General features: G+C 71.2%; 34 protein-coding genes and 1 pseudogene. 21 read left to right on the forward strand and 14 right to left on the reverse strand.

The annotated features are described in order from the left end of the window. Nucleotides 1-42 precede the first annotated feature (42 nt). On the forward strand, nucleotides 43-714 hold the full coding sequence (gene gmk / locus FV226_RS16045) for a guanylate kinase (protein WP_147763714.1): 672 nt from the start codon (nucleotides 43-45) through the stop codon (nucleotides 712-714). 13 nt (nucleotides 715-727) lie between these two features. Here the strand turns inward: gmk and FV226_RS16050 are convergent, their stop codons facing one another. The 11 genes from FV226_RS16050 to FV226_RS16100 all read right to left on the reverse strand — a co-directional run bounded on the left by FV226_RS16050 (nucleotide 728) and on the right by FV226_RS16100 (nucleotide 14120). Beyond that, nucleotides 728-1312, reverse strand: a complete 585-nt coding sequence (locus FV226_RS16050) for a biliverdin-producing heme oxygenase (RefSeq protein WP_147763690.1) — start codon at nucleotides 1310-1312, stop codon at nucleotides 728-730. Further along, nucleotides 1309-3918: a histidine kinase dimerization/phosphoacceptor domain -containing protein gene (locus FV226_RS16055; protein ID WP_147763691.1), complete on the reverse strand. Its 2610-nt coding sequence runs from the start codon at nucleotides 3916-3918 to the stop codon at nucleotides 1309-1311. The genes FV226_RS16050 and FV226_RS16055 overlap by 4 nt, the downstream gene beginning before the upstream one ends. Nucleotides 3919-4033: 115 nt before the next feature. After that, nucleotides 4034-5422 carry a dihydrolipoyl dehydrogenase gene (locus FV226_RS16060; protein WP_147763692.1) on the reverse strand — a complete coding sequence of 463 codons (1389 nt, stop codon included), beginning with the start codon at nucleotides 5420-5422 and terminating at the stop codon, nucleotides 4034-4036. Between the two features lie 136 nt (nucleotides 5423-5558). Next, entirely contained in the window at nucleotides 5559-7136 is a 1578-nt protein-coding gene (locus tag FV226_RS16065; protein ID WP_147763693.1) for a c-type cytochrome, read from the reverse strand. A 42-nt stretch (nucleotides 7137-7178) separates the two neighbouring features. Beyond that, nucleotides 7179-7535, reverse strand: coding sequence for a hypothetical protein (locus FV226_RS16070; RefSeq protein ID WP_147763715.1), 357 nt, complete (start codon nucleotides 7533-7535; stop codon nucleotides 7179-7181). Next, nucleotides 7535-8002 carry a TspO/MBR family protein gene (locus FV226_RS16075; protein WP_147763694.1) on the reverse strand — a complete coding sequence of 156 codons (468 nt, stop codon included), beginning with the start codon at nucleotides 8000-8002 and terminating at the stop codon, nucleotides 7535-7537. The genes FV226_RS16070 and FV226_RS16075 overlap by 1 nt, the downstream gene beginning before the upstream one ends. A gap of 11 nt (nucleotides 8003-8013) precedes the next feature. Continuing rightward, the gene (locus FV226_RS16080; protein ID WP_147763695.1) at nucleotides 8014-9198 is read right to left on the reverse strand and encodes a geranylgeranyl diphosphate reductase; all 1185 of its coding nucleotides are present in this window, start codon (nucleotides 9196-9198) and stop codon (nucleotides 8014-8016) included. A 73-nt stretch (nucleotides 9199-9271) separates the two neighbouring features. Beyond that, nucleotides 9272-10594, reverse strand: coding sequence for a BCD family MFS transporter (locus FV226_RS16085; RefSeq protein WP_246691626.1), 1323 nt, complete (start codon nucleotides 10592-10594; stop codon nucleotides 9272-9274). A gap of 44 nt (nucleotides 10595-10638) precedes the next feature. Next, entirely contained in the window at nucleotides 10639-11520 is an 882-nt protein-coding gene (chlG, locus tag FV226_RS16090) for a chlorophyll synthase ChlG (protein WP_147752936.1), read from the reverse strand. Between the two features lie 228 nt (nucleotides 11521-11748). After that, nucleotides 11749-13188: a transcriptional regulator PpsR gene (gene ppsR, locus FV226_RS16095; RefSeq protein ID WP_147763716.1), complete on the reverse strand. Its 1440-nt coding sequence runs from the start codon at nucleotides 13186-13188 to the stop codon at nucleotides 11749-11751. Nucleotides 13189-13232: 44 nt separating this feature from the next. Beyond that, complete coding sequence (locus FV226_RS16100; protein WP_238272190.1) at nucleotides 13233-14120, reverse strand: cobalamin B12-binding domain-containing protein; 888 nt, start codon at nucleotides 14118-14120, stop codon at nucleotides 13233-13235. Between the two features lie 279 nt (nucleotides 14121-14399). Between FV226_RS16100 and bchF the strand changes: the two genes are divergently transcribed. The 20 genes from bchF to FV226_RS28045 all read left to right on the forward strand — a co-directional run bounded on the left by bchF (nucleotide 14400) and on the right by FV226_RS28045 (nucleotide 36989). Next, a complete protein-coding gene (bchF, locus tag FV226_RS16105) occupies nucleotides 14400-14915 on the forward strand; it encodes a 2-vinyl bacteriochlorophyllide hydratase (RefSeq protein WP_147763697.1) in 516 nt (171 codons plus the stop codon). Continuing rightward, the gene (locus FV226_RS16110) at nucleotides 14912-16213 is read left to right on the forward strand and encodes a ferredoxin:protochlorophyllide reductase (ATP-dependent) subunit N (RefSeq protein ID WP_147763698.1); all 1302 of its coding nucleotides are present in this window, start codon (nucleotides 14912-14914) and stop codon (nucleotides 16211-16213) included. Before bchF ends, FV226_RS16110 begins: the two co-directional genes overlap by 4 nt. A gap of 4 nt (nucleotides 16214-16217) precedes the next feature. Then, on the forward strand, nucleotides 16218-17789 hold the full coding sequence (gene bchB / locus FV226_RS16115) for a ferredoxin:protochlorophyllide reductase (ATP-dependent) subunit B (protein WP_147763699.1): 1572 nt from the start codon (nucleotides 16218-16220) through the stop codon (nucleotides 17787-17789). Beyond that, nucleotides 17764-21471 carry a magnesium chelatase subunit H gene (locus FV226_RS16120; RefSeq protein ID WP_147763700.1) on the forward strand — a complete coding sequence of 1236 codons (3708 nt, stop codon included), beginning with the start codon at nucleotides 17764-17766 and terminating at the stop codon, nucleotides 21469-21471. The genes bchB and FV226_RS16120 overlap by 26 nt, the downstream gene beginning before the upstream one ends. Beyond that, the gene (bchL, locus tag FV226_RS16125) at nucleotides 21468-22361 is read left to right on the forward strand and encodes a ferredoxin:protochlorophyllide reductase (ATP-dependent) iron-sulfur ATP-binding protein (RefSeq protein WP_147752942.1); all 894 of its coding nucleotides are present in this window, start codon (nucleotides 21468-21470) and stop codon (nucleotides 22359-22361) included. Before FV226_RS16120 ends, bchL begins: the two co-directional genes overlap by 4 nt. Nucleotides 22362-22372: 11 nt before the next feature. After that, on the forward strand, nucleotides 22373-23080 hold the full coding sequence (bchM, locus tag FV226_RS16130; RefSeq protein ID WP_147763701.1) for a magnesium protoporphyrin IX methyltransferase: 708 nt from the start codon (nucleotides 22373-22375) through the stop codon (nucleotides 23078-23080). After that, nucleotides 23077-24507 carry a BCD family MFS transporter gene (locus FV226_RS16135; protein ID WP_147763702.1) on the forward strand — a complete coding sequence of 477 codons (1431 nt, stop codon included), beginning with the start codon at nucleotides 23077-23079 and terminating at the stop codon, nucleotides 24505-24507. The genes bchM and FV226_RS16135 overlap by 4 nt, the downstream gene beginning before the upstream one ends. 31 nt (nucleotides 24508-24538) lie before the next feature. Continuing rightward, on the forward strand, nucleotides 24539-25315 hold the full coding sequence (puhA, locus tag FV226_RS16140) for a photosynthetic reaction center subunit H (RefSeq protein WP_147752952.1): 777 nt from the start codon (nucleotides 24539-24541) through the stop codon (nucleotides 25313-25315). Beyond that, on the forward strand, nucleotides 25312-26013 hold the full coding sequence (gene puhB / locus FV226_RS16145) for a photosynthetic complex putative assembly protein PuhB (protein WP_147763703.1): 702 nt from the start codon (nucleotides 25312-25314) through the stop codon (nucleotides 26011-26013). Before puhA ends, puhB begins: the two co-directional genes overlap by 4 nt. A gap of 269 nt (nucleotides 26014-26282) precedes the next feature. Next, nucleotides 26283-26756, forward strand: a complete 474-nt coding sequence (puhC, locus tag FV226_RS16150) for a photosynthetic complex assembly protein PuhC (RefSeq protein WP_147763704.1) — start codon at nucleotides 26283-26285, stop codon at nucleotides 26754-26756. Continuing rightward, a complete protein-coding gene (locus FV226_RS16155) occupies nucleotides 26753-27055 on the forward strand; it encodes a hypothetical protein (protein ID WP_187273562.1) in 303 nt (100 codons plus the stop codon). Before puhC ends, FV226_RS16155 begins: the two co-directional genes overlap by 4 nt. 20 nt (nucleotides 27056-27075) lie before the next feature. After that, nucleotides 27076-28128, forward strand: a complete 1053-nt coding sequence (acsF, locus tag FV226_RS16160) for a magnesium-protoporphyrin IX monomethyl ester (oxidative) cyclase (protein WP_187273570.1) — start codon at nucleotides 27076-27078, stop codon at nucleotides 28126-28128. A 10-nt stretch (nucleotides 28129-28138) separates the two neighbouring features. Further along, nucleotides 28139-28963: a putative photosynthetic complex assembly protein PuhE gene (puhE, locus tag FV226_RS16165; RefSeq protein ID WP_147763706.1), complete on the forward strand. Its 825-nt coding sequence runs from the start codon at nucleotides 28139-28141 to the stop codon at nucleotides 28961-28963. Between the two features lie 45 nt (nucleotides 28964-29008). Next, the gene (hemA, locus tag FV226_RS16170; protein ID WP_147763707.1) at nucleotides 29009-30226 is read left to right on the forward strand and encodes a 5-aminolevulinate synthase; all 1218 of its coding nucleotides are present in this window, start codon (nucleotides 29009-29011) and stop codon (nucleotides 30224-30226) included. Between the two features lie 236 nt (nucleotides 30227-30462). Continuing rightward, a complete protein-coding gene (bchI, locus tag FV226_RS16175) occupies nucleotides 30463-31473 on the forward strand; it encodes a magnesium chelatase ATPase subunit I (protein ID WP_147752950.1) in 1011 nt (336 codons plus the stop codon). After that, a complete protein-coding gene (locus tag FV226_RS16180) occupies nucleotides 31470-33248 on the forward strand; it encodes a magnesium chelatase subunit D (protein WP_147763708.1) in 1779 nt (592 codons plus the stop codon). Before bchI ends, FV226_RS16180 begins: the two co-directional genes overlap by 4 nt. A 37-nt stretch (nucleotides 33249-33285) precedes the next feature. Beyond that, nucleotides 33286-34191, forward strand: a complete 906-nt coding sequence (bchO, locus tag FV226_RS16185) for an alpha/beta fold hydrolase BchO (RefSeq protein ID WP_246691627.1) — start codon at nucleotides 33286-33288, stop codon at nucleotides 34189-34191. Nucleotides 34192-34250: 59 nt separating this feature from the next. Continuing rightward, the gene (locus FV226_RS16190) at nucleotides 34251-35777 is read left to right on the forward strand and encodes a phytoene desaturase (protein WP_147763710.1); all 1527 of its coding nucleotides are present in this window, start codon (nucleotides 34251-34253) and stop codon (nucleotides 35775-35777) included. Further along, on the forward strand, nucleotides 35758-36846 hold the full coding sequence (locus FV226_RS16195) for a phytoene/squalene synthase family protein (RefSeq protein ID WP_147763711.1): 1089 nt from the start codon (nucleotides 35758-35760) through the stop codon (nucleotides 36844-36846). The genes FV226_RS16190 and FV226_RS16195 overlap by 20 nt, the downstream gene beginning before the upstream one ends. Further along, the gene (locus FV226_RS28045; protein ID WP_187278774.1) at nucleotides 36843-36989 is read left to right on the forward strand and encodes a hypothetical protein; all 147 of its coding nucleotides are present in this window, start codon (nucleotides 36843-36845) and stop codon (nucleotides 36987-36989) included. Before FV226_RS16195 ends, FV226_RS28045 begins: the two co-directional genes overlap by 4 nt. Nucleotides 36990-37050: 61 nt before the next feature. Here the strand turns inward: FV226_RS28045 and truB are convergent, their stop codons facing one another. From truB to infB, 3 genes and pseudogenes are all read right to left on the reverse strand, one after another. Then, complete coding sequence (gene truB, locus FV226_RS16200) at nucleotides 37051-38082, reverse strand: tRNA pseudouridine(55) synthase TruB (protein WP_147763712.1); 1032 nt, start codon at nucleotides 38080-38082, stop codon at nucleotides 37051-37053. Nucleotides 38083-38164: 82 nt separating this feature from the next. Continuing rightward, nucleotides 38165-38599, reverse strand: a complete 435-nt coding sequence (gene rbfA, locus FV226_RS16205) for a 30S ribosome-binding factor RbfA (RefSeq protein WP_147763713.1) — start codon at nucleotides 38597-38599, stop codon at nucleotides 38165-38167. 117 nt (nucleotides 38600-38716) lie between these two features. After that, a pseudogene (gene infB / locus FV226_RS16210) lies at nucleotides 38717-40864 on the reverse strand (translation initiation factor IF-2); the annotation flags it as partial. Between the last annotated feature and the right edge of the window lie 101 nt (nucleotides 40865-40965).

A 40965-nucleotide genomic window follows, 5' to 3' on the forward strand; every position in this document is an offset into this window, starting at 1 on the left:
GGGCGGGGCGATGGGCGCACGGAACACGGCCGGGGCATGCGGATGACGGACGCCCCCTCGCAGTCGGTCTCGGATTCCATCGCCCGCCGCGGGCTGATCCTGATCCTGTCCTCGCCCTCCGGCGCCGGCAAGACCACGCTCACGCGCGCCATCGCCGACGACGGCGGCTGGGGCCTCGACCTGTCGATCTCGGTGACGACCCGGGCCCGGCGCCCCTCCGAGATCGCCGGGCGCCACTACCACTTTATCGAGCGCGAGGCCTTCGAGGACCTGCGCGCCCGCGACGACCTGCTCGAATGGGCCGAGGTCCACGGCAACTTCTACGGGACGCCGCGGCGCCCAGTGGAGAAGGTGCTCAGCGCCGGCCGGGACATGATCTTCGACATCGACTACCAGGGCACCCGCCAGGTGCGCGGCAAGCTCGCCGACGACGTGGTGACGGTGTTCATCCTGCCGCCGAGCCTGGAGGAGCTGCGCCACCGCCTGGAACGCCGCGCCGAGGACAGCCCGGAGACGATCGAGAAGCGCCTCGCCAACGCCCGCGTCGAGATCCAGCGCTGGAGCGAGTACGACTACGTCATCGTCAACGACGACTTGCAGAACGCCTTCGACGCCCTGCGCGGCATCCTGGCCGCCGAGCGCCTGAAGCGGACGCGCCGGACCGGCCTCGAAACCTTCGTGGACGGGCTGCTCGGAAAGGACCGCGAGGGCTGAGGCGGGCCGCCCCTCATCCCACCCGATGCGCGGCGGACGTGTCCGGCGCGCAGAGCCAGGCCTTGAGCGCGTCGAACGTCGCGGTGCCGGTGGCAAGCGCCGCCTCCGCCTCCGCGTCGCTCGACAGGAGGTCGAGCCGCGCTCGGAACGCGTTCCACATCAGGCCCGTCTGCCGTCCATGTGCGCGGTAATAGACGAGGCCCGCATCCGCGAACCCGTGGAGCGCGCCGATGTGCCGGCCGATGACCTGGCCGCCGAGCGTCGAGCCTTCGAGCACGTAGAGCGCGCCCATCGCCGCCGCGGCGTCCGCGAAAGTGACGCCCGAGGGCTGGGGCAGGGCGGCGATGTCGGGTTCAAGCATGCCGAGATGGGCGAGGTCCGCCTCCAACGCGGCCAGCCGCCGCCGCGGACCCCAGAACGCCGCGTCGGCGAGGGCGTCGCCGATCGCCGGCTCGTAAGCCGAATGGAAGCCGTGGAAGCGGGCAAGGAGGTCGCGATACCCGTCCCGGGTGGCGACGCGCGCGCGCCAGTCGAGCGCGTCTTCGAGGCCCTGGTGCGCCGAGGCGGTCGCGGCGCGCAGCCGCTGGTGCAGGCTCACGCCGTGATCGTGAAGCAGGCGCCGGGCGCGTTGTCGACGTCGAGGCGGGCGTTGATCTGGTCGAGCATCGCCCGGATCAGCTTCATCCCGAGGCCGACCCCGGTGCCGTTGGCGCGGGGCTTGGTCTCCGACCAGCCCTCGGGCAGGCCCTCGCCGTCGTCGCAGACGCGCAGCCGCACGGTGCCTGCGCCGTGGCCCGAGACGGTGACCGCGACGCGGCCGACGCCTTCCGGCTTGGCGGCGTACTTGAAGGCGTTGGTCACGAGCTCGGTCGCGATCAGCGAGAGCGCCACCGCCTTGCGGTAAGGCACCATCAGGCCGGGCTCGGCGGTGAGGTCGACGGCGTGTCCGCCGCCGGCCATGCCGGCGAGGTCGGCGCACAGAGCCTCGATGGTCTGGCCGAGGTCGACCTCCTCGACGTTCTCCGCCTGGTAGAGGCTGTCGTGGACGCGGGCGACGCTCATCACCCGGGCGGAGGTGTCGGCGAAGGCCTGCCGGGCGGCCGGATCGGTGACTTGGCGCCGCTGCATCTGCAGGAAGGCCGAGACGATCTGGAGCGAGTTCTTCACCCGGTGGTCGATCTCGCGGGTCAGCAGATCCTTCTGGGCGAGCAGGCGCTCCTTCTCGGCGAGGAGGCCGGTGAGCTCGTCGATCTTTCGGCGCTGGCGCAACACGACGCCCTCGACCGCGTGGGCCAGCGAGCCGGCCAGCGAGACCTGCCAGTCGGCCCAGGGGGTGGCGAAGCCCGTGCGCTCCTCGACCCAGCGCTCGAACGAGCGCCGCGGCAGTACCGCGACGGGCCCGCTGCCGGCGAGCACGGGCTTCCGGGGGTCGCCGCTCCACGTCACCGTGCTCGACACCTCCGGCCGGAACCACAACAGCAGGTGCTCGCGCGACTCGTCGACGAAGGCGGCGAGCAGCCCGCTGGCGATCTCGCGGTGCGCGGCGGCGGCGGGACACTGCGTGGGGAAGTTGGCGTCCGCGTAGGTCGTCTCGGCCGGCGCCAGCGTCTGCTTCAGCCAGTCGCCGATGGCGCGGACGGCCTCCTCGGGCGGCGTCGCGCCGATCAGCGTCGCGCGGGCGCCCGAGACGATGGCCGCGCCCGTCGAGCCGAACAGGTCGAGGAGGGTGGTCGAGCCGGCGGTGAGCGCGGCGACGAAGTCGTCCGAGCGCGTGAGGCCGCGGACCAGGCGTCCTTCGGTGTCGAGATGCGCCTGCCGCTCGGTCCAGAGCCGGCGTGCCTCGATCTCCTGCACCCGCATGGCGAAGGCGTCGGTCAGCACCGTCGCGGCGGCACGGGTCTCGGGGGCGACGTAGTGCGGATGGCGGTGATGGCCGATCATCAAACCCCAGAGCCGCCCCTCGACCATGATCGAGATCGACATCGAGCCGTTCACGCCGAGGTTGCGCTGGTACTCCAGGTGGATCGGCGACAGCGTCCGATGCTGCGCGAAGGTGAGGTCGATCGGCCCGTTACCGGCCGCAGGTGCCGCGACCAGCGGCACCGGCACCGAATCGCGGTCGATTACGAAGCGGCTCTTGGCCTTGGTGTAGAGCGCGCGCGCCTGGGCCGGGATGTCGGAGGCTGGAAACCGCAGGCCGAGCAGGGCGCGCGACCAGTCCGGCACCTTGTCCTCGGCGATGGCCTCGCCGTTCCAGTCGCTATCGAAGCGGTAGACCAGCACGCATTCGAAGCCGGTGAGCGCACGGACTTCGAGGGCGGCGATGCGGGCGGCGCCGTTCAGAGTCTCGGCGGCGCGGAGCCGGGTGACGGCGAGTTCCGAATCGGTCTGGGTCGCGACCCGGAAATCCTCCGGATGCTCGGGTTCGAGCTCCAGCTCGACGATGACCCGGCCGGAATGGGCGTGGACGATGGCGTAGTAGCTGGCGCGGTCGTCGCCGGCGAGCTTGATCGTACGGCGGATCGAGCGCCCGTCGTCGAGGGTGGCGCTGGCCAGCCGCTGGCGGATCGTCTCGACGAAGGCGCTCGGCAGCACATCGGAGAGCGGCAGGCCGGCGATCCGCTCGGGCGCACGGCTCAGCACGTCGCGGACGTTGGTGCTGTGGGCCAGGATCTCCAGCGTGCCGGCGTCGGCCGCCAGCATCACAGCGTTCGGCTGGATCGAGCCGGGGATGTGGATCGGCTCGCGCTCGCACAGCTGCGGATCGACCGGCTCGGCCCGGACCCGGCGGCCGATGGCAGCCATCACCGCCTCGCGCGGCTGGCCGGCGCCGAGGGTCTCGACTGGGCTGATCGTCAGCCAGGTGACGGCAGCCCCGCGCCGCATCCGCACCCGGGCGCGCAGCGGCTGCGGCATGCGCCCGAACACGAAGTCGAAGCTCTCGTCGAGCTGCCCGCGGCGCGTGCCCGAGAGGAAGCGACCGAAGAAGCTCGGCACGTTGGTGCTGGGCACCACCTCGCGGAAGTAGTTGCGGCCGACCACGGCGTCGCTCGACAGTCCGGTGAGCGCGCTCGCGCCCTCGCTGAACGACACGATCGTCCCGGCGGCGTCGAGCCCGATCACCCCGATGTCGAGGCCGTCGCGCTGTTCGGCCGTCATGGCGTCCATGTCGATCGCATCGCCGTCGGCAACGATCGTCGTCATCAGGAATGGGACCGGCTCATCTGCGGCCCGGTATGACCCGTGGGACGGGCGGGCGCAATGGCGTCCGCACTACGCCGCGCGACGCGTTCGAGCACGACGATGCCGCGCGATGCGATCAGCGCTCAAGTCTTTGTATGAGATCAGACAATGCGCTCGCAAGCCCCTCTTCGACCGTGGGATGGTAGATCGGCCGCGCCCGCATCGCCTGGGCGGTCAGGCCATCGCCGATCGCGTGGGCGAGGAGGTGCGCGAGGTGCTCGCAGGACGGCCCGAACATCTCGCCGCCAAGCAGGCGCCCGCTCCGATCCGCCCAGAGCCGGATGCCGCCGCGGTTGACGCCTTCGACCCGCGCCCGGCCCTGGTCGTCGAACCGCATCCCGCCGACGACGCAGTCCGCATCGGCATCGAACGCCGCCCCGACGCTCGCCGCCTGCGGATGGGTGAACACCATGGCGAGCGCCGGCCAGGGTTCCGGCGCTTCGAGGCTGGAGCCTACGGCGAGCGCAGCGGCGTTCCGGCCGGCGATGCCGCCCTGGCGACTGGCCTCGTGCAGGACCGGCAGCACCGCGTTGGCGTCGCCCGCGATCAGGATCGGCGCGCCCGCGCAGAGGAGGGTTCGTGCGTCGAAGTCCGGCATGCCTGATTCGTCGAGGCGAAGGCCGACCTCCGCGAGCCCGAGGCCTTGCAGGTTGGGTGGCCGCCCTGCGGCGGAAAGCACCCGCGCGAAGGTCTGCGTGCGCCGGGCGCCGTCCGCCTCCGTCCACGTCAGTTCTGCGCCGCCGGCGACGGGCTCGGCCGCGACGAGTTCCGAGCCGAGGTGAAGGGCCATCTCGTCTGCGAAGATCGCGGCGGCCTGCTGCTGGAGGCTCGGCTCGCTCAGACCGGCGAGGCCGAACCCGGTGTCGAACACGCTGACGGCCACGCCGAGCCGCGCCATCGCCTGGGCGATCTCGATGCCGACCGGGCCGCCGCCGACCACCGCCAGGGTTTCCGGGAGGTCGGGACGCTCGAACACCGTGTCGGTGGTCAGGACCGCGTCGCCGAGGGTCCGAAGCGGCTTCGGCATGCGCGGGCTCGACCCCGTCGCGATCACCGCGGCATGGAAGGCGACCCGAAGGCCGTCGCCGACCGCGAGGGTCCGGGCATCGAGGAAGCGGGCCTCGCCGGCCAGCCGCTTGGCCTTCGGGATGGCGTCGACCCCATCGAGCACCGCGGCGACGAAGCGGTCGCGCTCGGCCCGCACCCGCGCCATCACCGCGGGACCGTCGATCGACACGCCCGCAACCGCGACGCCGAACAGGCTCGCGTGCCGGGCGTCGTGGGCCGCCGTGGCCGCGGCGACGAGCAGCTTCGAGGGCATGCAGCCGACGCGCGCGCAGGTTGTGCCGCCCGGCCCGCGCTCGATCAGGACGGCGTGGGCGCCCGCCGCCTCGGCGGCCCGGAACGCGGCGAGCCCCGCGGTGCCGGCTCCGATCACCGCGACGTCACAGCTCTGGTGGGTCATGATCGTCCAACGGGCGGGATCGCGGGTCCGGGCGACGGGTCGAAATCCCCTCGGACCTCCCCTCGTCGGCGCGGGCGGCCAACGCCTCGAACCCTGTGTGGGTTCGAGGGCCGGCCCGCGACCGGTTGCCCGCCGCTCAGTTCGGCTTCGGCATCGCCGGGGCCGGCATGGTGCTGGCCTGCTTCTCGGGGTTCTTCAGCTGACTGTAGACGAGGTTGCTGAAGCTGCCGATGGTGGTGTGCCAAGGCAGCTTCACGTCGTCGGTATCAGGCTTCGCAGCCTTGCAGAACGCGGTCGTCAGGCCGTTGACGATGTCGTCGTCCCGCCCGGCGGGGAGCGCGGACTTGATCTTCGGCAGGAGCGCATCGATCCGCGGGATGAAGTCCTCCTGCTTGAGGCCCTTCAACTGCCCGATGGCGTCGGCGTCGGCCACGGCCTTCGCCACATCCGGCTGTTCGATCTCGGCGCAGGGCGCGTTGCCGGCGAGCATGGTGCTCGTCGCCTTGCGAGCGTCGGCCGCCACGCCGGACTTCAGGACGGGCGCACTGTTGCCCCAGGAGTTGCGGATGTAATCGGTCACGTCAGCGACCTGCTGGTCGGTCATGCCCTGGCCGATCGCCGTCATCGGCGCGTAGCCGCTCTGGGCGCCGAGCCCGCCGTAGATCACGCGCAGTACCGTCTCCGGGCCGGCCGACTGGACCGAGGTGTTGCCGGCGAGCGCCGGAATCGCGCCCTCGACACCCTTGCCGTCGGGCTGGTGGCAAGACGAGCAGTAGCTCAAGTAGACGCCGGCACCGGGTGCGCCCTTGGTGTCGAAGGCCTGGAGGTCCTTGGATTTGTACGTCTGCTTGGCCTGGTAGGTCCGCAGGTACGCGACCATCGCCTTCAGGTCGGCGTCGGTCATCTTCGAGAGCGATTCCTCGATGGTCTGGCGCATCGGGCCGGCCGCGACGCCGGGCTGGTTGCCGGGCGCCGTGCCGGTCTTGAGGTAGGTCACCACCTGCTCCTCGCTCCAGGAGCCGATCCCCTGGTGGTCGTCGGGGGTGATGTTCGGGGCGTACCAGCCATCGATGACGCCGCCGCCGAGCTTGCCGGCCAGGCTGCTGTTGCCGACGATCTTATTTTCGTTGTGACACATGCCGCAGTGGCCGAGCCCCTCGACGAGATAGCCACCGCGGTTGACCTCGGCGGTGGCCTTCGGGTCGGGCTTCCACTCGCCCGACGTGAAGAAGGCGGTCCGCCAGGTGATCAGCGCGGTGCGGATGTTGAAGGGGAACGGGATCTCGTTGTCCTTGCGCGGCTCCTTCACCGGCTCGAGCGAGCGCAGGTACGCCCAGATTGCTTTCACGTCGTCGGTCGTGACCTTGGTGTACCAAGCAAAGGGGAAGGCCGGGTAGAGGTAGTGCCCCTCGTTGTCGATGCCCTCGTGCATCGCCTTCACGAAGTCCGCCTCCGTCCACTTGCCGAGGCCGGTCTCGTCGTCCGGCGTTAGGTTGGGGGTGCGGATCTTCCCGATCGGCGTGTTGAGAATGTAGTTGCCGGCCAATCGCTTGCCGCTCGGCCCCGTGTGGCAGGCGACGCAATCGCCGGCGGTGACGAGGTACTCGCCGCGCTTGACCAGGTCCTGGTCCGCGCCCTGGGCGAAGGCGTCGATCGGCACGGCGGAACCGAGCAGGAAACCGGAGGTTGCGGCCACAGCGAGGATGCGACGCATGATGCCCAATCTCCGATAGCCGCAATTGAGAAGCATAATAATTCAGCTTGGCGGTCGCGCGTTGAACGCACCCGCCGAGACGGAAGTTCCTGTCGCGCTGGCCTGTGCGGTGCGACCAAGCGTCAGGTGCTCGCGGCTGCGCAGGCGCGGCACGAGGTCCCCGAGGTGTGCGACCAGCGATGCGAGCATCCAGCCCGCGACGACCGGCCACGGGGCCTGGACCAGGGCCGCCCGTACGGCGAGCATCAGCGCCGCACCCGAACCAAGGTTGCACAGAAGCGCGAGCGGAGCCGGCCCACGGCCAGTCCGATGCCGCAGCGCGAGCAGAACGATCGCTTCGATCGCCACGAGGACGAGGATCGCATCGACGATCCGTCCGCTCGCGAACCACGCCGCCATCATGCGGCTCCGAACGGGCCGTTGAGCCGGACGATCGCGCGGTTGAGGACGCCGGCCACCGTCACCCAGGCGAGATAGGGCGCGAGCAGCAGGGCCGCGAGCCCCGAGACCGGCAGCGTCACGGCGATCAGGGCGACCACGGAAAGCCAGAGCAGGACGAGCTCGAAGAACGCCCAGTCCGGCCGCTCCGCACGGAAGAACAGGGCGCTCCACGCGATGTTGAGGACGCTGTTGACGGCGTAGGCCGCGAGCAGCGCGACGCGCTGCGGCTCGTCGGCCTCGTTCCAGGCGATGACGGCGGAGACGACGCACAGGGTGAAGATCGTCGCCCAGACCGGCCCGAAGGCCCAGTCCGGCGGCTTCCAGGCCGGGTTGCGCAGGGCGCGGTACCAGGGGCCGGTGGTGGTCAGCACGCCGCCGGCCAGCGCCACCACGAGCGCGGACAGGGTGGCGACCGTGGCCGGCATCCAGACCTCGCTCAAGGCGAGACCCAGCGGAACAGGTGCGCCATGTCCTTGAAGAAGATCTTCACGTGGGCCATCGGCTTCTTTCGCACCAGCTCCTTGTTCATGTAGCTTTCCCAGGTGAGCTGCTGCACGTCCTTGTCGCGGCAGATCGAGACGAAGCGCTCCCTCAGGGCGTCGTTGCGGTACCAGACGGCCTGCATGATCCGCAGGATCAGGAACACGCGCCCGTGCAGCTTCATGAAGCGGCGGCGCGCCTGGGTGAGGGCGCGGACGTCGCCCGTGGTGAGGAAAGCCTCGGCCGCCTCGGCCGCGAGACGTCCGCCGAGCATCGCGTAGTAGATGCCCTCGCCCGACGCCGGAGCGACGATGCCGGCGGCGTCCCCGGTCAGCAGCACGTCGCGCCCGTTATCCCACTTCTTGAGCGGCTTCAGCGGCAGCGGCGCGCCCTCGCGCCGGACCGTCTTTCCGGCCGCGAGCCCGGTCGACTCGCGCAGGTTCCGGATCGCGGTGCGGAGCGAGAAGCCCTTCTTGGCCGAGCCGGTCCCGATGCTGATCGTGTCGCCGTGCGGGAAGATCCAGGCGTAGAAGTCGGGCGAGTGCTTGCCCTGGTAGAACACGTCGCAGCGCGTGGCCGCGAAGCTCCCGCTGCCGTCCGCGGGCGGGCGGACGATCTCGTGATAGGCGAAGACCTGTTTCATCCCGGCATGGTCCGGGATCTCGGCCCGTCCCACCGGCGAGGAGGCGCCGTCGGCGCCGATCACCAGCTTGGTCCGGACTGCGTGCGCCGCGTCGCCGACGCGGTAGTGGACCGTGGTCCCGTCGGCGTCGCGGACGATGCGCTCGTAGGTGCCGGGGCGGTAGTCGGCACCGGCGAGCGAGGCCCGGTCGCGCAGCCACGGATCGAAATGCTCGCGATCGACCATCCCGACGAAGCCGTCGCCGACCGGCATGTCGACGGCCGTGTCGGAGGGCGCGATCATCCGTGCGAGCTTGATGCGGGCGACGATCTGCGCGTCGGGGATGGCGAAGTCGCGAATCGCGCGCGGCGGGATCGCGCCGCCGCAGGGCTTGATCCGCCCGGGCTTGTCGAGGAGCAGCACGCTGCGCCCCATCCGGGCGAGGTCCGTGGCGGTGGTGGCGCCCGCAGGGCCACCGCCGACCACGACGCAATCGAAGAATTCGGCGGCCTCGGACATGCTGTGCTCCCTGGCGCGTTTTTCTGATGGATCCGGCGCGACGGCGCCCGAAGAGGTCAGGTCCGACATCGGCTTAGAATCGGGGTTCCAGTTGAAGCTTCAGCGTTCGCTCGCGCTGCCCGCGCGGCACGCGCGTCGCGCCCGCATGCTCGATCCGCAAAGCGATCACGGTGGCGAGCACGAAGAGCAGCGCCTCGGCGAGGAAGACCGCGGCGTAGGCCTGAACCGCCTCAGGCGTGACGAGGCGCGCGAGGTCCACCGCGACCGTGCCGAGGAAGCCGCCCGCGCCGAAGGCCACGCCCTGCGCCGCGCCCCAGACGCCCATGCGGGTGCCGCGCTCGGCCTCACCGCCGGCGCCCGCGAGCGCCATCATCGATCCGATCGCGGCGACCGCGAAGACGCCGTTGAACAGGCCGAGGCCGAAGACCACGGCGCGCAACGGGAAGTCCGGCCCGACGAGGCCGCCGGCGGCGATCCCGGCGAGCATCGCGCCGGAGCCGGCGCAGCCCAAAGCCGTCCAGAGCTTGAGCGAGCCGAGCCAGGGACCGCCGACGCCCATGGTCAGCCCGGCGACCATTAGCATGCCGGCGAGCACGCCGCCGTGCTGCAGGCCGGCGAGCTTGGTGGTCGTGCCCGGCGTCATCGCGAAGACGAGGCCGGCGAAGGGTTCGAGGATCAGCTCCTGGGCGCTGTAGGCCAGCATCGCCACGAAGATGAACACAGTGAAGCGGCGCGAGGCCGGTTCGGCCCAGACCTTGGCGAGCACCGTCCGGAACGGCGCCTTGGCCGGGCCGGCGGGCTCCGCGCGCGCCGGCGCGGCGGCGGGCTCGACGCCGCGCACAGCCAGGCACGCGAGGACGAACGCCGCGAGGGAGACAGTGCCCGAGACCGCCATCAGCCGCGCCCCGGAGAACGGATCGAGGAAGTGCCCGGCGAGCGGCGCCGTGACCGCGAAACCGGCGATCATCATCACCCAGACGATCGTCGCCGCCGCGCCCCGGCGCCGGTCCTCGACGCCGGTGGCGAGAAGAACCAGGAGCGAGGTGCCGGCTGCGCCCGCGCCGATACCGACGGAGAAGAAGGCCAGCACCGCGAGGGCGAGGCCGGCGAAAAGGTTGGTCTCGGCCAGCGCGGTCGCCACCGCGGCGAGGAAGCCGCCGAGCGCCAGCGCGGCCATGCCGCCGACGATCCAGGGGGTGCGGCGGCCGCCGACGTCGGAGCCGTAGCCCCAGCGCGGGCGCAGCACTTGGACCGCGTAGTGGAGGGCGACAAGGGCGCCCGGCACGATCGCAGGCAGCGCCAGCTCCACCACCATCACCCGGTTGATGGTCGAGGTCATCAGCACCACGACCGCGCCAAGCGCGGTTTGGACCAGCCCTAGGCGGACGATTTGCATCCAGGAGAACCCGGATGACACCGTGGACGAGGACAAGGCGGCCATCACGGCACTCCCACGAGCGGACGGAGCGCGAAGGCGGCGACCAGCATGCCAAGCACGTAGAGGGTGGTGCCGGTGCCGTTGTACCAGGCGGCCTTCTCGCGCGGCGCCGCGAGCAGGCGGCGCATCAGTGCGATCTGCCCAAGGAGCAGCATCGCGACGATCGCCGCGTGCCACCCGCGGCTCCAGGCGAAGAGGAACGCGATCACCGCTGCCTGCGGCACCGCCATCACCAGACAGGCGAAGCGGGCGGCCCCGGGGATGCCGAGCTGGACCGGAAGCGAGCGGATGCCGGTGAGGGTGTCGCCCTCCACCGACTTGAAGTCGTTCAGGGTCATGATGCCGTGAGCGCCGATCGAGTACAGGGCGGCGACGATCAGGACGCGGTGGTCGGGGACGGTCGCAGCCATGACGGCGGCGCCCGTGAACCAGGGCAGCCCCTCGTAGCAGATCGCCACCGCCGAGTTGCCCCACCAGCCGTTGCTCTTCAGGCGCATCGGCGGCGCGCTGTAGAGCCAGGCCAGGACGAGGCCGAAGATCGCAGCGCCGAGGATCCAAGGCCCGAGCGCGGCGGCGACGAGGAGCGACAGGCCGGTCCAGGCCGCGGCGACGTAGAGCCCCCAGCGCCCCGGCATGCGGCCGGAGGGAATCGGGCGGTTCGGTTCGTTGATGGCGTCGACGTGGCGGTCGTACCAGTCGTTGACCGCCTGGCTCGTGGCGCAGACCAACGGCCCGGCGAGGACGACGCCGGCCATGATCACCGGCCATTGCCCATGGGTCGGCTGCCCCGACGAGACCACGCCGCAGGCGAAGGCCCACATCGGCGCGAACCACGTGATCGGCTTGAGCAGTTCGACGAGTGCACTGGGAGCCGGTGTCGCCATGTCCGGAGGCTAGGTTTCCGGCACCCAAGGTGTCAAGCGAAGATGACAGTTCGAACGGTCAAAGTTTTTGACACACCCGGCTGCGAAACGTCCCGCCAGACATCTCGTCCGTGCCTGGCGGTGTGGGTCGAGGGATTCGATCGACGCCGGCTTTCGTCGCCGAAGGCATGCTCCGGAGGGACGGTGACGTGCGCGCGGGCAACACGGTCGTCGTCCCGCATGCGAGGGTCAGGCGTCGGGAAAGTCCGGCCCGTCGAGGTCGCCGATGCCGTAGCGGCGCAGCTTGGCGTAGAGTCCCTGGCGACTGAGCCCGAGCATCTCCGCGGCCGAGGCGCGGTTGTCGCGGGTGATCCGCAGGGCGGCCTCGATGCACAGGCGCTCGATCAAATCGGTGGTCTCGCGCACGAGATTCTTCATCGAGACGCGGCCGACGAGCTCGGTCATCTGCTCGACCGAGCGCGGCAGCTCGTGCGAGCCCGGCGCCGCGGCGGCCACGGCGCGGCGCGGGGTGCCGCGGATGGTGAAGCCGAGGCAGGGCGGCCGCGCGTTCGGCACGGCGACGGCGGCGACCTCGACCTCCTCGACGGAGCCGAGCACGCCGCGCAGGCCGGTGGCGAAGTGCCGGACCGAGCCGTGCTCGGCCAGCGTCGCGAACAGGGTGGCGGCCTCGGTCTCCTCGCGGCCGATCCAGCGGTCGATCAGCTCGCCGCGCGCCTGCTCCACGGTCGCGATCTGGGCGAGATCGAGGAAGGCGCCGTTGGCGGTGAGGATGCGCCGCGACAGATCGGTGACGACGAACCCTTCGGGAATGCCCTCGATCACGTCGAGGAGCGGGCCGCGAGCGCGCGCCGAATCGGCGCCGACGATGGCGGCGTCGCTGACGCGAAGCAGCACGCTCGCCGAGCTGCCCTGTCGGAACAAAGAGGCCGAGATCCGCGCCGGTCCGCGGCTTCCGCCAAGCCGGGCCTCGAGGTCCTCGGCCTTGCCGGTGGCGCGCAGGCCGGCGAACAGCAGCTCGATCTCACGCGCGCTCGCCGCCTCGAACAGCTCGACCACATCCTGCCCGAGGATCCGCTTCTCGGCGCGGCCGACGAGCCGGACGGCGGCGGGATTGATCTCGGTGACCCGGCGGGTGGCCGCGTCGACCACGAGCACCGGCTCGCTGCCGAGCTGGAACAGCATGCGGTAGCGGGTCTCCGCACCGCGCAGGCGGAGGTAGTCGCGCTCCAGCGCCTGCTGGGTCTCGACGAGCTTGCGCTGCAGCGAGGCCATGGCGAGGAGGTTGCGGCCGATGGCGATGATCGAGCCGTCCGAGCCCAACCGCATCGCGGCGTAGCGAATCGGCAGATCCTCACCGGAGACGGAAGGGTGGTTGACCTGGCGCCAGCGGGTCACGCCGTCCGGCGCCGCATCGCGCATCAGCGCGTCGATCTTCGGCCGGCTCTCGACGGTGACGGTGTCGATCCACCGCCGTCCGAGCCAGGTGTCACAGCCCTGGCCCGCAAGATCCGGCGCAGCGAAGGCCGCGTCGCGGATGATGCCATCCGCGTCGACGACCAACGACAGGTCCGTCGCAGCCGCAACGAGAAGACCCGCCGCCTCTCCGCCGAGGGCCGCCAGGGTCTTGCTCAGGGCTGCGGAGGGGTTCTGCGCAGCGTGGGTGGCCAAGCCGGTCAAGTCTCACCGCTTCGTGAAGTCGCCGATCAGGTCTTTCAGCAGGCTCCCGCCCTCATATCAAGCATGAACTCGGCTGCAGCCACAGCTCGGCGTGCATCCGACGCCGTCGCATCCGCGCCGACTTGCTCGATATGGCCGGGATTGTCGATGAAGATCGGGCCGCCGACGAGGATTCGGACGCCGGGATTGAACGAGACGCGCCGAAGTTCGAGGACGGTCTTGGTCAAGGTCGGCAGAAGGACCTCACAGCCGAGCGAGAGGCCGATCACGTCGAACCATGCGGTCCGCGCCTGGTTCAGGATCTCGCCCACCGGCGCCAGCGCCGTGCTCGTCACGTCCCAGCCCGCGTCGCGGAAGAACTGCTCGATCATCGAAAGGCCGAACATGTGGGTCTCGCCGGGGCAGAGGCTCAGCAGGATGCTGTGCCCGTCCCGGTGCCCTCCGGTTTCGCCGCCGTAGCGGCGTGAGAGGTCGTGCATGATCCGCTGCAGGCGGCCCATCGCGATCGTCAGCTCGGCGAAATCGCAGAGATCCTCCTCCCACAACACGCCGAGATGCCGCGCCGTCGGCGCCAGCAGGTCGAGGAGGAGGCTGTCGAGGGCGAGCCCGTCGTCGACGAGGGCGGCGATCCGCGCCTCCACCACTTCGCCGGCCGGCGCCAGCACGAGGGAGGCGAACGCCTCGATATCCTCGGCCGTCGGCTTCCGCGGCCCGGGGCCGCGGGTCGACGCCTCCATCCGGTGGGCAAGCATCAGGCGGGGAATGATCTCGGCCTCGACGACGCGGGACAGGTGACCGTGCCAGCGATCGGAGAGCTGCTGCCGGCGAGGCGGCGCCCGTTCGTCGATCTCGCAGGCCGAAGCCATCTCGCGTGCGAGGGCCAGGATGGCGTTTCGCCCCTCGGAGCGCCTCAAGTCATCCATTGGCCCTCTCCAATGTCGCTGACGGCTTAATTGTCTTTATAACTCAGCATGGCCGGGCCTGGAAATCCCCGCGCTGTCGCCCTCTTCGGGACGACTTGACCTAGACGATACCCTTTCGAGCCGACTTGGCAATGGTCAATTCGAACCAGAATGCTTCGATGTCATTGTCATTTGAATTTGACGTAAAGCGCGCTTGACACTTTTGGGCACGGTTTCTAGGCTTCACCCCAAGCCGCCCCTTCGAGAGGCGGCCGGCCGCAGCAGGGATGGGGTGAGGCGATGGGTCCGACGGACCGGACGACACGACCACCACTCTACACGCCGGCCGAGCGCGCCCGGCGCGACGCCAGCCGCTGGACCCTGGTCCAGGGCCTTCTCGCCCCCCTTCAATTCCTCGTGTTCCTCATCAGCCTCGGGCTCGTCCTGCGGACGCTGGCCACCGGCGAGGGCGCGGTCGCCGCCAACCTCTCGGTGCTGGCCAAGACCTTTTTGCTCTACGCGATCATGGTCACCGGCTCGATCTGGGAGAAGGCCGTGTTCGGCCGCTACCTGTTCGCCCCGGCCTTCTACTGGGAGGACGTGGTCAGCATGCTGGTGCTGGCCCTGCACACCGCCTACCTCGCCGCCCTCACGCTGGGCCTCATGGGCACCACCGGGCTGATGTGGCTGGCGCTCGCGGCCTACGCCTCCTACGCGGTCAACGCGACGCAATTCCTGCTCAAGCTCCGGGCCGCGCGGCTCCAGGCCCGGCCGCATCCGCGCCCCGTCGGCGGCACCGCGATGGTGGCGCGATGAACGCGCCCTTCCTCCCGCCGAGGGCCGCGACGGCGCCCGTCGAGGCCGGCTGCGGCGACGTCACGATCCGGCAGGAGCGCGGCCAGCGCGCAGTGTTCTGCGGGCTGACCGGTATCGTCTGGCTGCATCGCAAGATTCAGGACGCGTTCTTCCTCGTGGTCGGCTCGCGCACCTGCGCCCACCTGATCCAGTCGGCCGCCGGCGTGATGATCTTCGCCGAGCCGCGCTTCGCCACCGCGATCATCGACGAGCGCGACCTCGCCGGCATCGCCGACATGAACGAGGAGCTCGACCGGGTGGTGCGCCGCCTAATCGAGCGCCGGCCCGACATCCGGCTGCTGTTCCTCGTGGGCTCGTGCCCCTCCGAGGTGATCAAGCTCGACCTCGGCCGCGCGGCGCAGCGCCTCTCCACCACCTTCTCGCCTGACGTGCGGGTGCTGAGCTATTCCGGCAGCGGCATCGAGACCACGTTCACGCAGGGCGAGGATGCGTGCCTGGCGGCCCTCGTCCCCGAGATGCCGCGGGCGGAAGCCGACGCCGCCCCGGCGCTGCTGGTGGCGGGCGCCCTCGCCGACGTGGTCGAGGACCAGTTCCTCCGCATCTTCTCCGAGCTCGGGATCGGACCGGTCGCGTTCCTGCCGGCGCGGCGCGCGGGCCAGCTGCCGGGCGTCGGGCCGAACACCCGCTACCTGCTCGCCCAACCCTTCCTCACCGACACGGCCAAGGCGCTCGAGGCCCGCGGCGCGACGCGCCTGCCGGCGCCGTTCCCGCTCGGGGTCGAGGGCACGACGCGTTGGCTCAAGGCCGCCGCCGACGCGTTCGACGTGCCGGAGGCCCGCTTCGAGGCGGCGACCGCGCCGGGCCGGGCCCGCGCCGGGCGCGCCCTGGAGCACCACCGCGAGAAGCTTGCGGGCAAGCGCGTTTTCTTCTTCCCCGATTCGCAGCTCGAGGTGCCGCTCGCGCGGTTCCTGTCGCGCGAGATGGGGATGGGCCTGTGCGAGGTCGGCACGCCCTACCTGCACCGCGGGCATCTGGCCGAAGACCTCGCCCTGCTGCCGGACGGCACGCAGATCGTCGAGGGCCAGAGCCTCGACGAGCAGATGGACCGGGCCCGCGTCGCGAAGCCCGACCTGACGGTCTGCGGCCTCGGCCTCGCCAACCCGCTGGAGGCGGAAGGGCTCGCCACCAAGTGGTCGATCGAGCTGCTGTTCACGCCGATCCAGGGGTACGACCAGGCCGGCGACCTCGCCGAGCTGTTCGCGCGCCCGCTCGTGCGCCGCACCCGGCTGGAGGTCTGAGGCGATGCAGCTCACCCTCTGGACCTACGAAGGACCGCCGCATATCGGCGCCATGCGGGTCGCCACCGCGATGGAGGGGCTGCACTACGTCCTGCACGCGCCGCAGGGCGACACCTATGCCGACCTGCTGTTCACGATGATCGAGCGGCGCGACGCCCGCCCGCCGGTTACCTACACCACCTTCCAGGCCCGCGACCTCGGCTCCGACACCGCCGAGATCTTCAAGAACGCGGCGTCCGCCGCCTACGAGCGCTTCAAGCCGCAGGCGATGATCGTCGGCGCCTCGTGCACGGCGGAGCTGATCCAGGACGATCCGGGCGGCCTCGCCAAGGCGCTGAACCTGCCGATCCCGGTGATCGCGCTGGAGCTGCCGGCCTACCAGAAGAAAGAGAACTGGGGCGCCTCCGAGACCTTCTACCGGCTGGTGCGCGGGCTGTCCGGCGCGCCGTCCACGGAGCCGAAGCCGGAGGGCCGGCGCCCGTCCTGCAACATCCTCGGGCCGACGGCGCTGGGCTTCCGCCACCGCGACGACCTCACCGAGATCACCGGCCTGCTCGGACGGCTCGGCGTCGCCGTCAACGTGGTCGCGCCGATGGGCGCGAGCCCCGCCGACCTCGGACGCCTGAAGGACGCCGACTTCAACGTCGTGCTCTACCCGGAAATCGCCAAGGCCGCGGCGCTTCACCTGCAGAAGACCTTCGGTCAGCCGATGGTCGAGACGGTGCCGATCGGCGTCGGCGCGACGATCCGGTTCGTCGAGGAGGTCGCGACCTTGGCCGGCGTCGATCCCGGCCCGGTGCTCGCCGGGGCGCCGTCGCGGGCGCCCTGGTATTCGCGCTCGGTCGATTCGACCTACCTCACCGGCAAGCGGGTCTTCATCTTCGGCGACGCCACCCATGCGATCGCCGCCGCCCGCGTCGCCAAGGCCGAGCTCGGCTTCCAGGTCGTGGGCCTCGGCACCTACGGCCGGGAGTTCGCCCGCGAGGTCCGCGCCGAAGCGGCGCTCCACGGGATCGAGGCGCTGATCTGCGACGACTACCTCGACGTCGAGGCGGCGATCCAGGCGGCCGGCCCCGAGCTGGTGCTCGGCACCCAGATGGAACGCCACATCGCCAAGCGGCTCGGGCTGCCCTGCGCGGTGATTTCGGCGCCGATCCACGTCCAGGACTTCCCGGCGCGCTACTCGCCGCAGATGGGCTTCGAGGGCGCGAACGTCCTGTTCGACACCTGGGTCCACCCGCTGATGATGGGCCTGGAGGAGCACCTGCTCGGGATGTTCCGCGAGGACCCCGAATTCAACGACCGCGCGCCCTCGCATCTCGGCGGCAAGGCGCCCGCCAAGGCTTCCGTGCCGCCCGCCACCGCCCCCGAGCCCGTCACCGCGGCGACGCTCGCTGCGCCGTCCGCTCCGACGACTCCGACCTGGGCCACGGAGGCCGAGAAGGAGCTGAAGAAGATCCCGTTCTTCGTCCGAGGAAAAGCCCGAACCAACACGGAAACCTTCGCCAGGGAGCGGGCGCTGCCGCTCATCACCGTCGAGACCTTGTACGATGCAAAAGCGCATTTCGGCCGCTGAACGGCCCGAACTCCGCATCGTCATCGTGACGATGGACAACCACATGGCGAGCGCCCTGGAGCGCGCCCGCCTGCGCCTGCGCAGCGAGATGCCGGGGCTCACCCTCGACTTCCACGCCGCCGCCGAGTGGGACACCTCGCCCGCGAGCCTCGCCGACTGCAAGGCCGACATCGGCCGGGCCGACATCGTGCTCTCGACGATGCTGTTCATGGACGAGCACGTCCGCGCCGTGCTGCCGGCTTTGCTGGCCCGGCGCCCGCATTGCGATGCGATGATCGGCTGCCTCTCGGCCGGCGAGGTGGTGAAGACCACCCGCCTCAACCGCTTCGACATGGACGGCACCAAGCGCGGCGCCCTCGACTTCCTGAAGAAGCTGCGCGGCAAGCCCGGCGCCCAGGGTAACGGCGCCCGCCAGATGGCGATGATCCGCAAGCTGCCGAAGATCCTGCGCTTCATCCCCGGCTCTGCGCAGGACGTGCGCGCCTACTTCCTTACCCTGCAATACTGGCTCTCTGGCTCGGACGAGAACATCGCCAACCTGGTGCGCTTCCTGGTCGGGCGTTACGCCGCCGGCCCGCGCCTCGCTTGGCGCGAAATCGCCGCCGCGCCGAGCCCCCTGAGCTACCCCGAGACCGGCCTCTACCACCCGCGCATGAAGGGCCGCATCGGCGAATCGCTCGCCGCGCTGCCGGTTCCCAAAGGGCCCGCCAAGGGCCGCGTCGGCCTCCTGGTGATGCGCTCCTACGTGCTCGCCGGGAACACCGCCCACTACGACGGCGTGATCGCGGCGCTCGAAGGCCGCGGCCTCGCGGTGGTGCCGGCCTTCGCCTCGGGCCTCGACAACCGCCCGGCGGTGGACGCCTTCTTCCGCCGCGACGGTCGCCCGGCCATCGACGCGCTGGTCTCGCTCACCGGCTTCTCGCTGGTCGGCGGCCCCGCCTACAACGACGCGGCGGCGGCCGAGACGGCGCTCGCCGACCTCGACGTGCCCTACCTCGCCGCCCATGCGCTGGAGTTCCAGACCCTGGAGCAGTGGGAAGGCTCCGACCGCGGCCTCTCGCCGGTCGAGGCGACGATGATGGTCGCGATCCCCGAGCTCGACGGCGCCACCGCGCCGATGGTGTTCGGCGGCCGCTCCGGCGCGTCGATGGGCGAGAACGCCCGCGACATGCGCGTCCACCCCGAGCGCGCCGACATGCTCGCCGCCCGCATCGAGCGCCTGGTGACCCTGCGGCGGACCGCGCGGGCCGAGCGCAAGGTGGCGATCGTGCTGTTCGGCTTCCCGCCGAACGCCGGCTCGATCGGCACTGCGGCGTTCCTCTCGGTCTACCAATCCCTGCACAACACCCTGACCGCGATGAAGGCCGACGGCTACGAGGTGGAAGTCCCAGCCAGCGTCGACGACCTGCGCAACGCGGTGCTCGCCGGAAACTCCGCCCGCTACGGCACCCCGGCCAACGTCCACCACCGCATCCCCGCCGAGGAGCACGTCCGCCGCGAGCGCCACCTGTCCGAGATCGAGGCGCAATGGGGTCCCGCCCCGGGCCGCCAGAACAGCAACGGCTCGGTGCTGTTCGTCCTCGGGGCGCAGTTCGGCAACGTCTTCGTCGGCGTGCAGCCGGGCTTCGGCTACGAGGGCGACCCGATGCGCCTGCTGTTCGAGCGGGGCTTCGCGCCGACCCACGCCTTCTCGGCCTTCTACCGCTACCTCCGCGACGACTTCCGCGCCGACGCGGTGCTGCATTTCGGCACCCACGGCGCACTCGAGTTCATGCCCGGCAAGCAGACCGGCCTGTCGGAAGCCTGTTGGCCGGAGCGGCTGATCGGGCCGCTGCCGAACGTCTACCTCTACGCCGCCAACAACCCCTCCGAGGGGATGATCGCCAAGCGGCGCTCGGCGGCGACCCTAGTCAGCTACCTGACCCCGAGCCTCGCCCAGGCCGGCCTCTACCGCGGGCTGATCGACCTCAAGGCGTCGATCGAGCGCTGGCGCGCCCTGGAGCCGGAGGCGGAAGCCGAGCGGCGCGACCTCGGCCAGCTCGTCCAGGCCCAGGCCGCCGCCCTCGACCTCACCCAGGCCGAGCCGGCCTGGGACGACCTCGCCGCCCGCATCCAGGCGCTCGGCCAAGCGGTCTACGAGCTCGAGCACACCCTGATCCCGCACGGCATGCACGTGGTCGGGAAGGGCACCCCGGCCGAGGAGCGGGTCGACCTGCTGCTGGCTTTGGCCGAAGCCTCCGCCGGCCTCGTGCCGGAGCGGGCCGGGATCGTCGCCCTGGTGGCCGGCGAGGGGGTCGACGCGGCCCTGGCCGCCGCGGGCCTGCCCCTCGACGAGACCCATCGCGCCGCCTTCCGCTCGCTGTCCGAGACCGACGCGCTGCTGGCGAAGGACCACGAGGTCGCCGGCCTGCTCAAGGCGCTCGATGGGCGCTTCATCGCGCCTGTGGCCGGCGGCGACCTCTTGCGCAACCCGGCCGTGCTGCCGACCGGGCGCAACCTCCACGGCTTCGATCCCTACCGCCTGCCGTCCGCCTTCGCGGTCGCGGACGGCGCGCGGCAGGTCGCCCGGATCCTCGCCCGCCACCGCGACGAGGGCGCAGCCCTGCCCGAGAGCGTCGCCCTAGTGCTGTGGGGGACCGACAACCTGAAGAGCGAAGGCGGCCCGATCGCCCAGGCGCTAGCCCTCATCGGCGCGACGCCCCGCTTCGACGGCTACGGCCGGCTCTGCGGCGCGACGCTGATCCCGCTGGAGACCCTCGGCCGCCCGCGCATCGACGTGGTCGTGACCCTGTCCGGCATCTTCCGCGACCTGCTGCCCTTGCAGACGAAGCTCCTGGCCGAGGCCTCTTACCTCGCCGCCACCGCCGACGAGCCGGTGGAGAGCAACTTCGTGCGCAAGCACGCCCTGGCGCACCAGGCCGAGCACGGCATCGACATCGAGACCGCGGCGCTCCGGGTGTTCTCGAACGCCGAGGGCACCTACGGCGCCAACGTCAACGGGCTGGTCGAATCCGGCCGCTGGGAGGACGAGGACGAGATCGCCGAGACCTTCTCGCGCCGCAAAAGCTTCGCCTACGGCCGCACCGGCCAGCCGGCGCCCCAGCGCGCGCTGATGCGCAGCGTCCTGGCCAAGGTCGACCTCGCCTACCAGAACCTCGATTCGGTCGAGGTCGGGGTCACGAGCGTCGACCATTACTTCGACGGGCTCGGCGGCATGGGCCGGGCGGTGGCGGAGGCCCGCGGCGCCGCGGTGCCGATCTTCATCAGCGACCAGACCCGCGGCGAGGGCACCGTGCGCTCGCTCTCCGAGCAGGTCTCGCTCGAGACCCGCACCCGCATGCTCAACCCGAAATGGACCGAGGGCATGCTCGGGCACGGCTACGAGGGCGTGCGCCAGATCGAGGCGCACCTCACCAACACCATGGGCTGGTCGGCGACGAGCGACGGCGTCGCCCCGTGGATCTACCAGCGCATCACCGAGACCTACGTCCTCGACCCCGCCATGCGCGAGCGCATGGCCGCCCTCAACCCGACCGCCTCGGCCAAAGTCGCACACCGGCTGATCGAGGCGCATCAACGCGGCTTCTGGACTCCCGACGCGGAGACGCGCGACGCGCTCGCCCGCGCCGAGGAGGAACTCGAGGACCGTCTCGAAGGCATCACCGCGGAGGTTGCGGCATGAACATCGCCATCAGGAATCCCATCGCCGCCCGCCGCGAGCCGGAAGGCAGCGTCCAGGTCTCGCTGGACGTCGCCATCGGCACGACCGCGAAGGTCTTCGCGGTCTACGGCAAGGGCGGCATCGGCAAGTCGACGACCTCGTCGAACCTGTCGGTCGCCTTCTCGAAGCTCGGCAAGCGGGTGCTGCAGATCGGCTGCGATCCGAAGCACGACTCGACCTTCACGCTCACCAAGCGCCTCGCGCCCACCGTGATCGATGCCCTGGAGGCGGTGCAGTTCCACTCCGAGGAGCTGCGCGTCGAGGACTTCGTGGCGGAAGGCTACAACGGCGTGATGTGCGTCGAGGCCGGCGGCCCGCCGGCCGGCACCGGCTGCGGCGGCTACGTCGTCGGCCAGACGGTGAAGCTCCTCAAGGAGCATCACCTCCTGGAGGACACCGACGTGGTGATCTTCGACGTGCTCGGCGACGTGGTCTGCGGCGGCTTCGCCTCACCGCTCCAGCACGCCGAGCAGGCGCTGGTCGTCACCGCCAACGACTTCGACTCGATCTTCGCCATGAACCGCATCGTCGCGGCGATCCACGCCAAGGCGAAGAACTACCCCGTGCGGCTCGGCGGCGTCATCGCCAACCGCTCGGCCAAGACCGACGAGATCGACCGCTTCAACGCCGCCGTCGGCCTGGAGCGCATCGCCCACTTCCCCGACCTCGACGTCGTCCGCCGGTCCCGGCTCAAGAAGCGGACCCTGTTCGAGATGGACCCGACGCCGGAACTCGAGGCCGTGACCACCGAGTACATGCGGCTGGCCGCCTACCTCTATGCCGGCGGCAAGCCGCTCTCCGCGATCCCGATGAAGGACCGCGACCTCTTCGAGTTCCTCGGGTTCGACTAGGGGCGCGCGCCATGACCAGCACCACCTACGCCGAACGCCGCGGCCAGCTCACCACTTACTTCGACCGCACCGCGGTCGAGGCCTGGGCGCGGCTCACCTCCGACGCGCCGGTCTCGAAGATCCGCGCGACGGTGAGGGCCGGCCGCGACGCCATGCGCGGCACGCTGCTGTCCTGGCTGCCGGACGACCTCAGCGGCCGGCGCATCCTCGATGCCGGCTGCGGCACCGGCGCGCTCAGCCTGGAGGCCGCGCGCCGCGGCGCCGAGGTCGTGGCCATCGACGTGTCGGCGACGCTGGTCGGCCTCGCCGCCGAGCGGACGGGGACGATCGCGGGTGGCGGGTCGATCGACTTCCGGGTCGGCGACATGCTCGATCCGAGCCTCGGCCGCTTCGACCACGTCGTCGCGATGGATTCGCTGATCCACTATTCCGCCGCCGACATCGCGCGGGCGCTGGCCGTGCTCGGGGAACGCACCGACGGCTCGGTCGTGTTCACGGTGGCGCCCCGCACCGCGCTCCTCACCGTGATGCACGCGGCCGGCAAGCTTTTCCCCAAGGGCGACCGGGCCCCGGCGATCGTGCCGATCACGCTGGGCGCGCTCGATCGGCGCATCGGCCGCGAGCCGGCGCTGGCCGAATTCGCGATCGCGCGCACGCATCGCGTCAACAGCGGCTTCTATCTTTCGAACGCGATCGAGCTGTCGCGGAGCCGCGCATGAAGCTCGGCCCCCGCCTGATCCAGCACCTCGCGGCGCTCGGCCCGTCGATCCTCCCTTTCGCCGACGCGGCGACGAAGGAGTTGCCGCTCGGCCGGCTGATGCGGCTGTCGCTGTTCCAGGTCACCGTCGGCATGGCCGCGGTGCTGCTGATCGGCACGCTCAACCGCGTCATGATCGTCGAGCTGGAAGTGCCGGCCTGGGTCGTCGCGCTGATGCTGTCCCTGCCGCTGATCTTCGCGCCCTTGCGGGCGTTGATCGGCTTCCGCTCGGACACCCACCGCTCCGTGCTCGGCTGGCGCCGGGTGCCCTACATCTGGTTCGGCACGCTGCTGCAGTTCGGCGGCCTCGCGATCATGCCGTTCGCCCTGCTGCTGCTGTCGGGCGACACCACCGGGCCGATGTGGGCCGGGCAGATCGCGGCCGCGCTCGCCTTCGTGCTGGTCGGCGCCGGGCTCCACACCACGCAGACGGTGGGCCTGGCGCTCGCCACCGACCTCGCCCCGGCCCATGCGCGGCCCAAGGTCGTCGCGCTGCTCTGCGTGATGCTGCTCGTGGGCATGATGGTCAGCGCGGTCGCGTTCGGCCTCCTGCTCGCCGACTTCTCGAAGGTGCGGCTGATCCAGGTCATCCAGGGCACGGCGCTCGTCACCATCGTCCTCAATGGCCTCGCCCTGTGGAAGCAGGAGGCGCGCGATCCCAACCGGGCCCGCGACGCGGCGCAGCCGAACTTCTCGGAATCCTGGGCCGCCTATGCGGGGCAGGGGCTGGCGCGCCGACGCCTCGTCGCGACCGGGCTCGGCACCGCGGCCTTCTCGATGCAGGACATCCTGCTGGAGCCCTATGGCGGCCAGATCCTGCACCTCTCGGTCGCCGCCACCACGGCCTTGACCGCTCTGCTGGCGGCCGGAGGCGGCCTCGGGCTGCTGGTGGCGGCGCGCTGGCTCAATCGCGGCGGAGACCCGTTCCGTGTCGCGGCGGCGGGTGCCGTGATCGGCATCCTCGCCTTCTCCTGCGTCGTGTTCGCCGCGCCGCTCGGCTCCACGCAGGTCTTCGCGGCTGGCGTCAGCCTGATCGGCTGCGGCGGGGGCCTGTTCGCCCACGGCACGCTCACCGCCTCGATGGCGAAGGCCGGGCCGGAGGATACCGGGCTGGCGCTCGGCGCCTGGGGCGCGGTCCAGGCGTCGGCCGCGGGCCTCGCCATCGCCGCGAGCGGAATCGTGCGCGACGCCGGCTCGAGCCTGGCGGCATCGGGGGCGCTCGGCGAGGCGATGAGCGACCCCTCGATCGGATACCTGATCGTCTACCACATCGAGATCGCACTGCTGTTCGCGACGCTCGTCGCGATCGGTCCGCTCGTGCGCGACCGCAGTCTGCAACCGGCGTCCAGGGTCCGATCCCTGTCCGCGCTGTCCACCTCGTCAACCTGACCGTCGGGAGATCGCCATGTCACCTGGAGCACTGCCCACGGGCGCACTGACCGGCTACGTCGACGTCGCGCAGATCGTCCTCTACGCGTTCTTCCTGTTCTTCTTCGGCTTGGTCTTCTGGCTCCGCCGCGAGGACCGGCGCGAGGGCTATCCGCTCGAGGCCGAGGTGACGGGCCGGCTCAAGAGCCCCGACCCGATCCTGATCCCGTCGCCGAAGCTGTTCCACCTCGCCGACGGCAAGATCAAGCAGGCCCCGCAGGCCGACATGGTGCCCGACCGCAACTTCGAGGGCCGCAAGCGCGAGCCCTGGCCGGGCGCCCCGCTGGAGCCGACCGGCGCCGACCCGATGTTCGCCCATGTCGGCCCCGGCTCCTGGGTGAGCCGCGACGACGCGTTCGACCACACCTTCGACGGCCAGAAGCGGATCGTGCCGTTGCGGGTCGCGACCCACTTCATGGTCCACGAGGACGGCCCGAACCCGATCGGCATGAGCGTCTTCGGCGCCGACAGCCAAGTCGCCGGAACGGTGTCGGACATCTGGATCGACCGCGGCGAGAGCTTCGCCCGCTACTACGAGGTCGAGCTCGGCGCCGGGGCGCGCCGGGTGCTGATGCCGGTCACCTTCTGCCGCACCGGCCGGTTCTCGCGCACCGTGAAGACCGAGGCGCTGCTGGCCCGCCAGTTCGCCGACATCCCCCCCCACGCCGACCCCGACGCGGTGACGCTCCTCGAGGAGGAGAAGATCATCGCCTACTTCGGCGCCGGCACCCTGTACGCCACACCCCAGCGCGCGGAGACCCTGATATGAGCGACCGCCGAATCCACGACACGAACCAAGACGACACGGTCGTCGACGACCGCATCCCGGAAGGCCTGCCCGAGGCGCTGCCGCCGGGCGAGCACATCCTCTGGCAGGGCCGGCCGACGGCCTTCGGCATGGCGGCGCGCCCGATGCACGGCGGGTTCGTGGTGCTGTGGTTCGCGGTGCTCGCCGCCTGGACCATCCTGCCGGCCGCCCTCGACGGGCCGGTGCTGGCCGGCCTCAAGGCCTCGTGGCCGACCTTCGCCGCCTGCGCCGCGGCGCTCGTCGTCGTCGGCGGGCTCGGCTGGCTCGCCTCCTGGACCACCACCTACACCATCACCAACCGCCGCGTGGTGATGCGGATCGGCATCGCGATCCCCGTCACCTTCAACCTGCCGCTGGCGCAGGTGGAGGACGCCGCGCTGCACAGCTTCGCCGACGGCACCGGCGACCTGCCGCTCCGGCTGAGCGCGGGCACCCGCGTCGCCTACCTGCACCTGTGGCCGCATGCGCGCCCCTGGCGCGTGACCGAGCCGCAGCCGATGCTGCGCTCGGTGCCCGATGCGGCCGCGGTGGCCGTCATCCTGGGCCGGGCGATCGTCGCCGCCCGCGCGCCGGAGGAGGAGTCGGCGCTGCCGATCCTCGTCGCCCGCCCGCAGGCCGCTTCGCGCCAGCCCCGCCTCGTCGCCGTCGGCGCGCGCTGAACCACGCGAGCCTCCCGGGCCTTCGAAGACGCAAGACCCTCAACGCCCGTCCCGGCCGACATGCCGGGGCGGGCGTTGGTTTTTCCAGAAAAGGTCGTTCCCGAACAACGACTTGATCATCCGAACAAAAAACGAGTTCGAAAAATCCAAAACCAGGATTGTCAAGCGCGCTTGACACCGGTTAACCTGACGCCAACGAGACGGCCCCGTGGCCAGGCACCACACGGTGCCGACGCGAGGATCGGTCCGGATGACGGTGAGGGAAGCCGATGGCTGAGGTTGCGGAGAGCGGGCCGGTCCCGGCGCTCGCACTGATCGGGGCCGGTGCGCTGCTCGGCTTCACCATGCTGGCGGTGATGGTCGGGCGCACCGAAGGCATCGGCCTCAGCGGCAATCCCGGCGGCAAGCCGGTCGCCTCCGTCTCCCTCCGCGTGCTGGACCGCTCGGACGGATCGATCCGGATCGAGGATGCCGCGAACGCGCGGCTGATCGAGACCGTCGAGCCCGGCCAGGACAACTTCGTCCGCGCGACCCTGCGCAGCTTCGGTCAGTCGCGCCTGCGCGCCGGCCTGACCTCGGCCGAGCCGTTCCGCCTGACCCGTTACGACGACGGATCCCTCGCCCTGATCGACGAGGTCACGGGCCGCAGCGTCAACATGGGCGCCTTCGGCCCGACCAATGCCCTCGCCTTCGCCAAGCTGCTGCCCGGCAACGCCCTTCCCGACGTGAGCGTCCCGCGATGATCGGATTTTTGAACGGCCGCCGCACGGTCGAGGTGCCCTGCACCGTCGAGATCGAGCAGACGCCCGAGAGCCTGCACGCCCACGTCAGCCTCGACGCCGACTTCGAGATCGAGCCTGGCGACGAGGTACAAGTCCACGATGCGCCGACCTCGGTGCCCTACGGCGAGCGCCTCGTCGTCCGCCGCACCGCGACGGTGACGCGGGCCGGGCGGATCGAGCGGCTCTGGACCAAGCTCGCCGGCCATCTCGAACTGACCGAACTCTACGAAGTCAGCTTCAGCGAGAGGAGGAAGCTTTGAACGCTCCCGTCAGGCATCCGCTGCCCAACCGTCCGGTCAACGAATCGACCAAGTCCGCGCAGGAGACGACCTTCCTCAGCCCGCGCTTCTACACCACCGACTTCGCGGAACTCGACCGCACGAACGTCGAGCCGGTCCGGGCCGAGTGGGACGTGCTGATCGAGGAGCTGCGCTCCGACCCGAACAAGCGGCACTTCACCCGCAACGCCGACTTCGACTGCGACCTGTCGCAGATGGAGCCCGAGCTCCGGAAGGAGTTTCTCGACTTCCTGGTCTCCTCGATCACGGCCGAGTTCTCGGGCTGCGTGCTCTACGCCGAGATGCGCAAGCGCGCCAAGAACAAGGACATCAAGGAGCTGTTCGGCTTCATGAGCCGCGACGAGGCGCGCCACGCCGGCTTCATCAACGACACGCTGAAGGACTTCGGCATCGGCGTCGACCTCGGCTTCCTGACGAAGTCGAAGAAGTACACGTTCTTCCGCCCGAAGTTCATCTTCTATGCGACCTACCTGTCGGAGAAGATCGGCTACGCGCGCTACATCACCATCTTCCGGGAGCTGGAGAAGCATCCCGAGCGGCGCATCCACCCGATCTTCAAGTGGTTCGAGAAGTGGTGCAACGACGAATTCCGCCACGGCGAGGCCTTCGCGCTCCTGATGCGCGCCAACCCGAAGCTGACGCAGGGGCTGAACCGCTACTGGATCAAGTTCTTCCTGCTGGCCGTGTTCGCGACGATGTACGTCCGCGACCATTGCCGCCCCGCCTTCCACGCCGCGCTCGGGGTCGACCCGTCGGATTACGACTTCACCGTCTTCCGCATCACCTCGGAAATCTCGAAGCAGACCTTCCCGCTGACGCTCGACCTCGACAACCCCAAGTTCAAGCAGCGGCTCGACACCCTGCTCGACTGCTCGGTGAAGATCGCCGAGGCGCGGGCGCAGGGCGGCGTCGCCGGCACGCTCAAGCGCGGCGTGCAGGTCGCGCGGGCGGCGGTCACCTTTGGGCGGCTCTACCTGCTGCCGACCCTGGACAACGCGATGCCCGCCGACATCCGCCTCGAGCCGGTGTGGTAGCGGGTCGGCGATGTCGCCCTACGCGGTTCCGGCCCTCTATGCGGTGGCGATCTGGTGGTTCTCCACCGGGTTGATCATCCTGCTCGACCACCTGCCGCGCCGCACCTTTCCGTGGAGCATGGCCGGCGGCACCGCGGTGCTGCTGGCGGCGCTCTACGCGATCGGCACGAGCGCCGGCGACGCGACGGAACGGGGGGCCTACACCGCCTTCACCGGCGCGCTGCTGGTCTGGGGCTGGCAGGAGATGAGCTACTACATGGGCTTCGTCACCGGACCGCGCCCCGAGGCGTGCCGGCCGGGCGCCCGCGGATTCGAGAAGTTCCGGGCGGCGGTGGCCACGAGTCTGTGGCACGAGCTCGCCATCGTGCTCGGCGCGCTGGCGGTCCTCGCGCTCACCTGGAACGCGCCGCAGAAATTCGCCCTGTGGACCTACTGCGTCCTGTGGGGAATGAACCTCAGCGCCCGGCTGAACCTGTTCCTCGGGGTGCGCAACCTCAACGCCGAGTTCCTGCCCGATCACCTGTCCTATCTCGGCTGCTACCTGACGAAGCGGCCGATGAACCTGCTGTTCCCGGTGTCGGTCAGCGTCGCCACCGTGGTCGTCGTGCTCCTGGGGCAGGTGGCGCTCGCCGAGCCGATCACGCCGCACGCGATGGTCGGCTTCACCATCCTCACCACGCTGATGGGTCTGGCGACCCTCGAGCACTGGTTCCTGATGCTGCCGCTGCCCGCGGCCGCCCTGTGGAACTGGAGCCTACCGCCGAAGGTCGCGGCCTCCGCCGCGACCGTGACGACACCGGTGCCGGCCGAGCCGGGCCGGCGTGACGCGGCCTGACGCGGGAGAACCCGCGCGATCGTAAAGAGGACGGGGAGACGAGCGATGGATTACGAAGCGTTCTTCGGCGCCGAGCTTCAGAACCTGCACCGGGAAGGCCGCTACCGCGTCTTCACCGATCTCGAACGTCAGAACGGGCGCTTCCCGCACGCGACCCACCACAGCCCGGAGGGCGAGAAGCCCGTCACGGTCTGGTGCTCGAACGACTATCTCGGGATGGGCCAGCACCCGGACGTGCTCGCGGCCATGCACGAAGCGCTCGACCGCTGCGGCGCGGGTGCGGGCGGCACCCGCAACATCTCCGGCACCAACCATTACCACGTGCTGCTGGAGCGCGAGCTCGCCGACCTCCACGGCAAGGAGGCGGCCCTGCTGTTCACCTCCGGCTACGTCTCGAACTGGGCGGCGCTTGGCACGCTCGGCGCGAAGCTGCCCGGTTGCGTGATCCTTTCCGATTCCGAGAACCACGCCTCGATGATCGAGGGCATCCGCGCGAGCCGCGCCGAGCGCCAGATCTTCCGCCACAACGACCCGGAGGACCTCGACCGCAAGCTGCGGATGATCGAGCCCGGCAGGCCGAAGCTCGTGGCCTTCGAATCGGTCTACTCGATGGACGGCGACATCGCCCCGATCGACGAGATCTGCGACGTGGCCGAGGCGCACGGTGCGCTCACCTACCTCGACGAGGTCCACGCCGTCGGCCTCTACGGCGCGCGCGGCGGCGGCATGTCGGAGCGCATGGGGCTGGCCCACCGCCTCGACGTGATCGAGGGGACGCTGGGCAAGGCCTTCGCGGTCCATGGCGGCTACATCACCGCGAGCGAGAAGCTGTGCGACTTCGTCCGCAGCTTCGCCTCGGGCTTCATCTTCACCACTTCGCTGCCGCCGGCGGTGGCGGCGGGCGCGGCCGCCAGCATCCGCCACCTCAAGCAGAGCGGCGTCGAGCGCGCCCGCCACCAGGAGCGGGTGCAGCGGGTGCGCGAGCGCCTGGACGCGGCCGGCATCCCCTACCTGCCGAACGACAGCCACATCGTCCCGGTGATGGTCTGCGACCCGGTGCTGTGCAAGGCGATCTCCGACACCCTGCTCGACGAGTTCGGCATCTACGTGCAGCCGATCAACTACCCGACCGTCGCCCGCGGCACCGAGCGCCTGCGCATCACCCCGTCTCCGCTGCACACGGACGCCGACATCGAGCATCTGGTCGGGGCACTCGCCGCGATCTGGGGGCGGATCGGACTGGAACGGGTGGCGGCGGAGTAGGGGACGCGCCCGGGCACCGGATGGCGCGTTGAAAGCTCCGGGCGGCCCCTCTCCCATGGGGAGGGGACCCGCGACTGACTTAAGCGGTGTGGGGATGCGGCGGCCCGCAGCGTCAAATGGGAACGCCCCGTGCGTTTCGAAGGCTTGGGTGCCATTCTCGATCGCACCGCCGGCCTCCGCCCTCCCGGGTGATGAATCGGCGTGACCACACCCTCGAATCGTCGAGTCCCGAACGCGTGACAACCTTCCCCTTCACCGCCATCGTCGCCCAGGACGAGATGCGTCAGGCGCTGCTGATCGCGGCGGTCGACCCGTCGGTGGGGGGCGTGCTGGTGTTCGGCGACCGCGGGACCGGCAAGTCCACCGCGATCCGGGCGCTGGCCGGGCTGCTGCCGCGGATGCGCGCGGTCGTCGGCTGTCCCTATGCCTGCGACCCGGCAGCGCCCGCCGAGGCGTGCCCGCATTGCGCGGGAAAGCTTGAGCGGAAGAGCGCCCTCGTGCCGGTGCCGGTGGTCGATTTGCCGCTCGGGGCGACCGAGGACCGGGTCGTCGGCGCGCTCGACCTGCAGCGGGCGCTGGCGCTCGGCGAGAAGGCGTTCGAGCCAGGGTTGCTGGCGCGGGCCAACCGCGGCTTCCTCTACATCGACGAGGTCAACCTGCTGGAGGACCACCTCGTCGACCTGCTGCTCGACGTGGCCGCGAGCGGGGTCAACACCGTCGAACGCGAGGGCCTGTCGATCCGCCACCCGGCGCGCTTCGTGCTCGTCGGCTCCGGCAACCCGGAGGAGGGGGAGCTGCGGCCCCAACTCCTCGACCGGTTCGGCCTCGCCGTCGAGGTGGCGACGCCGACGGACATCGCGACCCGCATCGACGTGGTCCGCCGCCGCGACGCCTACGAGCGCGACCCGGCCGCGTTCTGCGCCACGTACAGCAAGGCAGAGCGGGCGCAGGCCAAGCAGATCACCCTCGCGCGCGAGCGGCTTCCGGCCGTGACGATCCCCGACGCGGTGCTGGAGGCCTGCGCGCGACTCTGCCTCGCGCTCGGCACCGACGGGTTGCGCGGCGAACTGACCCTGATGCGCACCGCCCGCGCGCTCGCCGCGCTCGACGGCACGCACGACGTGACCATCGATCACGTCCGCCGGATCGCGCCGGCGGCGCTCCGCCATCGCCTGCGCCGCAACCCGCTCGACGAAGCCGGCTCCACCGCCCGCGTGGCGCGTGCCGTCGCCGAGGTCCTGGCGTGACCCCTGAGCCCGGCGCGGGGCGCTGGGCCGACGCGATCCGGGTCGCGGCGCTGCTCGCCGCCGACCCGCAGGCCTGCGTCGGCATCCGCCTGCGCGCCGGGGCCGGCCCGGTGCGCGACGCCTGGCTCCGGCACCTGACCGACCGGCTTGCAACCGGCACTCCCGTTCGCCGCTGCCCGCCCGGGATCGGCGACGACCGCCTGCTCGGCGGCCTCGACCTCGCCGCGACCCTGTCGGCCGGGCGGCCGGTGGCGCAGGCGGGACTGCTCGCCGAGGCCGATGGCGGCCTCCTCGTCGTGCCGATGGCCGAACGGCTGTCGCCGGGTACGGCGGCGCGCCTTGCGGCCGCCCTCGACACGGGCACGGTCGCGGTCGCCCGCGACGGGTTCTTCGAGACGCGGGCGGCACGGTTCGGGTTGGTGCTGCTCGACGAGGGACTCGACGACGAGGCACCGCCCGTCGCGCTCACCGAACGCCTCGCCTTCGACGTGGATCTCCGGGACCTCGCGCTGCGGGACATCGAAGGCGCGACCGCATCCGACCCGGCTCGACGCACGCCCGACCGGGCGATGGAACCGGACGACGCCTCCGAAGCCGTGGCCGCACTCTGCGCCGCCGCCGAAGCCCTCGGCGTGGCGTCGCTACGCGGGCCGTTGCTCGCCGTGCGGATCGCCCGGCTGATCGCCGCCTGCGACGGACGGAGCGTGCTGGCGGAACCCGATCTCGCCGAGGCGGCGCGCTTCGTGCTTGGGCCGCGGGCGACGCGGATGCCCGCTCCCGAGCAGCCCGGCGACGACGCCGAGCCGCCGCCGCCACAGGCATCCCCCGAGGACGATCGGCCGCCCGACGCGTCCGCGGACGAGGCGGCCTCGGAGCTGCAGCAGGCCGAACCGCCGAGCCTCGACGACGTCGTGCTTGCAGCCGCGCTCGCGGCGATCCCACCCGGCCTGCTCGCGGCGCTCGCCGCCGGCCAGGCGCCGGCGCGCGGCGGCAAGGCCGGAAAGGCGGGAGCCGCCGCCGCGGCCATGCGGCAGGGCCGGCCGATCGGCGCGCGCGCCGGCGATCCGCGTTGCGGGCGCCTCGCCCTGCTGGCGACCCTGCGGGCCGCCGCCCCCTGGCAGGCCCTCCGGCGGTCGGAGACCGGAGCGGGCGAGGCGAGGGCGATCATCGTGCGGCCGGAGGACATCCGGATCACGCGCTACCGCCAGCGGACCGAGAGCACGACAATCTTCGCGGTCGACGCCTCCGGCTCGGCGGCGCTCGAGCGGCTCGCCGAGGCGAAGGGGGCGGTCGAGCTGCTGCTGGCGGAGGCCTACGTTCGGCGCGACCGGGTCGCCCTCGTCGCCTTCCGCGGGCGGGCGGCGGAGCTCGTGCTGCCGCCGACGCGGTCGCTGGTGCGCGCCAAGCGCGGGCTCGCGGAACTGCCCGGCGGCGGCGGCACGCCGCTGGCCGCGGGGCTCGACGCGGCGGCCGACATGGCGCTCGCTGTCCGCCGCGGCGGCGGCACCCCGGTCGTCGTGCTGCTCACCGATGGGCGCGCCAACGTCGACCGCACCGGGACTCCGGGCCGGCCGCGCGCCTCCGAGGACGCGCGCGCGGCAGCCCTGCGTTTCCGCGCGGCAGGATACGCTGCGATCCTCATCGACACCGCACCGCGACCCCAGGATTCGGCGCGCGCGCTGGCCGAGGCGATGGGCGCCCGCTATCTCCCGTTGCCGCAGGCCGACGCCCGCAAGCTCAGTGCCGCGGTACGTGCCGCGGGCGAGGCGGCGTGACGGCGCGGGTCGGCAAGCTTGGGGAACGATGACACGCATGTCCGAGGACCGCCCGGATTGGGAGCGCGAGGGGCGCGACTGGCCGCATCGTGACGCAAGCCGCTTCGTCGAGGCCTCCGGTTTGCGCTGGCACGTGCAGGAGATGGGACCGGCCGACGCCCCCGTGCTGCTCCTCGTCCACGGGACGGGTGCGGCGACGCATTCCTGGCGCGGGCTGATGCCGGCGCTGGCCGGTCGCTTCCGTGTGATCGCGCCGGACCTGCCCGGCCACGGCTTCACCGATCCGTTGCCCGCCGGCCGCCTGTCGCTTCCCGGCATGGCGTCGGCGCTCGCCGACCTCACGACGCAGCTCGGCGTGCATCCGGCGGTGGCGGTCGGCCATTCGGCGGGCGCTGCGATCCTGGCGCGGACGTGCCTCGATGGGCGGCTCGCGCCGCGGCTGCTAGTGGCGCTGAACGGCGCCCTCAAGCCGTTCCCGGGACTCGCGTCGATCCTGTTCCCGAGCATGGCGCGGATGCTGTTCCTCAACCGGATGACGCCCAAGATCTTCGCCTGGACGGCGGACCGCGCCGCCGTGCAGCGGCTGATCCAGGGCACCGGCTCGCGCCTCGATCCGGCCGGCCTCGACCTCTACCGCCGCCTGTTCCAGAAGCCCGCCCACGTGGCCGGGGCGCTCGGCATGATGGCAAACTGGAACCTCGACGCCCTCGATCGCGAGCTGCCGCGGCTTGCGGTGCGCATGCTCCTCGTCGTCGGCTCCGACGACAAGGCGATCGCCCCCGACACCGCCTTCGCCGTCCGCGACCGCCTGCCCGACGCCCGCGTCGAGCTGATGCGCGGCCTCGGCCACCTCGCCCACGAGGAGGCGCCCAAGCGCGTCGCCGCGGCGATCGTCGCAGAGGTCGAGGCAATCGGCCTGCTCGCCGAGACGCGACCGAACTGAAGGCTCGCCCCTCAGAATGGCTCTTGCCTGAGGCCGGCTTTCGCCCCTAGTGTCAAACTATGTTGACACTCGATGCGTTAGACACGTTGACACGCACCGACCGCCGGCCCCACGCCGTCATCGTCGGCAGCGGCTTCGGCGGGCTCGCCGCCGCGATCCGGCTCGGCGCCCGCGGTTATCGCGTGACGGTGCTCGAACGCCTCGACAAGCCGGGCGGGCGGGCGCGGGTCCACCGGCAGGACGGCTTCACCTTCGACGCCGGCCCGACCATCGTCACCGCGCCGTTCCTATTCGAGGAGCTCTGGGCGCTGTGCGGGCGGCGCATGGAGGACGACGTCACCTTGGTACCGATGCGGCCCTATTACCGCATCCGCTTCGACGACGGCGCCACCTTCGACTATTCCGGCGACCTCGCCGCCATGCGGGCGGAGGTCGCGAAGTTCTCGCCCGCCGACGTCGCCGGCTACGAGCGCTTCATGGCGCAGAGCGAGGCGATCTTCCGCGTCGGCTTCGAGGAACTCGGCCACGTGCCCTTCGGAAAGATCCGCGACATGCTACGGATCGCCCCCGACCTGGTGCGGCTCGGTGGCCACCGAAGCGTCTACGACGTGGTGGCCAAGTACATTCGCGACGAGCGCCTGCGCACCATCTTCAGCTTCCACCCGCTACTGATCGGCGGCAGCCCGTTCCGGGCGAGCGCGATCTACTGCCTGATCGCCCACCTCGAGCGGCGCTGGGGCGTGCACTTCGCCATGGGCGGCACTGGTCGCCTCGTCGACGGCCTCATCGGCCTGATCGCGGGGCAGGGTGGTTCGCTCCGTTGCAACGCGGAGGTCGCCGAGATCACCGTCGCCGGCGGCGCCGCGACCGGCGTGCGCCTCGCCGACGGCGAGACCATTCCCGCCGACATCGTCGTGTCCAACGCCGATTCCGCGCACACCTACCGCAATCTGGTCCCGGCTTCCGCCCGCCGACGCTGGACCGACCGCAAGGTCGAGCGCGCCCATTCCTCCATGGGCCTGTTCGTCTGGTACTTCGGCACGAAGCGGAAATACCCGGACGTCGCCCACCACACCATCCTGATGGGGCCGCGCTACCGCGCGTTGATCGACGACATCTTCCGCAAGAAGCGCCTCGCCGACGACTTCTCGCTCTATCTCCACAGGCCGACCGAGACCGACCCGATGCTGGCGCCGCCGGGATGCGACGCGTTCTACGTGCTCTCGCCGGTGCCGAACCTCGCCGGCGGCCAGGATTGGGCCGCGCTCGCCGAACCCTACCGACGGCGCATCGAGGCCTCCCTCGAGGCGACGGTGCTGCCGGACCTGTCGTCCGAGATCGTCACCTCGAAGGTGACGACGCCGCAGGATTTCTGCGACGACTTCCTCAGCTTCCGCGGCTCCGGTTTCGGACTCGAGCCGGTGCTGACGCAGTCGGCGTGGTTCCGGCCGCACAACGCGTCTGAAGACGTGCGCAACCTGTTCCTGGTCGGCGCGGGCACCCATCCCGGCGCCGGCCTGCCCGGCGTCCTGTCCACGGCCCGCGTCCTCGATACGGTGGTTCCCGATGCGCGCGTCTTCGCCTGAGTCGCTTCCGGCCGAGTTCCTGGCCGCCCTACGCCCGGCCTCGTCGCACGCGTCGGAGGCCGACCACGCCGCCTGCCGCGCCGCGATCCGCACGGGGTCGCGCAGCTTCTACGCCGCCTCGCATCTGCTGCCGCCGAGCGTCCGGCGCGCGGCCTACGGGCTCTACGCCTTCTGCCGGATGTCGGACGACCTCGTCGACGAGGCGGAATCCGGCGCCGCGCCCGGGGCGGTGCTCCGCCTCGACGCGCGGCTCGCGCGCATCCATGCCGGCCGCCCCGCCGACCACGCCGCCGACCGGGCGCTGGCCGACGTCGTCGCCGACCACGCGATTCCGCAGGCGCTGCCGGCGGCGCTGATCGAAGGGTTCGCCTGGGATTGCGAAGGCCGTCGCTACGCGACCTTGGGCGAACTCTGCGCCTACGCCGCCCGGGTCGCGGCTTCTGTGGGCGCGACGATGACGCTGATCATGGGCGTGCGCGACGCCGACGTGCTGGCGCGGGCCTGCGACCTCGGCGTCGCGATGCAGCTCACCAACATCGCCCGCGACGTCGGCGAGGATGCGCGCATGGGGCGCCTCTACCTGCCCCTCGACTGGCTCGACGAGGCCGGCATCGATCCGGACGCGTTCCTGGCCGAGCCGACGGCGACGGATGCCCTGCGCGACGTGGTCGCCCGGCTGCTGGCTGCCGCGGATGTGCTCTACGCCCGCTCGGAGGCCGGCGTCGGCGGCCTGCCGCTCGCCTGCCGCCCGGCGATCCGGGCCGCGCGCCTGATCTACGCCGAGATCGGCGCGGAGATCGCCCGGAACGGGTTCGACAGCGTCACCCGCCGCGCCCGCGTCGGGGCGGGGCGCAAGCTGCAGCTGCTCACCCGCGCCGCGCTGCCGCTGGGCGGCGGCGCCGACCGCGACGCGCCGAGCCTGCCCGAGACCGCCTACCTCATCGAAGCCGTGCCGGCGCGCACGCCGCTGGGCCGCCCCTGGTGGGACATCCCGGGCCAGGCGGTGCGGGTGCTCGAGATGATCGAGGCGTTGCGCGAGCGTGAGGGGACGGGCCGAGAGACGGCATGACCGACCCGCTCTTCGCGGTCTTCGACATCGGGCTCGTCTTCGCCCTCGCCCTCGGGCTGGCGATCTGGCAGCTCGTGTCGCTCCGGCGCGGCTTGCGGCGGGACCGTGCGGCCGAAGCGACGCGGACCGACCGCGAGGAGTAGCGCGCGCCTCTTCCGCTCCACCCTACAGAGTAGGAAGGGCGTCGCGATCATCCCTTCTACGTCAGGAGGCCCGGCCCGCTGCGGTGCCGCCGAGGTGGAACACCCGGTGGGGCACGAGCTCGCCGCGCTCGACGTCGCCCACCGCGACCAGGATGCCACCGCAGGTCGCGAAGATCTTGCCCTCGACCGGCGCGTCGCGGCCGCGCAAGATCACCGACTGGCCGCGCATCAGGCGCATCGCCATGTCGCGCGAGACCGAGACGGAGGCGATCGCATCGAGCGCGGTCTCCACTGGCATCAGGTGCGCGAGGCTGCTCTCGGGGCCGGCCGCGTCGAGGCCGGCGACGTTGCAGGAATCGGCCTCCGTGAACGGCCCGACCCGGGTTCGGCGCAGGGCCGAGACGTGGCCGCGGCAGCCGAGCATGCGGCCGAGATCGCGCGCCAGCGCCCGCACATAGGTGCCCTTGCCGCATTCAGCCTCGATCACCGTGCGGTCGCCATCGTGCTCGACGACCGCGAGGCGGTCGATCTGCACCGGGCGGGCCACCAGCTCGACCACCTCGCCGTCGCGAGCGAGGTCGTAGGCGCGTTCGCCCTGAATCTTGATCGCCGAATAGCGCGGCGGCACCTGCTCGATCGCGCCGACGAAGCTCGGCAGCGCGGCCTCGACCTCCTCGCGGCTCGGGCGGTCGTCGCTCGTCGCCACCGGGCGCCCCTCGGCGTCGTCCGTGTCGGTCTCGATGCCCCAGCTCACGGTGAAGCGGTAGGCCTTGCGGCCGTCCATCACGAAGGGAACGGTCTTGGTGGCCTCGCCCAGCGCGATCGGCAGGATGCCGGAGGCCAGCGGATCGAGGGTGCCGGCATGCCCCGCCTTCTTGGCGTTGAACGCGCGCTTCACCACTGCGACCGCGTGCGTCGAGGTCATGCCAACGCCCTTGTCGAGGATGACCCAGCCCGACACGTCGCGCTTCTTCGGCCGGTCGGAGCGCGGACCACCACGGGGCGGGCGACGGCCTTCGTCACCGCGGCGCTCGCCCGATGACGGGATCTCCGGGGTCGATGCCGGATGCTCTGAGGTCGGGACGTCGTTCATGGAAACCTCGGTCGGCGTCATGCTTTTTACGTGGGTCGGCGAAACGGGGTCCAGGCGGGTGCGCCTGACCTCCGGGGCCGCGTCAGGTGCGTCGGTCGTCGCCGTCCGCGTCGTCCTCGTCCGGCGAACCCTTGTCGAGGTCGCGCTGGACGCGCTCGTTGCGCAGCAGCGCGTCGATCCGGGCGGCCTCGTCGAACGTGTCGTCGCGTAGAAAGCGCAACTCCGGGGCGAATTTGAGGTTCACCCGCCGCGCGACCTCCTGGCGGAGCGCCTTGCGGTTGCGATCGAGCGCGGCGATGACCGGCGCCTCGTCCATGCCGCCGAGCGGCATGACGTAGGCTGTGGCGAGCTTCAGATCGGGCGACATCCGAACCTCGGGCACGGTCACAACGTGGCTGCCGAGCACCGGATCCTGGATGTCGCCGCGCTGGAGCACTTCGGCGAGCGCGTGGCGCACGAGTTCGGCGATGCGCTGCTGCCGCAAGGTCGGGCCGGTCGGGTTGGGTTTCTGGGCCATGGTCTCTTCGGTCTCGCGCAAGGCCGTCCGGCGGGCGGACGGGGCGGGACGGGAATACGAAAAAAGACGGCCGCGGCAGGAGCCGCGGCCGCCGTGTCGATGCGCTGTCGAACGCGATCAGAGCGTGCGGCGGATCTCTTCGACCCGGTAGCACTCGATGGTGTCGCCAGCGCGCATGTTCTCGAAGTTCTCGAACGCCATGCCGCAATCCTGGCCCGACGTGACTTCCTTCGCGTCGTCCTTGAAGCGCTTCAGCGTCGAGAGCTTGCCCTCGTGGATCACCACGCTGTCGCGGATCAGGCGGACATGGGCGCCGCGCTGGACCACGCCGTCGGAGACGCGGCAACCGGCGACCTTGCCGACCTTCGAGACCTCGAAGATCTCCTGGATGAAGGCTTCGCCCAGGCGCTCCTCGCGGAGCGTCGGAGGCAGCATGCCCGACAGGGTCGCTTTGATGTCGTCCACAAGGTCGTAGATGATGTTGTAGTAGCGGATCTCGACGTCGTTGCGCTCGGCGAGCTCCCGCGCCTCCTTGTGGGCGCGGATGTTGAAGCCGATCACCACCGCCTTGGAGGCGGTCGCCAGCGTCACGTCCGACTCGGTGATGCCGCCGACGCCGGCGAGCAGGATGCGCGCCGAGACCTCGTCGTTGCCGAGCTTCTCCAGAGCGCCGGAGATCGCCTCGACCGAGCCCTGCACGTCGCCCTTGATGATGACCGGCAGCTCCTTGCGGCCGGCGCCTTCCTTCAGGTCGCGCATCATGTCGACGAGCGAGCGGTTGGCGCCGCCCGTGCGGGCGTTCTGGCGCTCGCGCTTGGTCCGGGCGCGGTACTCGGTGACCTCGCGGGCGCGGGCCTCGCTCGGCACCACGATCACGCGGTCGCCGGCGTCGGGCGTGCCGTTGAAGCCGAGGACCTCCACCGGGACCGACGGCCCGGCATACTGGATGTTCTCGCCCTGGTCGTCGATCAGCGCGCGGACGCGGCCCCACTCGGCGCCGGCGACGACGATGTCGCCGGTGAACAGGGTGCCGCGCTGCACCAGCACGGTGGCCACGGGCCCGCGCCCGCGATCGAGCTTGGCCTCGATGACCGTGCCCTCGCCGTCGCGCTTCTCGTTGGCGCGCAGGTTCATGATCTCGGCCTGCAGTTGCAGGCCCTCGAGCAGGTCGGGCAGGCCGTCGCCGGTCTTGGCCGAGACCTCGAACTCCAGGGTCTCGCCGCCCATCGACTCGACCTGGATGTCGTGCTGCAGCAGCTCGGTGCGGACGCGCTGCGGGTTCGCCTCGGGCTTGTCGATCTTGTTGATCGCCAGGATGAGCGGAACGCCCGCCGCCTTCGCGTGCTGGATCGCCTCAATGGTCTGGGGCATCACGCCGTCGTCGGCCGCCACCACCAGCACGACGATGTCCGTCACCTTGGCGCCGCGGGCGCGCATCGAGGTGAAGGCCGCGTGGCCGGGGGTGTCGATGAAGGTGACCATGTCGCCGGACGGCGACGCGACCTGATAGGCGCCAATGTGCTGGGTGATGCCGCCGGCCTCGCCGTCGACCACGTGCTCCTTGCGGATCGCGTCGAGGAGCGAGGTTTTGCCGTGATCGACGTGACCCATGATCGTGACGACCGGGGGACGGGGATCGAGATCCTCGTCGAGATCCGGCTCGTCGGAGGTCAGGCCCTCTTCCACGTCCGACTCGGCGACGCGGCGCACGGTGTGCCCCATCTCCTCGGCGATGAGCTGCGCCGCGTCCGAATCGATCACGTCGGTGATCTTGTGGATCTCGCCCTGCTTCATCAGCAGGCGGATCACGTCCACCGCACGCTCGGACATGCGGTTGGCGAGCTCCTGGATCGTGATCGTCTCCGGGATCGTCACCTCACGCGACAGCTTCTCCTTCTGCTCGACGTGCCGGCTGCCGCTCATGCGCTGCTGGCGACGGCGGAAGGAAGCGATCGAACGGGTGCGCTCGTCCTCACCGGACGTCGCGGTCGCGATGGTGAGACGGCCGCGGCTGCGGTCGCCGCCGGGCTGCTTCGGGGTCTTGGGCGGCGTGATGATCTTCAGCGGCATGCCGGGACGGCGGATGACGCGCTTGGTCTCGCTCTCGTCCTCGTTCGCCGCCGGACGGCCGGCCGGACGCGCGGCGGAGCCGGCGGGGCGGGCCGCCGTGGTCGGGCTCGCGCTCTTCTCCGGCTCCGGCGCCGGAGCGGGCTTGGCCATGAAGTTCAGGTTCTGCGGCTTGCGCACGTCCGGTGAGGACGAGCGCACCCGTTCGATCGCTTCCTTCCGCCGTCGCCAGCAGCGCATGAGCGGCAGCCGGCACGTCGAGCAGAAGGAGAAGCTGTCGCGTGAGGTGACGATCCCGG

It is taken from the genome of Methylobacterium sp. WL12 (assembly GCF_008039475.1).
In the GTDB taxonomy this organism is placed as follows: domain Bacteria; phylum Pseudomonadota; class Alphaproteobacteria; order Rhizobiales; family Beijerinckiaceae; genus Methylobacterium; species Methylobacterium cerastii.

What these genes read in the sequence shown, in the direction of transcription:
- gmk (WP_147763714.1), top strand. Translation starts at nt 43, where the DNA reads ATGACGGACGCCCCCTCGCAGTCGGTCTCGGATTCCATCGCCCGCCGC.
- FV226_RS16055 (WP_147763691.1), bottom strand. Translation starts at nt 3,918, where the DNA reads ATGACGACGATCGTTGCCGACGGCGATGCGATCGACATGGACGCCATG.
- FV226_RS16060 (WP_147763692.1), bottom strand. Translation starts at nt 5,422, where the DNA reads ATGACCCACCAGAGCTGTGACGTCGCGGTGATCGGAGCCGGCACCGCG.
- FV226_RS16065 (WP_147763693.1), bottom strand. Translation starts at nt 7,136, where the DNA reads ATGCGTCGCATCCTCGCTGTGGCCGCAACCTCCGGTTTCCTGCTCGGT.
- FV226_RS16070 (WP_147763715.1), bottom strand. Translation starts at nt 7,535, where the DNA reads ATGGCGGCGTGGTTCGCGAGCGGACGGATCGTCGATGCGATCCTCGTC.
- FV226_RS16075 (WP_147763694.1), bottom strand. Translation starts at nt 8,002, where the DNA reads ATGCCGGCCACGGTCGCCACCCTGTCCGCGCTCGTGGTGGCGCTGGCC.
- FV226_RS16080 (WP_147763695.1), bottom strand. Translation starts at nt 9,198, where the DNA reads ATGTCCGAGGCCGCCGAATTCTTCGATTGCGTCGTGGTCGGCGGTGGC.
- FV226_RS16085 (WP_246691626.1), bottom strand. Translation starts at nt 10,594, where the DNA reads ATGCAAATCGTCCGCCTAGGGCTGGTCCAAACCGCGCTTGGCGCGGTC.
- chlG (WP_147752936.1), bottom strand. Translation starts at nt 11,520, where the DNA reads ATGGCGACACCGGCTCCCAGTGCACTCGTCGAACTGCTCAAGCCGATC.
- FV226_RS16100 (WP_238272190.1), bottom strand. Translation starts at nt 14,120, where the DNA reads ATGGATGACTTGAGGCGCTCCGAGGGGCGAAACGCCATCCTGGCCCTC.
- bchF (WP_147763697.1), top strand. Translation starts at nt 14,400, where the DNA reads ATGGGTCCGACGGACCGGACGACACGACCACCACTCTACACGCCGGCC.
- FV226_RS16110 (WP_147763698.1), top strand. Translation starts at nt 14,912, where the DNA reads ATGAACGCGCCCTTCCTCCCGCCGAGGGCCGCGACGGCGCCCGTCGAG.
- bchB (WP_147763699.1), top strand. Translation starts at nt 16,218, where the DNA reads ATGCAGCTCACCCTCTGGACCTACGAAGGACCGCCGCATATCGGCGCC.
- FV226_RS16120 (WP_147763700.1), top strand. Translation starts at nt 17,764, where the DNA reads ATGCAAAAGCGCATTTCGGCCGCTGAACGGCCCGAACTCCGCATCGTC.
- bchL (WP_147752942.1), top strand. Translation starts at nt 21,468, where the DNA reads ATGAACATCGCCATCAGGAATCCCATCGCCGCCCGCCGCGAGCCGGAA.
- bchM (WP_147763701.1), top strand. Translation starts at nt 22,373, where the DNA reads ATGACCAGCACCACCTACGCCGAACGCCGCGGCCAGCTCACCACTTAC.
- FV226_RS16135 (WP_147763702.1), top strand. Translation starts at nt 23,077, where the DNA reads ATGAAGCTCGGCCCCCGCCTGATCCAGCACCTCGCGGCGCTCGGCCCG.
- puhB (WP_147763703.1), top strand. Translation starts at nt 25,312, where the DNA reads ATGAGCGACCGCCGAATCCACGACACGAACCAAGACGACACGGTCGTC.
- puhC (WP_147763704.1), top strand. Translation starts at nt 26,283, where the DNA reads ATGGCTGAGGTTGCGGAGAGCGGGCCGGTCCCGGCGCTCGCACTGATC.
- FV226_RS16155 (WP_187273562.1), top strand. Translation starts at nt 26,753, where the DNA reads ATGATCGGATTTTTGAACGGCCGCCGCACGGTCGAGGTGCCCTGCACC.
- puhE (WP_147763706.1), top strand. Translation starts at nt 28,139, where the DNA reads ATGTCGCCCTACGCGGTTCCGGCCCTCTATGCGGTGGCGATCTGGTGG.
- hemA (WP_147763707.1), top strand. Translation starts at nt 29,009, where the DNA reads ATGGATTACGAAGCGTTCTTCGGCGCCGAGCTTCAGAACCTGCACCGG.
- bchO (WP_246691627.1), top strand. Translation starts at nt 33,286, where the DNA reads ATGTCCGAGGACCGCCCGGATTGGGAGCGCGAGGGGCGCGACTGGCCG.
- FV226_RS16190 (WP_147763710.1), top strand. Translation starts at nt 34,251, where the DNA reads ATGTTGACACTCGATGCGTTAGACACGTTGACACGCACCGACCGCCGG.
- FV226_RS16195 (WP_147763711.1), top strand. Translation starts at nt 35,758, where the DNA reads ATGCGCGCGTCTTCGCCTGAGTCGCTTCCGGCCGAGTTCCTGGCCGCC.
- FV226_RS28045 (WP_187278774.1), top strand. Translation starts at nt 36,843, where the DNA reads ATGACCGACCCGCTCTTCGCGGTCTTCGACATCGGGCTCGTCTTCGCC.
- truB (WP_147763712.1), bottom strand. Translation starts at nt 38,082, where the DNA reads ATGAACGACGTCCCGACCTCAGAGCATCCGGCATCGACCCCGGAGATC.
- rbfA (WP_147763713.1), bottom strand. Translation starts at nt 38,599, where the DNA reads ATGGCCCAGAAACCCAACCCGACCGGCCCGACCTTGCGGCAGCAGCGC.